The sequence below is a fragment of the Caballeronia zhejiangensis genome, assembly GCF_000698575.1.
GTDB classification, from domain to species: Bacteria; Pseudomonadota; Gammaproteobacteria; order Burkholderiales; family Burkholderiaceae; genus Caballeronia; species Caballeronia zhejiangensis.
Map to the genome: position 1 here is coordinate 400709 of NZ_JFHD01000001.1, position 56328 is coordinate 457036.

The window sequence follows — 56328 nt, forward strand, 5'->3', positions numbered from 1 at the left end:
CTCCAGGATCTCGAGGCCAACCGGCCGATGGAAATCGATCCGCTCCTTACCGTCGTCCAGGAAATGGGGCGTCTCGTCGGGCAGGCGACACCGACGATCGATACGGTGCTCGCGCTCATCAAGCTGCGAGGACAGATGGCGGAGCCTTCGCTTCAATCGGCGGGACAATCGACCCCCGTGGCCGAGAAGTCTTCGCGGACGGGCTTGGCAGCAGTAGCCAGCGCGTAATTGCAGCGTAGCGACACGTCGGGCAGGCGTGCCCGACGTTTCAAGGCGCGAGTGCGTTCGAGAATCGCGGGTCGCCGAGATACGCGACATTGAAGCGAAACCACGGCGAAACGATGTTCGCGTGCGCGGAAAAAATCGTCCCCGGCGCGAGGATCACGTGCTTGCCGAGCATCTCCTTCGCGAACGCTATCGAATCGTCGTGCCCGGGCAAACGCGCCCATAGATAAAGACTCTGATCGCTGACCTTGAAGATGGTCGCGCCAAGACGCGTCAACGCTTCGACGCCCGTCGCCGTCGCGCGTTTGAGGCGGTCCTGCAAGCGGTTCGTGTGACGCAGAAAGTGTCCGTCGCCGACGATCGCATCGAGCGTGCGCTCGCAGTATTCGCTGCTGCTTACGTGCGTGAGCATCTTCACGTCGGCGAGATCGCTGGCGAGATCGGCATCGCAGGCGAGAAAGCCCACGCGCAGCGCCGCCGACACCGACTTCGAAAAGCTGCCGATATAAATCGTGCGCCGCAATTGATCCAGCGCGCTGATGCGCGTCGCCGAGCGCGGCTTGAGATCGGCGAGGGCGTCGTTCTCGACGACGATCAGATCGTGCGCTTCCGCCAGTTGCAGAACGCGGTGCGCCTTCGCCGCGCTGATGTCCGTCGCGGTCGGATTATGTCCGACCGATTGCGTGAAGAAGAGCCGCGGCCGATGCGTTTTCAGCCGCTCCTCCAGCGCCGCGATATCCGGCCCGTCGACCGCGCGCGGCACGCCGACGATATTCGCGCCCGACAGCTTCAGCTTGCCGAACAGCGCGTAATAGCCGGGATCGTCGACGAGCACGGTGTCGCCCGGGCGCACGAAGTAACGCACGACCATGTCCATCGCCTGATTCGCGCCGTGCGTGAGGACGATCTGTTGCGGCGCGGCTTCGATCTCATAGCCGGCGAGCTTTTGCTGCAGATGCTGACGCAAGGGCAGATAGCCGAAGCGGCTGCCGTAACGAAACAGCGACGCGACACCGGTTCGCACCACGCGCTGGTGGAAGTGATCGAGCCGCGTCTCTTCGAGCCATGCGACGGGCGGAAATCCCTCACCGAGATTGAGAAAGTCCGGCTTGCTCTGCAACTGTTCGCGCATGAGCCAGACCGAATCCATCGCGCGATCGAGCGTCGGCGCATCTTCGTCATGCTGCTGCGGCTTCGCCACGCTCGCGACGTAAAAGCCCGCGCCGCGTCGCGGCTCGATGAGACCGTTCGCCGTCAGCATGTCGAACGCGCTGATGACGGTGTTTTTTGCGCAGCCGTTCGCCTCAGCGTATTCCCTGATCGACGGGAGTTTGTCGCCCGCGCGCAGCACACCTTCGGTGATCTGTCTGGCGAGATTGTCCGCGAGTGTCGCAGACAGGCTCGGCTTCTCATGCCGCATCGTATCGACCTGTTCTGAAAATGATCCTGCTGTCATGGGTACAGCAAGGTCACTGTTTGTCGGAATTGTACCTTTGAAATGGGTACAGTCAGCCTATTATTCGCTCACCCGGTGCGTTGCTGCAAGCATCGAAAGCGAACACTCACGACACACATCCAGACAGAAGAGGAAGACACATGATCGATTCGAAGTTGCCGAACTTCCGCGCGATGTCGCCCGCGCAACGCCTCTCGCACATCGCGCAGGCAGCGGACCTCGACGACGCCGAGCACGCGCTCCTCGCGAAACCCGGCGCGCTGCCGCTCGAAACCGCGAACGGCATGATCGAAAACGTCGTCGGCACGTTCGAATTGCCGATGGCGGTGGCGGGCTACTTCCAGATCAACGGCCGCGACGTGCTGGTGCCGATGGCGGTCGAAGAGCCGTCGATCGTCGCCGCGGCGTCGTTCATGGCGAAGCTCTCGCGCGAGGCGGGCGGCTTTCGCACCTCCAGCACCGGGCCGTTGATGCGCGCACAAGTGCAGATCGTCGGCGTGTCGGACCCGTATGGCGCGCGGCTTGCGATTCTCAAGCATCGCGACGAGCTGATCGAAATGGCGAACGCGCGCGACAAGGTGCTGATCGGTCTCGGCGGCGGCTGCCGCGACATCGAAGTGCACGTGTTTCCGGACACGCCGCGCGGCGCGATGATCGTCGCGCATCTGATCGTCGACGTGCGCGACGCAATGGGCGCGAACACCGTCAACACGATGGCCGAAACCGTCGCGGGCCGCATGGAGGAAATCACGGGCGGCAAGGTGCGTCTGCGCATCCTGTCGAATCTCGCGGATCTGCGCCTCGCGCGCGCGCAGGTTCGCTACAGTGCGGCCACGCTGCAAACGAAGGAATACGCGGGCGAGGACGTGATCGCCGGCGTCGTCGATGCGTATCTGTTCGCGGCGATCGATCCGTACCGCGCCGCCACGCACAACAAGGGCATCATGAACGGGATCGATCCGGTGATCGTCGCGACGGGCAACGACTGGCGCGCGGTCGAGGCGGGCGCGCACGCGTACGCGAGCCGCGGCGGGCGCTATACGTCGCTGACGACGTGGGAAGTGGCGAACGACGGCGACCTCGTCGGCACGATCGAAATGCCGATGCCCGTCGGACTCGTCGGCGGCGCGACGAAGACGCATCCGCTCGCGCGTCTCGCGTTGAAGATCATGAACGTGGGCTCGGCGCAGGAACTCGGCGAGATCGCGGTCGCGGTCGGTCTCGCGCAGAACATGGGCGCGTTGCGTGCGCTCTCGACGGAGGGCATCCAGCGCGGCCACATGGCGCTGCACGCGCGCAACATCGCGCTGGCAGCGGGCGCGAGTGGCACGGATATCGACTGGGTCGTGAAGAAGATGGTCGCCGCGCGCAACGTGAGCGTCGATTACGGCATGAGTCTTCTGCAAGGGCCGCGCGATGAATGAGCTGCCAAAGCGCGTACGCATCGTCGAAGTCGGTCCGCGCGATGGCTTGCAGAACGAACCGTCGCACGTATCGGCCGATGTGAAGGCCGAACTCATCGAGCGCCTGATCGATGCGGGCGTGCGCTATGTCGAAGCGGCCTCGTTCGTATCGCCGAAATGGGTGCCGCAAATGGCCGATGGCGCGCACGTGCTCGAACGCGTGCGCGACAAGGCGCGCGCCACGCACACGACGCTCGCCGCGCTCGTGCCGAACATGAAGGGCCTCGACGCCGCGCTCGCATCGCATGTCGATGAAATCGCGGTCTTCGCGGCGGCATCCGAATCGTTCTCGCAGAAGAACATCAACTGTTCGATCGACGAAAGCATCGCGCGCTTCGAACCGGTGATCGCGGCGGCGCGCGAGGCGAACGTACGCATTCGCGGCTATGTATCCTGCGTGCTCGGATGCCCGTTCGAAGGCGAGATTGCGCCGCAAGCCGTCGCGCGCGTCGCAAGGAAGCTCTTCGACATGGGCTGCTACGAGATCAGTCTCGGCGATACCATCGGCGCGGGCACGCCGCGAAAAACCCAGGCGATGCTCGACGCGTGCATCGAACACATTCCCGTCGATGCGCTCGCCGGTCACTTCCACGATACGTGGGGCATGGCCGCCGCGAACGTGCACGCGGCGCTGCAACGCGGCGTCGCGGTGTTCGATGGCTCGGTATCGGGCATCGGCGGATGTCCGTATTCGCCGGGCGCGACGGGCAACGCCGCAACGGAGGACATCGTCTATTTGTGCGAGGGCATGGGCATCGAGACGGGCGTCGATCTGAACGGACTTGTGCAAGCGGGCGCATTCATTTCGACGGCATTGAAGCGCGAAACGTCATCGCGCGTGGCGCGCGCACTCGAGGCCAAGCGTCAGCGACAAGAAGAGCAGTGCATCTGATCACTCCATTCAAGGAGGAGACATGGAACAGCAACTCGCCGCGCACGAGCGCGGCCGGGCGCTCTCGCAAAGCGCCGAAACGACGGAGTATCAGCTCGTCGAAATATGGGGCGATACCGTCGATACGCGGCATCTCGCGTGGTCGGTCGTGCTCGGCATCGCGATCAGCTACGGCGCGTTCGCCATCGCGAATCGCGTGCTCGCCGCTTATGTGCCCGATGCCGCGATGGCCCGCGCTTACGCGATGCTCGTCGGCCTCGCCGGATGCCTGATCGCGGGCGTGGTCTGCGCGAAGCTCTTCAAGCCGAAGCGCGAAGTGGTCGAGGAAGCGCACGGCGCGGCGGGCCGCGAGGAAGTGCTGAAGCAGCTCGCGAACGAAGCGGGCGGACTCGGGCGCGTCGCGGACCTGCCGCCTTCGGTCGTCGCGGAAATGAAGGAGCTCGGTTTGTACGAGCTTTTCGCCGAATATGAACAACGCGATGAACAACGCGATGAACAACGCGATGAACAACGCGAAGGAGCGCGCTGATGGAACCGTTCGTCACTCAACTGCTCGTCGCGCTCGGCATGGGACTCATCGGCGCGATCGTGTTCTCCGGCATCGGCCTCATTTCGGGCACCGATGAAACCACGACGCTCGCGCCGCTCACCTTGCTCGTCGTGCTGCTCGGCGTGCCGCCCGTCGGCGTGTTTTCGTTCTTCATGGCGGGCGCGGTTTCGAAGCACATGACGCACGCGATTCCGACCGCCTTGCTCGGCATTCCCGGCGACACGCTCGCCACGCCCCTGCTGCAGCAAGCGACGATGCTGCGCAACCTCGGCGTGCCGCATATCGCCCTGCGCAAGATGATCTCGGGCGCGATCGTCGCGGCGTTCGTCGCCGTGCCGCTCGCGGTGCTGTTCGCCGTGCTGCTCGCGCCGTTCGGGCCGGTCATCACGAAGGCCGCGCCGTGGGTGTTTCTCGCGGCATCGGTCGCCATTGCGTTCTTTTCGTCGGGACGATGGGCCTCGGTGTTTCTGCTCGTGCCGTTCGTGCTGGTGATCGTCGGTCTTCAGGCGCTCACGGGCAAATACGGCGTGAAGCTCTCGGTGAGCTACTTCCTCGGCATCGCGATCGGGCCGCTCATCGCCGATCTGTTCTCGATACTCTCGCCCGCCGATCGCGCCCGCATGCGCCGCGAACGCGTCCGCACGTTCTCGCTCGCGCCCGACGTGAAGGGCTGGAGCGGCTACTTCCCCAATCCGATGAAAGTGCTGGACGGCCAGCAACGCGGCTGGGTCACGGCCACCGCGGCGATATCGAGCGCGACATTCGTGTTCAGCCCGGTCGCGATGACGGTCGTGCTCGGCGAACTCGTCGGCTCGCGTGTGAAGCATGCGTATCATCGCCTGACGACGGTGATCTCCGCGCGCAACGGCGTGACCGAAGCGACTTACATCGCCGAAGCGCTGATTCCGCTGATCGCGTTCGGTCTGCCGCTGAGTCCTGTCGCGGCGGGACCGGCCGCGCCGCTATTCAACGCGCCGCCGCGCTTTTTCGTCGATACGGCGACGGGCCACATCAACAATCTGCATACGTTGATGACGACGTGGCAGTTCCTCGGCTTCGGCTTGCTCGCGGTCGTGCTCGCGGCGCTCGTCGCGTATCCGCTGTCGATGAACTACGCGCATCGCGCGGCGTCGTTCGTCGCGAGGAAGCTGAGTCACGAGGCGATCATCGCGACGTTCGTCGGTCTGATCGTCGTAATCAGCGTGTGGGAAGGGCAACTGCTCGGTCTGCTCGTGATTCTGAGCGTGGGCTTGCTCGGCGGATTGCTGTCGCGCAACTTCGGCTTCAATACCGGCGTGCAGTTCATGGGCTATTACACGGCGGTGTTGAGCGTGCCGGCTTTGACGAAGGCCTTTGGCGCGTGACGCGGTGCGCGCTGCGTTTCGTTATCCGACCGGCGGCAACCGGTCGGACGCCGCCGATCGAGGGCGCAAAGGCGACCGCTCACTGCCGGCGCGGATGTTCGAGAAAGAATCGCAGCATTTCGGCACTGGCGTCGGGGCCGGACGGATCGGTATAGCTTCCGCTTGACGAGCCACCGGACCACGCATGCGGCGCGCCGTGGATGATCCAGAGTTCTGCATCCACCCCGGCTTGCGACGTCATGTGCCGGACCGTATGTTTGCGCGCCCGGCCGTCACCGCTCGACGCGCGGGCGGGTGCCGCTTCGCTCGCAGAAAACTCGCGTACCAGTTCGTTGGCGTTCGAAGGATGCACGGTAGCATCGGCATCGCCGTGAAAGACGATCAGCGGGCATTGCGACGCCTGCGCGTGATGAATGTCCGCCCGGCCGGCTTTGCGCGCCTTGGATCGGGCCTTGCCACCGCGCATGGCCGCCAGCGCCGATGGCAAGTCGTGCGCGCATCCCACGGGCAGGCCCGAGTGAATGCCTGCTGCCGCGTAAAGGTCGGGATAGGTTTGCGCCACGATCGCCGCCATTGCGCCGCCGGCCGAAAGCCCCGCAACGAAGACGCGTTTCGGATCGACGTCGTGATCGGCCATCACCTCTCGCGTGATGCCCGCGATCAGCGACGGCTCGCCGTGGTCGCGCTGCTGGTCGCCGTGCCTGAACCAGTTCCAGCATTTCGACGTATTCGCGTTCTGCGGCTGGATTGGATAAGCGACGATAAAGCCGTGCGTTTCGGCGAGCGCGTTCATCCGCGTGCCGGATGCGAAGTCGTCGGCGTCCTGGGTGCAGCCGTGCAGCATGACGATCAGCGGTAAAGGATCGCGACGTGAATGAGCGGGAACGTAGACCTTGTAATCGCGTTGACCGGCGGCGCCGACATAACGACGCGTGCTGAAGTGCCCGCGATCCTGCACGTCCGCATCAGTCCGCGTCTTGCCGGCGTGGCGCCGGGGTTGCAAGAGATCGGCGAATCGCGCGGTCGTCGTGTCGTCCTGCGGGTTAGGGTGCGCGGTTGCCGTGTCCGTCCGTTCGCCGCGCATGGCGCGTTTGACGATTTCCGCGGCCGCGGCGGGATCGTTGCTGCGAAAGAGCGCGAATGCCTCTTTCATCGAGTCCAAAAAACCTTCGTTGAGTTTCATGTTCATTCCGTTAGCGGGAAGGCGTCAGGCGCATCAGCGGATTCGATCCGCCAATGCGGCCTTGACTGCCGGTGACGCATGGAGCGCGCCTCGAACCAGAATCGAGTCGATCGCTGCCAGCGCGAGTTCGGGGGAGACGTCCATGGCAATGCTCGCCAAACCGAGCACCTGAATCCGCAGACGCTGATTGGCCGCGCATGCCGCCTCGAGATCCTGTTTCGAAAAATGCTGAAGGCCGAGCACGAGTTCGCGGCGCGTCACGGTGTCCTTCAGAGCCGGCGCATGAATCGACAACTGATTGCGGATGGCCGTGCGGATCAGATCCGTCCGGTTCGAGTAAAAGCCTTCCTCGACGAGCAGATCGATCTGGCCCAAGTCGACCGGACCGAGATTGATGGTGATTTTTTCGGTTTCGCTGCCTCGCGAGCGATCCGGCACTTCTTTTGCCATAGTGTGAAAAACCTCCCGTTACCATCCATGTGGATGGTTATAGGAGAATTTCAAGAGAGCGTCAACGATGATTTTTGCGATTTAGCGCAGACGCGATCGCGACTCAGACGCGCACCCAGCAACCCGATTCCGGGCACACGGCGGTTCGTGAGCCGTTCAGCCAGACTTGCGCTTCCTCGAGTTGCAGCGCGTTCGAGCGGTCGCTATCGAAGACGACGTTCAGCGCGTTTCCGGTATCGGCGTCTTCGATGGGAAGTTCCCACGTCAGGAAAATCTGGGTGAAGTCGTGGTCCGGGGGGAAGTCGGCGGCGCAGAAGCGGTCGCTGTCGCGCTGAATGACGCCGTGAGGCTGGACCGTATCGAAGATCACGGCCGTTCCCCTCGTCAGCGCAATGCGTTGTCCGATAGCGGGGAAGTGCAAGTCCAGACCTTTGTCTTCGCTCAGGAAGAGATTGCAAAAAGCGGCGCCGCCATACTGCTCGCCGTCATGGTGATACCTGGCGCCACGACAGGCCATCAACGCCATGTCGCTATCGTCGAGCACCGCGGGAAGCCCCAGCGCGCCGGTCCAGTCGGACATGGCCTGCACGCAGCGTTTGTAGTCCGGCCAGCGAAATTGCGTCCGCGCGAGATGCATCGGCTCGACATCACCGGGTTCCAGCGCGAGACGCTTCGTGGTTTCTCTCTGCCAATCCGCGAGCATCGACGCGGGAGGCGCAGGCAGATCGAGCGTGCCGGATAGAACGATGTCACTGACGCGACGACTGCGGATCGCGTCGCCGCTCCAGAAGAAAGAAGTCAGCATGTCTCGCATTGGGCAGGACTTTCGGAGCTAAAAAGAAATGTTCGCGGCGCATAATACGGCCTTGTCACATCTCAGCAGCATTCGACATGATAACTTTGACCGGGGAAGACGGCCCTGACGCACTGAAGGACGACATCGAGGCTATCGGCCGCGTGAGTGCCGTGGGCTCGATGCTCAAGGCGATTTGCGAAAGAACATCGATGGGCTACGCCGCGGTCGCGCGCGTGACAGACAATACGTGGACAGCGTGCGCCGTTCACGACGACATTGGCTTCGGTCTGGAAGTCGGCGGTCAACTCGATCTGAAGACGACGCTATGCTTCGAATCGCGAGAAGCGCGCGAATCGATCGTCATCGATGACTTCGGGAACGATCCGCGTTACTGCGGTCATCACACGGCCAGAATCTATAACCTTCAAAGTTATATCTCCGTGCCGATCGTTCTATCCAACGGCCGGTACTTCGGCAATCTATGCGCGATCGATCCGCGTCCGCACTATCTGTCCGATGTCCGCACGGTCTGCATGTTCGAGGCGTACGCCAAGCTCATCGCGCTTGAGCTCGAACTGGAGGAAAACCGCTCTGCGTCGGCAACTGCGCTATCGCACGCGCGCGAGACCGCGGAATTGCGTGAGCAGTTCATCGCCGTTCTCGGACATGACCTGCGCAATCCGCTAACAGCGGTGCATTCGATTGCCGAATATCTTTCGATCAAAGGTGGAACCACCGAGATCACTCAACTCGGATTGCGATTGAAGGCGGTCGCCGGCCGAATGGCGGGTTTGATCGACGATGTAATGGACTTCGCGCGCGGACGCCTGGGCGCCGGACTGGGCGCCCACATCGCGCCGGTGCCCGATCTCGGCAAGCTTTTGCGCGATATCGTTTCCGAGGCAAAGGCGGGTCATCCCGGCTTGATGATAGAAGACAGCATCGCCATTGAAGGAACCGTCCACTGCGATTCGGTTCGTATGCAGCAGCTATTGTCCAATCTGTTAGGCAATGCAATCACGCATGGCGCGGCGGACTTGCCTATTACCGTAAATGGGAAAGTCGAGGCCGGGAAATTGATCATCGCCGTGAAGAACGGTGGCGATGTCATTGCGCCCGAGGACATCAGGAAAGTGTTCGAGCCATATTGGCGGCCCGCCGATCAACCGCGAGGCGGGGGTCTCGGTCTCGGTCTTTTCATCTGCAAGCAAATCGTGCAGGCTCACAATGGCGATCTGCAGGTATCGTCATCGCTCGCCGATGGCACATGTTTCACTGCAATCATCCCCGTTCGGCAAGTGTGACGTCGGGATCCGCTGATGCCGGCGTCGAGACGATAACCTCTCAACTGCCGTAAGGATCGAACTGGAAATACCTGGCTGCGAGTTGTTTATAGGTGCCGTCGGCGAGCATGTCGGCGATCGCCTTGTTCATCTTTTCCTTCAGTTCGATATCCGACTTGCGGATTCCAATGCCCGCGCCGTTGCTCGCATAGACATTGCCGCCGGTGAACTTGAAACCGGCGCCTTGCGGCGTTCTCAGGAATCCGTACTCGCCGACGGCTGCATCGGTGAAGCAGCTATCGAGACGGCCTGCGGCGAGATCCGCGAATACCTGATCGAAATTCGGATAAGAAACGACGCGCGCGCCGGCGGGCGCCCAATGTTCCTTCGCATAGGATTCGGGAACGGTGCCCTGCTGGACACCGATCGATCTTCCTTTCAGCGATTCCGCGGTGGGTTCGAGGTTCGTGTCTTTACGCACGATCAGTTTGTTCGGCGTCTTATATAACCTCGATGTGAAATCGATCACCTGTTTGCGTTTGTCGGTAATCGACATGGACGCGAGAATGGCATCGAATTTCTTGGCCTGAAGCGCGGGAATCATGCCATCGAAGTCGTTCTGAACCCATTCGCATTTTGCGTGCATGCGCTTGCAGATTTCGGTCCCGAGATCGATGTCGAATCCGACGAGCTTGCCGCTGGAGTCGCGCGATGAAAACGGCGGATGCGACGGATCCACGCCGTATCGAAGCGTCGACGCATCCTGAGCGCTTGCATACGATGAGGTGAAGGCGGCCGCGCAAAACAGCAGGGTCGACACGAATCGTTTCATTACAGAAGTCTCCGGCTGATGATCTTGTTGTCGATAAAGAGAAAGAAAAGCTATGCCGCGGACAGAAACCTTCGGAGTCGGCTGCTTGCGGAATTGGCGAACAGGTCCGCCGGTTTTCCTTGCTCTTCGATTCGTCCTTCATGCAGAAAAATGATCTCGCTGGAAACATTGCGGGCGAAGTTCATCTCATGCGTCACCACGATCATCGTCCGTCCTTCCGCCGCGAGTTTCTGCATGACCTTCAACACTTCGGACACGAGTTCGGGATCGAGAGCGGAAGTCGGCTCGTCGAAAAGCAGAACGTCGGGATCCATCGTCAGTGCGCGGGCGATTGCGACGCGCTGTTGCTGGCCACCCGAGAGATGCGCGGGGTAACGGCCGGCGATATCGACGCCCAAACCGACCTTGTCGAGATTGGCCCGGCCATATTCTTCGGCTTCGCGCCGACCGAGTCCGAGTACGTGAACCGGCGCATGAATCACGTTTTCGAGCACCGTCATATGCGGCCATAAGTTGAAGTGCTGAAACACCATCGCGAGCTTGGACCGTATGCGCCGCAACTGATGTTTGTCGACCGGCCTGAGCGTGCCCGTTCTGTCCTGCTTCATGCGGATTTCCGTCTGATTGACGAAGATGCGGCCCGCCGACGGATGTTCGAGCAAGTTCATGCAGCGCAAGAGCGTGCTTTTGCCCGAGCCCGACGAGCCGAGAACGCTGATGACGTCGCCGGCGCGCGCGCTGAGCGACACGCCTTTCAGCACTTCGTGCGTGCCGAAGCTTTTGTGAAGATCGGCGACCACGACTTTTTCAGGTGAACGCGACGAATCGATGCAGACATCGTTAGTCATTTTTGCGGTGTCAGGTAAGCGAGCCAACGGTTTTCCGCCTGGCGAAAGAGCCAGACCAGCGAAAAGGTGATCGCGGAATAGAGCAGAAACGCAATGCCGAATGCGGCGAACGATTGATAGGTCGCGGAATTCACGTCGCGCGCCACTTTCAGCAGATCCGGCACGGTTGCGGCGAATGCAACGGAAGTCGAATGGAAGACCAGAATGACTTCATTGCTATAACTCGGTAACGAGCGCCGCAGCGCGGAGGGGAGAATGACGTGCAGATAAAGCTGCAACGTCGACATTCCCGCAGCCACGCCGGCTTCGATCTCGCCCGCAGGCGTGGCCTTGATCGCGCCGGCGAAAATCTCGGTCGTGTAGGCGCATGTATTCAATGCGAAAACGAGTAGCGAACAATGCATTCCGTCCCGAAAGAACGCGTTCGTGAGCTCGTGATTTCGAATCACGTCGAGGCTGAACACGCCCGTATAGCAAAGCAGTAACTGAACGAATAGCGGTGTGCCGCGAAACAGATAGGTGTAAAGCCAGACCGCGCGCGACACGAAACGGTTCGCGGAACTGCGCGCGATGGCCATCGGCACCGCCAGTGCGGATCCGAGCACGACGGAGAACAGCAGCAGCCAGATCGTGACGATCAATCCGGTGAACTGATAGCCGTCGGTATAAAGATAGTGCCGCCAGTATTCGCGGAAGATGTCGATCATACGTTCACCTTGCGCACGCCGACGTCATATCGATTTTCGAGGTGACGTAATACGAGATTGGATGCTGTCGTGATCAGCAAATAAACGAATGCGGCCACGCCGATAAAAAAGAAGTAGTGCGTGGTGGTCTTGCCTGCGTCTTGCGCGGCTTTGACGACATCCGAGAGTCCGATGATGGATACGAGCGCCGTCGATTTGACGATGACTTGCCAGTTGTTTCCGAGCGCCGGCAGCGCATAGCGCATCATTTGCGGAAACAGGATATGCGCAAGGACATGACCGAACGACATGCCGAGCGAAGTGCCCGATTCGAGTTGCCCGCGCGGAATCGCCAGAAAAGCGCCACGGAGCGTCTCGGTAAAGTACGCGCCGTGGATCAGACCCAGCACGATCACACCGGCCGCGAAAGGCTTGATATCGATCTGCGTCCAATGCAAACGCTCGGTGATGCCGTTTAGCAGAATCTGGATGCTGTAGTAGAGCAGCAGCATCAGCACGAGATCCGGTGCGCCGCGCACGATCGTCGTGTAGAGACGGGCCAGTTTTGCGATCCATCGGCTGCCGAACAGCTTCGCGCAGGCGCCGAGCAAGCCGATCGCGAAGGCCAGAGCCAGCGAACAGACCGCCAGTTGCACGGTCTGCAGCGCGCCTTCGAGAACGAGCGCGCCATATCCGTGTAGAAGAGAACTCATGGACGATGTCCCTTGTGTGTCCGATGTGGCACATTTGAGCGCATGCCAAATTCGATGTCAATAAAGTTCCGATAAGTGGAACTACTTAGAACCGTAAAACGGCATTTTTCAGATGCGTGAGTTTAGAATCTTGTTGCGCAGCCGGAACCTCGCGCGTCATCGTAGAAAGGAGACGAAAGGTGCTACTCAAGCGGACGCCGTTACTCGCAGCGACCATCGGTACGCAGCGCGATCTCGTAAGCCTGACGTTCGGGCCGCCGGACGCGGACATGAAGGTTTATCTGCAGGCATCGCTTCATGCCGACGAAACGCCCGCGATGCTCACGGCGCACGTCCTGCGCGACGAACTCCAGGCGCTCGAAGCCGCGGGCAAGCTCGACGCGACCGTCACGCTCGTCCCGATAGCGAATCCGATCGGCCTGAGTCAGCATGTCTTCGGCCAGTTCTTCGGCTGCTTCGAGCTGAATAGCGCCGCGAACTTCAATCGCGGCGTCGCGCGCCCCTCGGACATCTGCGCGCATCTGGAAGGCCGTCTCGGCAGCGACGAAGACGCGAACAGGCGCGCGATAAAGAACGCAATGCGCGCATCGCTCGATGCTTGCGCGCCGACGACGGAATTCGACGCGCTGCGTTCGACCCTGCTGAAGCTGTCTTGCGATGCCGACATCGTTCTCGACATTCATTGCTCGCTGGAAGCGGTCGTCCACGTCTATGCCGACACCGCCGCGTGGCCGCGCGTCGAACCGCTCGCGCGCCATCTGCAATCGCGGGCGCAGATGCTGTTCGACGGCGCGGATCTCGGGCTTTTCATCGACTGGACGCGCCTGGCGTGGGCCGACGTCGAAGCGCGCTTCGGCGACCGGTATCCGGTTGGCGAGGGCGCTGTCGCCGCCATCGTCGAGTGCGCCGGCGAGCGCGACGTCACGTATGAATCGGCGCGGCGTCATGCGCGAGCGATCGTTGCCTATCTCGTCGATCGGGGCGCTATCCGCGATACGCCGTCGCCATGCCCCGCCTTGATTCATCCGGCGACGCGACAAGCGGCGAGCGAGCATTTCTACGCCGCGACCAGCGGCATCGTGGTGTACGCGGCGAACATCGGCGACGTGGTGGAGGTCGGGGAGGCGATCTGCGACATCGTCGACCCGATCACCGGCGCAACGACGACGCTCAGAAGCCGCACGAAAGGCGTGTTCTACATGCGCCGCGCGATCCGCTTCGTCACCGCCGGCGCGGAGATCGGTCGCGTGACGGGCGGTTGATCAGGAGCGCTTGCGGCGCGTCGCCTTGCTATCGGTATCGGCATTGTCTTCGGCGGTCGTTCCGCCGTCGATCACGCCGAGAATCTTTGTGATTCGCAGCGCCGCTGCCTGCAAGGTCGGCACCAGCAAGGTAATGTCTTCCAGCGACTTGCGCGCTTTGGGCGCCGAGATGCTCAAGCACGCGATCAGGCGGCCGTGCGGCCCCGAGATCGGCACGGCGGCGCCGACCACGCCGATCGCGAACTCGGAATCGTTGGTCGCATAGCCATTCTTTCGCGCGAGGTCGATTTCGAGCCTGAGCCGTTCCGGATCGACGATGGTGTAGGGCGTGATCGGTTCCCACGGTCCGCTCAGCAGATAAGCGTCGAGCTGCTTCTTCTCCATGTTCGCTAGAAACACGCGCCCGCTGGACGTGCAGTGCACGGGCGCGCGATGCCCTTTCTGAAAATTGAGCGTCAACGGCGAATTGCCGATCGCGCTGTCGATATACACGACCTCGGAGCCGCGCATGACGCCGAGGCTCACCGTTTCATCCGTGCGTCGCGACAGTTCCATCAGCAGCGCGTGGATCGGCCCATGCGAGGTGGACGCCGCGAGGATGTTCGTCGCGAGTTCCAGCAGGCGCGGGCCGACCTGATACCGGCCGCGTTCCATGCCGTGTTCGAGAAAGCCGAACTCTTCGAGATTGCTGACGAGGCGATGCGCAGTGGTCTTCGGAATGCCGAGCGCGGTGATGATGTCGGCGGTCGTCACGCGACCGGTTTGCGCAGCCATTTCGATGATGTGAAACGCGCGCTCGGTGGGAGAGACCTCCGGCTCGGACGTCTCGACGATGGCTTGTTCTTCCTTGCGCATGTGTGCTGGGTTTTCTGGTTTTATGGGCCTGTGCCGCGCATCCTTCGCGGATCAGGCGAAAAGCGGTTCCCTAGGATACTCGATTCGAATTGCGGGCCCGGAGGGTGACAGGAAGGTTCGCGATGGTGGGAGACGTGCGGCCAGTTTAGCATCTCCGTCTAACGATTCCATAAATAGGAACTCGGTAGTTCCACTTATTGGAATGTATTTGACATCGCTTCTCGGCGATCGTCTAATGCCTCGACGGATTCGTGCCGTGCCGTGTATGCCCTCGCAAAGAAAACCTGAAATGAGACATCGCTCATGATCCCGACTGCAAAGCTCGCCGCTGTCCGCGAGCAGTTCCCCGTCACCACAAGGCAGCTTTATCTCGACTCCGCCCACCAGACGCCGCTTGCGCTAAGCGTGCGCGAAGCACTCGAAGCCTTCTTGTCGGAAGGCTTCGAGATGGCCGGTCCGAAGCCGGTCTGGTTGCGACGTGTCGAGGAAACACGCGAGAGCGTCGCGACGTTCTTCAACGCGGCGCCGACCGAAATCGCATTCACCAAGAACACGTCGGAAGGACTCAATATCGCGGCGAACGCGGTCCCGCTCCGGGCCGGCGACAACGTCGTGCTGATAGAAGGCGATCATCCCAACAACGCCTATGCGTGGTTGAACCTCAAGCGCAATGGCATCGAAGTGCGGTTCGCGCCGTTGCCGGACGACGAGATTGCCACCGCCAAGACGTTCGAGCCGTATATCGATGCGCGTACGAAAGTCGTTTCGCTTTCGCATGTGACGTTCCATGCGGGCCAGGTCCATGACCTGATGAGCATCGGACGGCTGTGCAAGGCGCGCGGCATTTACCTGATCGTCGATGCGATGCAGTCCGTCGGCGTCATTCCGCTCGACGTCAAGGCGCTGAACATTTCGGTGCTGGCAGCCGGCACGCACAAGGGCTTGCTCGTGCCGCAAGGACTCGGCGTGCTTTATATCGCCGACGGTCTCGACGAATTGCAGCCGGCTTACCTTGCGATGTCCAGCATGGCGAATCCGCCAGCCGACTATGTCGCCCGTCCCGACGACATGGCTTTACGCAAGGACGCGCGGCGCTTCGAATTCGGCAACGTCAATCTCCCGGACCTGCACGCACTTCACGCGGCGATCGGCCTCATTCAGAGCGTAGGCGTCGCGGCGATCCAGAAGCATGTGCTGGCGCTCGGCGATCTGCTGCTCGAACGCCTCGATGCGCTGGGTGTGAGCGTCGTCGGTCCGCGAGCGCGTGGCAAGCGCAATCACATATACGTGCTGAAACTGCCGGTCGACAAGTGGACCGACTACTTCGCTCGAAACAACGTGCGCGTCTCGCCGGAGCGTGGCGGCATCCGCGTGTCGCTCGCGATGTTCAACACCGTAGGCGACATCGAACGGCTGATAGAAATGCTTCGAATCGGCCTTACGACAGGCACGCTGGCCGCGACGGAGCAGATCGACTGAAACGACGCGAGCCCATCGCCCCACGCCTCACGCCGCGACCTCGCCGCGCGCGCAATATTCCGCGAGCGCCTTTCTGTCGATTTTGCCGTTCACCGTCAGCGGGAACGCATCGATGATGACGATCCGTTGCGGCATCGCATAGACCGGCAGACGCTGCCGGCACGCCCGCAAAACATGCGTGGTCTCGACTTCCGGATTCGTCACGAACGCGACGAGGCCGGTTGCTCGTCCGACTTCGTCGAGCGGCCACGGGACAACCGCGCACGACGCGGCGTGGCTGGCCGCTTGCACGACATGTTCGACTTCTTCCAGCTCGAGCCGGTGGCCGCGGATTTTCACCTGTGTATCGAGACGGCCCTGAAACACGATCCCGTATGGCGTCGTTTCGCGCGCGGCGTCGGAGGATCGATACCAGCGATGCGCGGTCTTGCCCGGATAGTTCATCGCGATGAACCGGCTATTGCCGGGTTCGTCGGACGACAGATAGCCTTCGGCAAGCTGCGGTCCCGCGATCAACAATTCGCCCGTCTGGCCCGGGGCGACCGGTTCGAGCTCGGCATCCACGATCATGAGTTCCACGCCGGGCAGGCCCTGGCCCAACGGTATGACCGTGTGCTGCGGATCGTCCAGGAATTCGGGCGTGACTTCGAAGCACGTACAGGCGACGGTCGCTTCCGTGGGCCCGTACATGTGCAGCAGCCGGCTGTTCGGCGCGGCGCGCATCCACGCCTGCGCGAGCGAGCGAGGCAACGGCTCGCCGCCGAACATCGACACGCGAATGCTCGGAAATGCGCCCGCCGGCAGCTTGCGCATTTGCTGCATGATGCCGGCGACCGATGGCACGCTGCACCAATGCGTGATCCGGTGCGTCTGGACGAAGCTCGCGTTACCGACGGGATCGACGTTTTCGGGCACATATAGGCAGCCGCCGTTCGCCCAGCAGACGAACATGTCATGCACGGACGGATCGAAGCTCAGCTCGCATAGCTGCATGTAACGCGCATCGCGCACCTTGTCGACCAGTTGCAACTGGCCGTTCACGTACGCATCGGCGTTCGCATGCGTGATCGGCACGCCCTTCGGCGATCCCGTCGAACCGGACGTGAAAAGTATGTAGGCGATGTCGTGCGCGGCGCCTCGTCTCTGCATGAGCGAGAAAGCAGGGGATGGAAGTTGCGATTCTTCCGCGTCTGCGTCGAGCAGGACAATCTGCGGAGGTTCGTCGAGCAGGGACAGCACTTCATCGAGCGACTCGGCGCAACGCCGATCGACGAGCATCAACGGCGCGCCGGATTGCCGGATGATCGCCGCGATCCGCGCTGCCGGCATCTTCGGGTTGAGTGGCACATAGGCCATGCCGGCATCGAGAATGCCCAGGATGCCGACATACGCGCCGACGCTGCGATATGCAAACAGCAGGCATCGGCTCGTGCAAGCGCTTCCTGCGAACGCCGCCAGTCCCGCCGACAAGCGACGGACCCGGGTTTCAATCTCGCGGTAGCTGTAAAGACGCTCATCGACCCATAACGCAGGGCTGTCCGGCTGGTTCGCAGCAGAATCGAAGAAGTGAGAATGCAGCATCCGACGGTCCCCCTGGCACACGAGTGTTGATGTTTTTTTCGAGTCCGCGACTGCTCGATCCGGTCGATGCGATCGATCGCAATTCGACGGATTCAGATTTCGCACACTCCTCGGTTCAGCCTTCGCTTATTCGCCACTGCCGCGAAGTGAGTGCATTGTTATCTTTCTGTAAGGTTGCGTATGTGCGCCGTCGAACCCATTTTTGTCTGAAGTAACGAATGAAAAGCCTGCGCGGCCGGCGTCACTCCTGCTCGCGAATTTCGGCGGGGCCTTTGCCGGTCCAGCGCTTCAGCGCCCGGCGGAAATTGGCGGTGTCGGTGAAGCCGACCAGCATGGCGACATCGTCCGTGCTCAGTTTCGTCGTCTTCAGATACTCGGTCGCGAGCGAGCACCGCACATCGTCGACGATGGCGACGAACGACGTGCCTTCCGACTCGAGCCGTCGACGCAGCGTGCGGCTCGTCATCTTCAACGCGCTAGCGACGGTCTCCATGCCGGGAAACTCGCCCGGCTTGCGCATGAGAACCTGATAGACCTCGCCGGAAACACCGGTCGATGTCTTCGCCTGTCCGATGAGCCTGTCGCACGTCTCCTGCAGAAGCGCGGCGGAGTGCCTGTCCGCGAGATGAGGCTTGAGTTCGAGTATCGCGCCGTCGTAGATGAGCTGACATTCGTCGGCGTCGAACTCGCATGGGCAGCCGAGATACTCCGGATAGATGGAGGCGTGCGGCGGCGCGGGATACGAGAAGCGCGCGAGCATCGGCGGACAGCTTCTGCCCGCGACATCCTGCAAGTGCGTCACATGCTGCGTGTACTGCTGTTCGAGCAGGAACTGCTGCACGTCATGCGGGAGGGGCGACGTGAACGCGTCGGGAAACGTCCATACCGACGTGTCCGGATGTTCGTGCCATTCGATGGTGATGGTCGGCGTCGCGAGCCGATGGTATTTGACGCCGAGCCTAAAGTAATCGCGCAGCGACAGGCACGACATCAGCGCGTAGCCGTACATGCCATACGCGGCCAGATGCAGCCGCGCGCCCGTCTTGAACGGCGTTCGCGGATCGGCGGAAAGCGCGACGGCGTTGCTGCATACAGCGGCGTACTGCCGGACGGACGTCATCACCGAGGCATCGTAGATCTCCTCGGGCGCAACGCCGCTTCCTTTCAGGCTGTCCGCCGGCGCAATGCCTTGCTCAGCGAGCACGTCCACCAGCGCGGCGATCTTGTAGGGCGCATAGATGCGCTCGTTCAACAGTGGCAGTCTCGACGACACAGCGCCTCCTCGTGTGTCCTGCGGGGACACCACCTTGTCCGAATATGACCTTTCGCAGCGCATCGTATCCCACTACTATCACCGTAACAAGACGAGTCCGCATCGCGAATGCGCGACTCGCGAATCCATCGGAGACAGCCATGCAACGCCAACTTCACGTCAGTTCGTCGCCGCCGGCTTAAGCCGGCGCACGGTCGTTTCCCGTTCCGCCCTACGTTTTCCAACGGCGTCCTCCCGCGCTTGCCTCGTTCAGGCGCGCCGGGGCATTGCCGAAGCTCGCCCATCGAGCGCGTTTTCGAAGGAGATTCAATGAGCAATCCGAGCAGCAAAGTCATCATCACCTGCGCCGTGACCGGTTCGGCGCATGTGCCGTCGATGTCGGAATATCTGCCTATCACGCCCGATGACATCAAGCATCAGGCGCTCGAAGCCGCCGAGGCCGGGGCCGCGATTCTTCATCTGCATGCGCGCAATCCGGAAGACGGCCGCCCGACGCCATCGCCCGAAATATTCCGGCGATTCGTGCCCGCGATCGCCGCGCAAACCGACGCCGTCATCAACATTTCGACGGGCGGCAGCACGCGCATGACGCTCGACGAGCGCCTCGCTTACGCACGCGTGGCGAAGCCGGAAATGTGCTCGCTGAACATGGGCTCGATGAATTTTTCGCTTCATCCCGTCGCGGCGAGGATGTCTTCGTGGCGCTTCGACTGGGAGAAGGATTATGTCGAAGGCATGGAGGACATGATCTTCCGCAACACGTTCCGCGACATCAAAAACATCCTCACCGAATTCCGCGACTATGGAACGCGCTTCGAATTCGAGTGCTATGACGTGGGGCATCTGTACAGCCTCGCGCATTTCATCGATATCGGGCTGATCAAGCCGCCATTCTTCATCCAATCCGTGTTCGGCATTCTCGGCGGAATCGGCCACGATCCCGAGAATCTTTCGATGATGCGCGCGACCGCCGACCGTCTTTTCGGACGCGAGAACTACCATCTTTCGATTCTCGGCGCCGGGCGTCATCAGATGTCACTGGTGACGATGGGCGCGATCATGGGCGGCAACGTGCGAGTCGGCCTCGAAGACAGCGTCTACCTGTCGCGAGGCGTGAAGGCGAAATCGAATGCCGAACAGGTCCGCAAGATTCGCCGCATTCTCGAAGAGTTGTCTTTCGACATCGCGACACCCGCCGATGCGCGAGCCATGCTCGGGCTCAAAGGGCGCGACAACGTTTCGCTCTGACTCGAAGAAGTCAAATCTGGAGACATCATGACTGCCGCTACTGTTGACCACAGCCTCGGAGAAACGCATTGGCTTGCGACTCGCAAGGCCATGGCAAGACTGCTTCCGCTGATGTGCGGAATCTACTTCCTGTCGTTCATCGATCGCACGAACGTGGCGCTCGCCAAGAGCGCCCTGGCTGCCGACCTCGGCATCAGCGCCGCGGCGTATGGACTCGGCGCCGGCATCTTCTTCATCGGCTATGCGCTGCTCGAAGTGCCGAGCAATCTGATCGCGCATCGCGTCGGGCCGCGCGCGTGGATCGCGCGAATCGCGGTGACGTGGGGCGCGCTTTCGACCGCGATGATGTTCGTTCAGGGCGAGTGGTCCTTCTACATATTGCGCGTGTTGCTGGGCGTCGCCGAAGCGGGATTGTTTCCCGCGCTGATGTACATGGTGACGCTCTGGTTCGCGCCCAAAGACCGCGCCGTTGCCGTCGGATGGATCTACACCGCGCCGTCGATCGCGCTCATCATCGGCAATCCGCTGGGCGCGGGTCTGATGCAGCTCGGCGGCATCGGCGGTCTTCACGGCTGGCAGTGGATGTTCCTGCTCGAAGGCTTGCCGACCATCGTGTTGGGCATCGTGCTGTTCTTCAAGCTTCCGAATCGTCCGTCCGAAGTGAAGTGGCTGTCCGCGCAGGAAGCGCAGGCGCTCGAAACGCACGCGGTCATCGACACGCACGGACACGCGGACCTCACCACGGCAGACTGGCTCGCCGCGCTCAAGCGCCCGACGACCGTGCTGATCGCGCTCATCTACTTCCTGAATCAGGTGGCGTTCGTCGGCCTGTATTTCTTCACGCCGTCGATCGTCGCGCAGATGCATGTGAGCTCGCCGATTCTCGTCGGCGTTCTGTCGAGCAGTGTCGGCATCGGCTTTCTGCTCGGCGTGCTGACCCTTCCGCGCATTCATCGCCGTGTGAGCAACGAATGCGGCTTTCTCGGCGTGCTGACCGCGGGCGTCGTCGTCAGTGCGTGTGCGTTCCTCGCCAGCCGGAATCAGGCAGTGCAGATTACGCTGCTAGGCATCACGGGCTTCTTTGCAGGCGGCATTCTGCCGTCGTACTGGGCCGTCGCGATGAAGCGGCTGCAAGGCGTGCAAGCGGCGGCCGGCCTCGCGTTCATCAACACGATCGGCTTGCTGGGCGGCTTCGTCGGACCTTATCTTTTCGGGCTCGCCGAAACGATGACCGGCAGAAGCGATGCGGGCTTCAACGTCGTCGTGGCTGCCTCGGTGCTGGGCTTGCTGCTGGTGCCGCTGCTCGCGAAATCGATTCACGCCGCGCAGCGTCCCGTCGCCGATGCTTCTCTCGCTCGCTGATGAACCGAACGAATGTCGATATCGAACATGAATACTTTTGAGCTTCTCAAACCGGTCCCGGGCTTGCGCGTACTCATCTCGGGCGCGGCTGCCGGCATCGGCGCTGCAATCGCGGACGCATTCGTGCAAGCCGACGCGCAAGTCTATATCTGCGACGTGAACCAGCAGGCGGTCGATGGCGCCAAAGCGCGCAATCCGAAGCTGCATGCCGGTGTCGCCGATGTCGGCGCGCGCGAGCAAGTCGATAGCGTCATCGACGACGCGCGCTCGCGGCTCGGCGGGCTCGACCTGCTCATCAACAATGCGGGCATCGCAGGTCCGACTGCCGGGATCGAAGCCATCGATCCGGACGATTGGGAGCGAACCATCGCGACGAATCTCAACAGCCAATACTATTTTCTGCGCCGCGCGGTGCCGCTGCTCAAGGAGACGTCGGATCGCCCCGGCATCATCGCGATGTCGTCCGTCGCTGGCCGGCTGGGTTATGCGTACCGTACGCCGTATGCATCGACGAAATGGGCGATCGTCGGTCTCGTCAAGTCGTTGGCCGTCGAACTCGGGCCGAGCAATATCCGCGTCAACGCGATCCTGCCGGGCGTCGTCGAGGGCGAGCGCATGGACAAGGTGATCGCCGCGCGCGCCGAATCGGCGGGCGTCGGCTTCGATGAAATGAAAGCGCAGTACCTGAAGAAGATTTCGCTGCGCCGCATGGTCACGGTCGACGATATCGCAGCGATGACGCTGTTCCTGGCATCGCCGGCGGCGCGCAACATCTCGGGACAAGCCATCAGCGTCGACGGCAACGTCGAATATCTCTGACCATCCGAAAAGCGCAACCGAAGCGGGCGCCGGGCACGGCGGCGCCCGCCGTCACACTCACGCGTGCGCGCGTGCCAGCCATTCATCCAGACCGATGCCGCCGCGACGCGCTTCGCCGGTCGGCACGAGCGAGTCTTCGCTGATCGTGCCGCCGAAGTACGTCGCGTCCGGATCGACGACGATCTCGCGCACATCGCCCTTCGCCTTCAGATACCGGCCGATGATCCGATTGAGCGGCGCACGCTCCGGCCCCGCGATATCGACGATGCCGAGCAGCGGCGCGCCGAGCGCGACATCCGCGACGATCGCGGCGACATCGTCCGCGGCGATCGGCTGAAACTGTCCCGGCGACAGATGCACCTTGCCGTCCTGCATGCCGGCATCGGCGATGCCGCCGAGAAACTCGTAGAACTGCGTCGCGCGAACGATCGAATACGGCACGCCCGCTTCGGCGATCAGCTTCTCCTGCGCGGCCTTCGCGCGGAAATAGCCGTTGTCCGGCATGCGGTCCGTTCCGACGACCGACAACGCCACATGATGCTGCACGCCCGCCGCGGCCTCGGCCTTGCCGAGATTCGTCGCCGATGCGCGGAAGAAGGCCATGACGTCGTCCGGCGCCCACGAAGGCGCGTTCGTCAGATCGATCACCACTTGCGCATCGCGAAGCGCTTCATGCAATCCTTCGCCCGTTACGGCATTCACACCGCTGCGCGGCGAAGCGGCGACGGCCTCGTGACCCTTCGAACGCAGGATCGCGACCGTTTTCGCGCCGATCAAACCCGAACCTCCCATGACGACGATCTTCATGATGCACCTCGTGCTTAAAGTGAAAAGACAGTGAACGTGAAGTCATTGTGTGAGAATCATGGCTTAGCGAAAAGGGACAAGAATCGTCGATCGAACTAGTCCATGAGACATGTCATGCCATCAGCCGACCATGCGTTGAAGATAGCAATCGACCGGCATGAGGCCGCGCCGATTTACCTGCAGATTTGCGAGCGCTTCAAGACGGCCATTGCGGCGGGTCATCTGAAACCCGGCGACCGCGTGCCCGCGTTGCGCGGCCTCGCGACGCAACTGAACATTGCGCGCGGCACCGTCGAAACAGCCTATACCATTCTCGTCGACGAAGGCTATCTGCAGATGCGCGGCGCCGCGGGCACGTTCGTGTCGTCGTCGCTGCCCGAAGCCGCGACGCCGTCGGGCGCGCGCAAGGACCGCGAGCGCGGGAACGCGCCGCGCACGGCACGCGCAACGCGCGCCGAACCGGCCGCCGAGATCGGCCACGATGCGAAGCCGCTGCGTCCGGGTCTGCCCGCGCTCGATGCCTTTCCGCGCAAGGTATGGAGCCGTCTCGTCGCGCATCGCGCGCGCAGCGGCGATCTCGCCACGCTTGCCTATCCCGATCCCGCCGGATATCGGCCGTTGCGCGAACGCATCGCGACATATCTCGGCCTGTCGCGCGGCGTGGCGTGCGATCCGCAGCAGGTTTTCGTGACGAACGGTTATCGCGCGACGCTCGAACTCGTGCTGCGCGGTCTCGCGAAACCGGAGGATCGCGCGTGGTTCGAAGAGCCCGGCTATCTGCTCGCGCGTAACTTTCTTCTCGATGCCGGCATGCGGCTCGTGCCCGTGCCGACGGATGACGAAGGGCTCGACGTCGATGCCGGCATCGCGCTCGCGGCCGATGCGCGTTTCGCGTTCGTCACGCCAGCGCATCAGAGTCCGCTCGGCGTCACACTGTCGCTCGCGCGGCGCATGAAGCTGCTCGACTGGGCGAGCCGCGCGCAGGGCTGGATCGTCGAGGACGATTACGACAGCGAGTTCCGCTACGCGGGCCGCCCGTTGCCGGCGCTGAAGAGCCTGGATCGCGACGATCGCGTGATCTATTGCGGCACCTTCAGCAAGGTGCTTTTTCCGGGCCTGCGGCTCTCGTATGTGGTCGCGCCCGGCCGGGCCGTGGAGCGCTTCGGCCAGGTCACGGCGAGCATGAACGCGGGCTCGCCGTATCTTTATCAGGCGGCCGTGGCGGACTTCATCGCGCAGGGGCATTTCGCACGGCATCTGAAGCGCATGCGCGCGCTGTATGCGCAACGGCGCGAGTGGCTTGCGACGGCGATACAGAAGGCGTTCGGAGATCGCGTGAGCATCGGGTTGCCGACGGGCGGCATGCATCTCGTCGCGATCTTCCGTGCGGATCGCGACGGTCCCGTCGACGATCTGGCGATGGCCGCCCGCGCGCGGGAGGCGGGTCTCGCGGTGCTCGCGCTGTCCGCGTGGTATCTCAACGGGCGAAGCAAGGAAACGTTGCGCGGGATCGTCGTCGGCTTCGCGAATGTCGCCGATGCCGGCGAAGCGGCGCGTCTCGCGCGCATGCTTCGCCGGGCGTATGACGGTTAGGGCGTGACGGTGTCGCCGTCGGATGCGAAGAGCGCGTGCCTCGCGATGTGCTCGCGCGCGAGATCGAGCGCCTGTGCGACGGCTTCGCTGCCGCGCACGAGGCCTTGGAGCGTCACGAAGCGCAGGTCCTGCAAGCCGATCGAACCGAGCGCGTAACGCAGGTACGGCGTAAGGAAGTCTCGCTGACGCGCAAGCTCACCGCCATGAAATCCGCCGGAACCGACGATCACGAACGTGGGCCGGTCGCGCATCAGACCGACCTTGCCTTCGGGCGTCGAAACGAACGTGCGGTGAATGCGCAGCACGTAGTCGATCCATAGCTTCAGCGCGGCGGGCACGGTGAAGTTGTGCATGGGCGTGTTGATGATGAGCGTGTCGGTGGTTTCGATTTCGCGGATCAATTGTTCGGAGATGTCGAACTGCGCTTCGTCCGGATGGCGCGACGTGATGGCGCGCGCGTAGTCCTGCGTGAGCGGAGGCAGCGGCGTTGCGGCGAGATCGCGTTTCACGGTATCCACGCGCGCACGCTTGCGCAACGTATCGATCATTTCGAGCGCGAGCCGGTAGCCGTGACTCGCGTCGCCGTGCGGGCTCGCGTTGATGAAGAGCACTTTCATCGCGCGCGCTCCTCGCCGGGCACAGCTAGCGTCTGCACAAAATGCATGCCCTTGGCGAGCAGGGCGTTGCGGTAATAAAAGCGCTGTGCGAGCGCCATATGCAGGCCGGTGTCGAGCACGAAGTGGGCGCAGTGTTCGTCCCGTGCGATCCCGCGGACGGTGTCCAGCAAACGGGCACCGATGCCGCTGCCTTGCAGACGCGCCGTGACGACGAGATCGTCGACATAGACGAAGCGTCCGTACAGCGTGTTCGTCTGCGTTCGATACCCGGCGAGGCCGAGAATCGCGCCTTCGTCGTCACAGGCGGCCAGCAGCCGATAGCTTTCCTCGCGTTGACGGCGCAGTTGTGCGCAAAACGTATCGGGGTCCGTAAGGTGCGGCCGGAGTTCCTTCATTACGTCGAAGGCGCGCGTCCAGTCTTCGGGGGTATCGAGGTGTCGAAAAACGATCGATGTGTCCATGCGTGTTCTCCACAATGCATGACACATACATTACCGATGCGATGGCGCAGTCTGAAGGGCCAAGAAACGCGCTTCGGGGTAGGCCATGACGGCGTGCTCGATCGCGCGGGCGATGCTGCGCCGGATCGGAAACGTTCGCCGCTCGACAAGTGCTAGAACCTGCCCGCGCGATACGGAACTGGATCGGTGAAGCACGCTTCCCCGTTCATCAGCTCGCCGACAAGCCTGCCCGTCACCGGACCGAGCGTGAGGCCGTGATGCGCGTGCCCGAACGCGAACCAGAGCCCGCGATGGCGATCCGCCGGTCCGATCACCGGCCGCATGTCCGGCGTGCAGGGCCGAAGCCCGAGCCACGGCGACTCGTCGATGCGCGCCCCGAGGCCGAACACCGGTCGCGCGATCCGCTCCGCGCGTTCGAGTTGCACGGGGCTCGGCGGCCGGTCAGGGCTCGCGAGCTCGACGCCGGTAGTCAGACGCAAGCCGCGCCGCATCGGCGCGACCACGTAGCCGTTCTGGATATCGACCACCGGCCGCGAGAGCGCGGCGCGTCCGTCGGGTGCGTAGTGCATGTGATAGCCGCGCTTGGCCATCAACGGGATGCGGTATCCGAACCGGCGCACGAGGTCGCCGGACCATACGCCGAGCGCCACCACCGCCGCCTGCGCTTCGACCGGTCCGCTCGACGTCATGACGCGCCAGCCGCTGCCCGATGGTTCGAGCGTCGCGGCGTCGCCGCTCAGAAAGCGTCCGCCCTCGCGCTCGAATAGCGCCGCATAGCCCTTCGTCAGCGCGCCCGGATCGATGACGCTGCGCGGATCGGTCCAGTGCATCGCGCCCGCGTATCCGCCATCGAGCGATGCCTCCAGCCGATGCAGCGCCTCGGCATCGAGCACCTTCAAGCCGAGCCCGTGCTCGCGCGCGATCCGTTCGGCGGCGCTTGCTTCGCGCTCGAACTGCTCGCGCGAGCGATACGCTTCGAGCCAGCCGGTGGGCCGCACGAGATCGGCGAGACCTGCCCGCGCGATCAGCGCCTCATGCTCGGCCACGCTTCGCTGAATGAGCGGCAGCATGTCGCGCGCGGCGGCGGCCAGACGCGCGGGCGCCGATTCCCACCAGAACCGCGTGAGCCACGGCGCATACGCGGGCAGCGAGCGCAGGTCGTAGCGCAGCGCGGTCGAGCGATTCATCGCGAACTTGAGCACGGTGCCCCAGTCGCGCGGAAACGCATAAGGCACGACCGACGACGCCTCGATCAGGCCCGCATTGCCGAAGCTCGTCGCCTCGCCGGGCGCGCGGCGATCGACGAGCGTCACATGCCATCCGCGCTGCCGCAGATGCAGCGCCACGCTCACTCCCACGATGCCCGCGCCGAGCACGATCACGTCCTGAGCCATTTTTTCCGATGCCTGATGAAGTGCCTATTTCGCAATGATGTCGCGTTTGAAGTACTTTTGCGACAAAGCGCTCAGTGTGCCGTCTTTCTTCAGCGAATCGAGCGCGGCGACGACCTTCGCCTTCAACGCCGCATCGTCCTTGCGCAAGCCGATGCCGGTGCCTTCGCCGAGCGTGGACGGGTCGGTGAGGGCCGCGCCCGCGAAATCGAAGTTCTTGCCCTCGGGTTTCGCGAGGAAACCGTCGATGGCGGTCTGCACTTCCTGCACCGCGCCGTCGAGCCGTCCGGCGCTCAGGTCCGCGAAGATCTGGTCCTGGCTCTGGTACGTCACGACCTGCACGCCTTCGCTCGCCCAGTGCTTGCGCACGTAATCCTCTTGCGTCGAGCCTTGCAGCACGCCCACGGACTTGCCCTTGAGGCTCGCGGGTGTCGGCTGCAGCTTCGCGTCGCGGCGCGCGACCATCTGGATCGGCATGACATAGACGGGTGGCGTGAAGTCGATCACCTGCCTGCGTTTGTCGGTGATGTTCATCGCCGAATTGATCGCGTCGAACTTGCGCGCCTGCAGCGCCGGAATCAGCCCGTCGAAGCTGTTCTCCACCCATACGCACTTCATCTTGATGCGCTGGCACACAGCGTTGCCGATGTCGATGTCGAAGCCTTCGAGCTGGCCCGCCGGCGTCTTGCTCTCGAACGGCGGATAGGAGGCCTCGACGCCGAATCGCAAGGTCTGCGACTCCGCGTGCGCCAGTCCAATTGTGAACGCGAGGCTCGCCGCGCCCGCGAAGCAGATCATCTTCCAGTTCATTGTCGTCACCAAGGTCGTTTGTGAACCCGCACCGTCTCTGTCTTGCGCCAGGCGCGCGGAGATGTCCGCGCGCCCAATCGAAATATAGACGAAAAATAAAATAAAAGTCTAGAATGGACAAAATAGTCTACGTCGAAGCAGTCACGAAGCAATCGCTCAACGGCCACGAACCGGAGGTTTTCGAATGATTTCCTTGCCCGAAGAAGCGCGCGAGGCCGCGCCCGGCGCGCAGATTCCTTTCATCGTTCACGAAGAGGAAGTGAGGCGGGCGCTGCCTTCGCTCGATATCCGCGGCGCGCTCGAAGAGATGTTCGCCGCGCTCGGTGATGGCGAAGCCGTTCAGCCGCCGCAGACGCTCACGTTGTTTCCGCGCGATGCCGGCGATTTCATCACCTATCTCGGCGTTTTGGCGAAGCACGAGGTCTTCGGCGCGAAGCTCTCGCCCTACATCGCGCAGCCTGGCGCGCCGATCGTCACCGCCTGGACCGCGCTCATGTCGATGCGCACCGGCGCGCCGCTGATGTGGTGCGATTCCGCGCTCCTCACCACCGAGCGCACGGCGGGCACGACGGCGCTCGCGGTCGACCGGCTCGCGCGCGTATCGAGCGAGCGGCTCGCGGTCATCGGATCGGGAAGCGTCGCGCTCGCGCATCTGCGGCATGTCGCGCCGTTGCGCGGATGGTCGGAGATCCGCATCCATTCCCCGCGCCTCGCAAGCGATGGCGAGCGTGCGGACGCGCTGCGGGCGCTCGATGCGCGTGTGCGCGTCGCGGCGTCGGTTGACGAGTGCGTGCGCGATGCGGATGTCGTGATGCTGTGCACATCATCGGGCACGCCGGTGCTCGCGCTCGATGCGCTCACGAAGCCTGCGCTTATTACCTCCATCAGCACGAACGTCGCGCGCGCGCACGAGATCGACGCGGCCGCGCTGAACGCGCTCGATGTCTACTGCGACTATCGGCGGACGACGCCCGCGAGCGCCGGCGAAATGGTGATCGCGCGGGAGCGTCACGGCTGGTCGCCCGATGCGATTCGCGGCGATCTTGCAGAGCTTGCGCGCGGCGCGTGTCCCGCACCTTCGCATGAGCGCGCGGTGTTTTTCCGCTCGATCGGGCTCGGCCTCGAGGACATCGCGGTCGCGCACGCGCTGTATGTTCATCTCGCGAAGCAGCGCGCGGCGGCCTAGCGGTATCATCGCCATTCGCCGTTCCGAACTCATGCCGACTTCCATGCCCCGACGCAAGACGCCGAAGCCCGATGACGCCGCTCGCGAATCGCTGCTCGCGCGCTACGCGCACATCGCGGACAGCATCACGACGCTCTTCTTCCCCTATGCGGAAGTGGTGATCCACGATCTCTCCGACCAGACCATCGCGTACCTGTCGAACAATCTGTCGAAGCGCGAGATCGGCGACGACTCGGCGCTCGAAGATGTCGAGGAGACCGCGCGCGAGCGCCTCGTCGGTCCGTACGAAAAGCTCAACTGGGACGGACGCCGCATGCGCTGCGTGAGCACGGCGCTCTTCGACGACGCGGGCAATGCCGCGGGCGTGATGTGCATCAATTTCAACATCGCGGCGTTCGACGAGATGCGCTCGACGCTCGATCTCTTTTTGCGTGGCGCGGGCGTCGTCGCGCAGCCCGTCGAGCTTTTCAAGGACGACTGGCAGGAGCGCATCAACACCTTCCTGCATGGCTGGCTGCGCGAGCGGCAGATCGCGCTCAACTCGCTCACGCGCGATCATCGGCGTGAGCTCGTCGAGGCGCTGCACGCGCAGGGCGCATTCAAAGGCAAGAGCTCGGCGAACTATGTCGCCAAGGTGCTCGGAATGGGCCGCGCGACGGTTTACAAGCATCTGCGCGAGATGAAGGACGGCGGTTGAGGCGCTCTGCTGCCGCGCACGCAGCTAACCACGCGTGTACGAAGTGCGCGTGACGGAGCTTTCGTCCGCGATGTCGCTCGAGTTCCCGAACCGATGCGCGCCGATACGCCATGCGGCGATGGTCGCTACCTCCAGAGGTAGCGGGGAAGAATGGCGACGAAGCGCGGAACGTGGATGGATTCTGTCGATGGCAGAATACTTGCTTCCCAACGCGCTCACTTTGACTCGCCCGTAGACCGTCCATGCCGAGACCGTCGTTCTCAACTCAACTCTTCACGCTCTGGCTTCTGGTCGCCGTTCTGTGCGGGCTCTTGAGCGGTGCCGTATGGCTCACGCTTTCGTCGGCACTTGGGGAACGCGTGGTCGTCGCGAAGGAGCAGGCTGCAGCGGCATGCGAGGCGGTGGCCTCGCGCTACGACATGTCCATGCAGCATCCCGACGCAACCAATGTAGATCTCATGCACGCGGTGCTCGATCTGGTTCTGATACGGACCGAGGGCATCGAAGGCGGGTTCTGGGCGAAAGAGCCGGCATCCGGCGCGCCGAACGGCTTCCTGGCCTATGCCTTTCCGACCTATGGCGGGAGCGGCATGAAACGAGACGTGCCCGAAGCGGAGACGCCGCTTATCCTGCGCACGCTTCAGCACGCAGCCAGCATCGGGCAGATGCGCGCCGATGTCGTTTCGAGCGGAACGGACGCCGTCATCGCGATCGCTTGCCCCGTGCCGCGCCACGCGGGCCTGCTGGCCTGGACGCTCACGCGCGCGCGGCCGCCGCTCGGGCCATACGGACAGCGCGCAGCGGCCATCCTCGCCGGCGTGCTCTCGGTCATCGTCGTGCTCGCCGTGTTTCTGGCGCTGACGCTCAAGCGCTGGAAGCACAACCTGACCCGGCTTGAACGCGCGCTTGCGCCAGAGGGCGAGTTCGAGCGCGGCGAACGGCTGGAACGGTTGGGCGAGCGTGATCTGGATCAGATCGTCGAAGCCCTCAACCGCTACGTCGCGCGTGCGGAGCAGCTCAAGCGGGACGCAGACGCACTGAACGCCCAGCTCGCACAGGCCGAACGGTTCAGCACGCTCGGCAAAATGGCGGCGCAAATCGCGCATGAAATTCGCAATCCGGCTGGCGCCATGCGTCTGAAGGCCGAGAACGCGCTGGCAGGCGATGCTGCGCGCCGCGAAGCAGCGTTGAGGTCGATCATCGAGCAGGTGGGCCGTATCGAGTCGCAGGTGACGAGCCTGCTCGCGCTGACGCAGCCCGTTTCGCTGCAGACGCGTGAGGTCAGCCTGCACGCATGGCTCGACGACATTATTCATACGCATGAGCCGGGCGCCGAACGCCGTGGCATCGCGCTCGGCAAAGATGTGGACGTCGAGCAAGACGCAGGCATGCCGATCTTCGATCCCGTGCAACTGGCCCGCGCGCTCGACAACCTCATCCTGAACGCGCTGAGGCACGCGCCGTCTGGCACACAGGTAATGCTCCGCGCACGCGGCGTCGAGTCGGCGAACGGGAAGCGGCTTCGGCTCACGGTCATCGATAATGGTCCCGGCGTCGGCGCGGCCGAGCGCGAACGGATCTTCGAGCCATTCGTGACGGGGCGGCCCGACGGGTCCGGCCTGGGCCTTGCCGTCGTGCGGGAGATCGCGTCGGCGCACGGCGGACGTGCTTATCTCGACGACGACTCGAACATGACGTGCTTCGTGATCGACTTGCCATGGCGACCATATTAATCACCGACGATGACGATGCCTTCCGCGAAGGACTCGTGGAAACCGTGCAAGACCTCGGCCACCGGGCGATCGAGGCGCGCTCCGGCGAAGAGGCACTGCATTGGCTGCGCGCGAACCCGGCGCCCGAGTGCATCTTTCTCGACTTCCGCTTGCCGGGCGCGGACGGTCTTGCGGTGCTCGAGTCACTGCGTGCGATCGCGAAGCTGCAAGCCGTGCCCGTCGTCATGCTGACGGCCCATGCCACGAGCGACAACACCATCGGCGCGATGCGGCTCGGCGCGTTCGAACATCTGACCAAGCCGGTCGGACGCGATGAGATCGTCGCGCTGCTGGAGCGGATACTATCGGCGCAGCGAAGCTCCCCCCTCACGCCCGCATTCAGCGACGACGTGACTTCTCGCGAGCCGCGACTGCTCGGCGTAAGCGAAGCCATGCGCGACGTGCAGAAGCGCCTGGGCCGCGCGGCGGGAACGAACTCGACCGTGCTGATCACCGGCGAGACCGGGACCGGCAAGGAAGTGGCCGCTCGCGTGCTCCATCGCGCCTCGGCGCGCGCGAACGGTCCCTTCGTCGCGGTGAACTGCGCGGCCATTCCCGAAGACCTGCTCGAAAGCGAACTCTTCGGGCACGCGCGAGGCGCGTTCACCGGCGCTCAGGGCGAGCGCAAAGGCCGGATCGAAGAGGCGCACGGCGGCACGCTGTTTCTCGACGAGATCGGCGACATGCCGCGTTCCATGCAGGCGAAACTGCTGCGCGCGCTACAGGAACGGCAAGTCACGCCGCTCGGAACGAACCGGACAATATCGGTCGATGTGCGCGTGATCGCGGCAACGCATCGCGATCTTGCCGCGATGGTCGAGGCGGGCACGTTTCGACAGGACCTGCTCTTTCGCCTCAACGTGATCCCGTTGCACATGCCCCCGCTACGGGAGCGTGTGGCCGACATCCTGCCGCTTGCCGAGCACTTTCTGGAAGCTGCATCGACCGAAGCGACGCGCAAGCATCTCTCCGCCGATGCCCAGCGCCTTCTGGCCACTTTCCTTTGGCCAGGGAACGTGCGCGAACTGGCCAACGCGATCGAGCGGGCGAGTGCGCTTGCGCCGGGGCAAGTGCTCACACGCGAAGATTTCGCGTTTCTCGTTGCGGCAAAAGACAAAACCGGCGAGGCAATTCCGCCAGCGTTGCTCGAGCTTCCGCTTACGGAAGCCGTTGCGCGGCTCGAACACGCGCTGATTACTCACGCGCTGGCTGCGTCGGGTGGCAATCGCGCGGAGGCGGCAAGGAGGCTCGGCATCAGCCGTCAGTCGCTCTATACGCGGATGACGAGTCTCGGAATGTCCGACGCGTTGTCGTAGGGAAACGAGTGTCAACGAATCGGACAGGCGATGTCCGTTTCGTTGACACATCGACGATCTTCGTTCGCGCAAGACGTCGAAGTCTTCAGCATTCTTCGAATGGCATAGCACTTGCAGAACACTCCGCGCCACGCGAAAGGAGTGAAACATGCAATCGACCCAGCCAGCCAATCGGCGAATCGCCGTTCGCCTGCTCGGCGCGACGAGCCTTGCCGCCGCCCTCGCGATGAGCGCGAGTTGCGCAGCGCAAACGAGCGCTGTGACGGCGCCGCCGCCCCCGCCGCCGGTCTCCGCAGACGCGCCGCCGCCTCGGCCTCCGGGCCTGGCCCCGAGACCGATCTCCAACGCGGCCTCGATGTCCACGACGCAAGCGACCGTAGCGCGCTTTCTGACGAATCCCGATGGCGATGTCGACGGCTTTCTCGCCAGCGACGGGACGCTCGTACGGTTCCCGCCGCACATGAGCGCGCAACTGACTTCGACGGTTCGCCAAGGCGACAGCGTGCAGTTGAGCGGCTGGCACGATGAAGGCGGCAACTTCATCGCGCAACGCATCGCCGACACGCGAAGTGGACAGCAACTGATCGATCAGCCGCCGATGCCCGGCGCGCTACCACTTCCGCGGGAACTGCGCGGCGCCGGTCTCTCGCGCCTCAGTGCGCAGGGGCAGGTGGCGCACGTGACGACCGCGCCGCGTGGCGAGCCCGACGGCGTGATTCTCTCCGATGGCACGGTCATCAAACTCACGCCTCCGGTCGCACAGCAGTTTGGAAGCCTGGTTCGAACGGGAGCCACGGTTTCGGCGCGCGGCTATGGCACGCGCAATCAATACGGCACGGCGCTTCAGGCGACGTCATTCGGTTCGCCTGGCAATCTCACGCAGATTTACGACCGTCCGCCGACAGCGCCCTGATCGGCGCAAGCCTGACCTACCCACTCACGCTCATTCAGGAGTAGCAACATGCATTGGATCGATCCCGCCAGCCTTCCCGAGACCCGCGGAAAGGTGACACGTTTTCTGCTCAATTCACACGGAGAAATCGACGGCCTCGTGCTCGGCTCGCGTCAGGTTCATTTTCCACCGCATCTATCGAAGGAACTCGCGCGGCATGTCGCGCCGGGCGATCAGATCCGCGTGCGCGGGATAAAGCCGCGAGACGCGGACATCATCGCCGCTGTCTCGCTGACATCGAAAAGCGGTGTGCTCATTCGCGACGAAGGTCCGCACGCTAACGCCGAAACGCATCAGAGACCGCATGTCGAGCGCAAGGCGATGGAAGCGTCGGGCGAGGTCCGGCTGTCGCTCTTCGGACCGAAAGGCGAATTGCGCGGCGCCTTGCTCGACGATGGCACCTCGTTGCGCATGCCACCGCACGCCGCGGCCGAATTGGCCGATTACCTGAGTCCGGGCGCGCATGTCCACGCCTGGGGGCACGGCGTCAGGAACAGGCATGGTCGGACGATCGAGGTCGATGAAATCGCCCAACTCGTCGACGCGCCCGAAAACGGTTGAGTGCGATCCCAAAGTCTCAAAGCGAAGCCCGCGCTCGGAACCGACCAAGGCCCAACCAAACGGACGTCATTGGTGAACCATGAATCCCTCATACGCGTTAGAAGGGCTGAACTTCTTCATGGCGGACGTGCAGGCGGGCATCGGGCCGTTTCTCGGCGTTTTCCTGCAGGCGCACGGCTGGCATGCGGATGCGATCGGAACCGTGATGACGTTGGGCGGCATCGCCGGCATGCTGGCCGCGTCCCCGGCTGGCGCATTGGTCGATGCGACGCATCACAAGCGCGGCGTCATCGTCATCGCAGGCGTGATGACGACGCTTGCATCGCTCGTGCTAAGGGTATCGCACAGCTACTGGATGGTCGCTGCATCGCAGATATTCACCGCGGTCACGGGCGCTGCGCTCGGTCCCGCCGTCGCCGGCGTCACGCTGGGAATCGTGCGCGAGAAAGGATTCGACAGGCAGTTCGGCCGCAATCAGGTGGCCAATCACGCGGGAAACGTCGTAGGCGCCGCGCTGTCCGGCTGGCTCGGATGGCGCTATGGGTTCGGCGCGGTGTTCGTGCTCGCGGGCGTGTTCGGCGCGATGACGGTGATTTCGACGCTGCTCATCCGGCGCGATGCGATCGATCACGACAGCGCACGCGGCTTGAGCAGTTCGTCGCCGACCGGGCATGAACAGGCGAGCGGATTTCGCGTGCTGCTGACGTGCCGGCCCATCTTGCTCCTCGCCGCCTCGCTGGCGATGTTCCATCTCGGCAACGCGGCGATGCTGCCGCTTTACGGGCTCGCGGTCGTGGCGGCGCATCAGGGCGATCCGAGTGCGTTCACTGCGCAGACCATCGTGATTGCGCAACTCGTGATGGTCGTCGCGGCGATCTTCGCGAACCGCCTCATCCAGCGAATCGGCTACTGGGGTGTGATCCTGATCACGTTTCTCGCGCTGCCGGCGCGCGGACTCGTGGCGGGAATGTTTATCGCGGCATGGGGCGTGTGGCCCGTGCAGGCGCTCGACGGAATCGGCGCGGGTCTGCAAAGCGTCGCGGTCCCCGCGTTGGTCGTGCGCTTGCTGCGGGGAACCGGACGAGTGAACGTGGGGCAGGGCGTCGTGATGACCGTGCAGGGCATGGGCGCTGCGCTTAGCCCGGCACTGGGCGGCGTGCTCGCGCAGCATTTCGGTTATGCAACGGCGTTCTTTGTGCTGGGAGGCGTATCGACAGGCTCGCTCGCACTCTGGCTCATCTTCGGCGCTTCGCTCAAAAAGGCGTGCGGGATTCACCGCGACGTCGCGCAAGATTCCTCTCTGGCGACATGAATCCGCTTTTCCTTTGCCGGGCCTTGCGCTCGCTGCAGACTGCGCGTTGACAAATCCGATCGATCAACCAGGCGCGGCTTGAAGATGCCGACCGTCGAGCCACGCGCGCCATCCGCCGAACGCCGATATGTCTTCGGCGGATTGCACCGCGTACGGCTCGCAGATGAAACCGGCCGTCCACGAACCGTCCGACAGCTCGACCTTGCCCAGCCCGAGCGGATAAGGAATCGTCGCGAGGAACGATCCGAATTCCGCGCTCGGCATCTCCCAGACCTCCACGGCGATGCCGACGCCATCGTCCGCGACGCGCCACATGCCTGGCCTGCGCGTGCCGTCGGCCGATGCGGGCAACGCGCATAGCCGATAGCAAGGCGCGGTGCGCGTCGCCCGCACGAGACGCGCGCCCCGCGCGACGAGATCGCGATTGAGCGGCAAGCCCTGCATGTGCGCGCCGCATACCGCGACCGTCATGCGATCGTTGGCCGCCGCGCCGTGCGGACTCGCATCGACTTCGCCTCCCCCGACGCAGCGCATGCCGCTTCTGCGCTGAAGCAGATCGGCGACGCCGAGCAGATATTGATCCGTGAACGCGCGGCCGAAGACGGTCACGCCCCACGGCAATCCGTTCTCCATGAAGCCGGCGGGCGCGGCCACCGCCGCATAGTCCAGCAGGTTCATGAAGTTCGTGTAGTAGCCGAGCAGCGAATTCGGGCCGATGGGATCGCGCTCCAGTTCAGCGAGCGTCACCGGTCGCGGATACGTCGGCGTGAGCACGAAGTCGAGCGTATCGAGCGATGCATCGCATAGCGTCTTCAGATCCTGAAGCCGATACTGCGCGCGAAACAGCTCGACAGCAGTCGCGCCCGGCGCTTTCGCCAGGACATCGCGAATGACGGGCAGCACGGCATCCGGCTGCGTCGTCATCAACTCGCCCGTCACGCTATAGCGCTCGCCAACCCACGGTCCCTGATACAGCAATTGCGCCGCCTCGACGAACGGCTGAAAGTCGATCTCGACCGCTTCGCCGCCCGCCGCTTCGAGTAGCGCACGCGTTTGCGCGAACAATGCGGGGCTTTCGCTGCAGCCCGCGAACTCCAGTTGCGCGGGCACGCCGAAACGGAACGCGTGCGGCGTGCCGAACGCACGCGCCGCGTTCCATTGCGGATTGCGTCGGCTGTATGCGTCGCGCGGATCGTGCCGCGCGGTCAGCGCGAGCAGTTCGCTGGCTTCGGCGGCGGTTGCCGTGAAGAACGTCACGCAGTCGAGCGTACGGCATGCCGGCACGACGCCCGCGGTCGAGAGCAATCCTTTCGTCGGTTTGAGGCCGACGAGATTGTTCAGCGCGGCAGGCACGCGTCCCGATCCGGCCGTGTCGGTGCCGAGCGCGAAGCTCGCGACGCCGAGCGCGACCGCAAGCGACGACCCCGCGCTCGATCCGCCCGACGGATACCCGGGATGCACGCTGTTGCGGCACTTGCCATACGGCGAGCGCGTGCCGTTGAGACCGGTCGCGAACTGGTCGAGATTGGTCTTGCCGAGCGGAATCGCGCCGAGCGCGATCAACTGGCCGACGAGCGTCGCGGATTCATCGGGCGTGTACGCGAACGCGGGACAGCCCGCCGTCGTTTCGATGCCCGCGAGGTCGATGTTGTCCTTGATCGCGAACGGAATGCCGTAGAGCGGCAAACTGTCCGGATCGTGGCCTTCGAGCCGATCGACGAAAGGCGCGATCTCTTCTTCCGTCAGCAGATGGATGAAGAGATTGAACTCGGGATTGAGCGCGGCGGCTTTGTCGCGCAACCGGGCGATGAGCTTGCGCGGCGTGAGCGAGCCTTCGCGATATTCGCGGCGCAGCGTGGAGAGACGCAGATCGAATGTCGACATGGTTTTCCGTTGGATAGATTCAGTGACGTTCGATGACCGCGATGCGCTGTCCCGCGCGCAGCGGAGAACCCGGCGCGACATGGATCGCGGCGACGGTGCCCGCGCACGGCGCGCAGACGGCAATCTCCATCTTCATCGACTCGATGACGAGCAGCACGTCGCCCGCCGCGACTTCATCGCCAGGGGCCGCTTTCACTTGCCACAGGCTGCCCGCGATCTCGCTGTCGATGGCGAGTTCGCCAGCCTTGAGCGGTGCGAGTTCGGTGTCATCGACGAGTGGCGCATCCTGCGCGTCTTCCGATGCGCCCGCTTCGCGCCAGCGCTCGCGTTCGGCCTGAAACGCCGCTTGCTGACGCGTGCGGAACGCATCGATGCTCGACGCTTCGTCTGCGAGAAACGCCTGATAGTCCGGCAAGGACAGCTCCGTTTCCTCGATGCGCAGCGGATAGCGCCCGAGCGGAAAATCCGCGCGAATGCGCATGAGTTCGTCGGCGGACACTTCGTAGAAGCGGATCTGATCGAAGAAGCGCAGCAGATAGTGCTGGCCGCAGAAATCCGCGGTCTGCGCGTAGCGGTTCCACATCTGCAACGTGCGTCCGACGAACTGATATCCGCCCGGACCTTCCATGCCGTACACGCACAGATACGCGCCGCCGATGCCGACCGAGTTCTCCGCCGTCCACGTTCGCGCCGGGTTGTACTTCGTCGTCACCAGACGATGACGCGGATCGAGCGGCGTCGCGACCGGCGCGCCGAGATACACGTCGCCGAGACCCATCACGAGATAGCTCGCATCGAAGACGATCTTTCTAACGGCATCGATGGAATCGAGATCGTTGATGCGCCGGATGAACTCCAGATTGCTCGGGCACCACGGCGCATCCTTGCGCACCGTCGTCATGTACTTGTCGATCGCGAGCCTGCACGCCGGATCGTCCCACGAAAGCGGCAGATGCACGATGCGCGACGGCACGCGCAGATCGCCTTGCAGCAGCACTTGCGCCCACGCTTCTTCGACGATCGCAAGCAGACGCGCGAGCGGCAAGTCGTCGGGCCGATAATGAATCTGCAGCGAGCGGATGCCCGGCGTCAGATCGACCACGCCGGGAAGCGCCTGCGATTCGAGCGACTGCATCAGCGCATGACCGCGAAAGCGCGATACGAGATCGAGTTCCGCCGGGCCGATTTCGAGCAGCAGATGCGTATCGCCGGACACGCGCGCGACGAGTCTTTCGCGGCCCGATCCGCTATCGAGCACGATGGGCGAGGTCAGCGCCGCACGTCGTTCGGTCACTTCGCCGCGTTCGATATCGAGCGATTCGATTTCACGACGCCGCCGCCGCGCGGCCCGACGCGCTTCGCCGATCTCGACGGGAAGGAAGCGCACCTTGTCGCCTGCCTTCAACTGGCCGATCTGCCACAAGTCCGCTTCGATGATCGTCACCGGACACACGAAACCGCCGAGGCTCGGGCCGTCGGGGCCGAGGATCACGGGCATGTCGCCGGTGAAGTCGATCGCGCCGACGGCATACGGATTGTCGTGAATATTCGACGGATGCAGGCCCGCCTCGCCGCCGTCCTCGCGCGCCCATTCGGGCTTCGGCCCGATCAGGCGCACGCCGGTACGGCTCGAATTGAAGTGCACTTCCCATTCGGTATCGAAGAAGCGTTCGATATACGCCGCGCTGAAATACTCGGGCGCGCCATGCGGGCCGTAGATGACGCGGATCGTGCGAACAGGTTCGAGGCGCAGCGCATCGCCGAGCGTCGCGCCTGCTTGCGCGTCGCCGAGCGGATAGACGTGCAGCACGTCGCCGGCGCGGATCGCGCGTCCGCCGTGTCCGCCGAACTGGCCGAGCGTGAACGTGCTGCGGCTGCCGAGATACGACGCGACATCGAAGCCGCCGCGCACGCACAGATAGGCACGCGCGCCCGCGCCGCGAATGGTGCCGAGCGCGAGCGTCGAGCCCGCCGCTACATGGATGCTGGTGTGCATCGGCTGCGCGATGTCGTCGAGCGTGACGGGAATGTCAGCGCCCGTGATCGCGATCACCGCATCGGTATTGAAGCGCAGCGTCGGGCCGCTCATCGTCACTTCGAGCGCGGCGGCGTCGGCGGCGTTGCCGATGAGACGATTGCCGAGGCGCATCGAGCGGTCGTCCATCGGTCCCGACGGCGGAATGCCGACCGCCCAATAGCCGAGCCGGCCCGGATAGTCCTGCACCGTCGTCTGTGTGCCGCCGCTCGCGACGTCGATCGTGCTCGCGCGATACTTCAGCGCTTCGAGGCAGCGCGTCCACGGCTCGCCCGACGCGAACGGCGCGTCGCCGATGATCTGCCGCAGATAGTCGCGATTCGTCTCCACGCCGTAAAGCCGCGTGTTCGCGAGCGCCTCGTCGAGCGCGTGGCGCGCTTGGTCGCGCGTCGGCGACCACGCGATGATTTTCGCGAGCATCGGATCGAAGTAGGGCGGCACTTCGCATCCGGCTTCGATCCACGTATCGATGCGCAGCGCGCGGCCATCGGCTACGGGGAAGGCGACATCGGTCACGAGGCCGGGGCTCGGCTTGAAGTCGCGGCCCGGATCTTCCGCGTACAGGCGCGCCTGGATCGCGTGGCCGCGCGGCTTCAGGCCCGCCATCAGCGAGGAAAGCGGCGCGAGCGTTCCAGCGGCGAGTTCGATCATCCAGCGGACGAGATCGACGCCCCAGACCTGCTCGGTGACGCCGTGCTCGACCTGCAAACGCGTGTTCACTTCGAGGAAATAGAACCGTTCCGCCGCGCTGTCGTAGACGAATTCGACCGTGCCGGCCGACCGGTAATCGACGGCCTTCGCGAGACGGATCGCGGCATCGCACAGCGCAGCCGATACGCCTTCGGGCAACGATGGCGCGGGCGTTTCTTCGAGCACTTTCTGATTGCGCCGCTGCACCGAGCAGTCGCGCACGCCCAATGCGATGGCGTCGCCTTGGCCGTCGCCGAAGACCTGCACTTCGAGATGCCGCGCCCGCTCGATGTACTTCTCGAGGAACACGCCCGCGTCGCTGAAGTTGTTCTCGCCGAGACGGCGCACGGCGTCGAAATGCGCGCCGAGTTCGCCCGCGTTCCAGCACACGCGCATGCCGATGCCGCCGCCGCCCGCCGTGCTCTTCAGCATCACCGGATAGCCGATGCGCTCTGCCGCAGCGAGCGCGGACGGCAAGTCGTCGAGGAGGCCCGTGCCTTCGAGCATCGGCACGCCTTCCTTCGCGGCGATTTCGCGGGCGGTGTGCTTGAGGCCGAACGCGCGCAATTGCGCGGGCGTCGGTCCGATGAACGCGATGCCCGCCGCTTCGCACGCTTCGCCGAACGCCGCGTTCTCCGACAAAAAGCCGTAGCCGGGATGAATCGCCTGCACGCCTTCGGCACGCGCGATGTCGAGGATCTTCGCCGTGTCGAGATAGGTCGTCGCGGCGGGACCGTCGCCGAGCGAATGCGCAATCGAGGCTTCGCTTACATGGCGGCTAGCGCGATCCGCTTCGGCATACACGGCGATGCCGGTGACATCGAGCGCGCGCAAGGTTCTGAGAATGCGGCAGGCGATCGCCCCGCGATTCGCAATCAGGATCTTCTCGAACATGGAAAGGGAAGGATCGTTCGGAGGCGGGCCGTCCCGCCGTGAGCATGGCGAGCCGCGGTCGTCCGCGGCCGCGATCGCTTCAGCGATAGCTTCGGTTCAGTTGTTCGCGCGTGGTCGTGCAGCAGCGTCCCGAGCGAACGAGCATGACGTGATAGATCCAGCTGCGAATGCGCTTCAGTTCCATATGATCAGCTCCGCGGGTGTCGGGTTATAGGCGTTGCACGGATTGTTCAGTTGCGGACAGTTGGAGATCAGCACGATGACGTCCATCTCCGCGCGCAGCTCGACATACTTGCCGGGCGCCGAGATGCCGTCTTCGAAGGTCAGGCCGCCTTCGGCCGTCACCGGCACGTTCATGAAGAAGTTGACGTTCGCGCCGATATCGCGCTTCGCGAGCCGTCCGTCGTGCGCGCATGCACGCAGGAAGTTGTCGCGGCAGCTATGCATGTAGCGCTTTTCCAGCGCATAACGCACCGTGTTGCTCTCTTGCGCACATGCGCCGCCGAGCGTGTCGTGACGGCCGCAGGTATCGGCGACGATCGTCAGCATCGGATTGCCGAGATTCGAATACAGCACCGAGCCGGACGTCAGATAGAGGCTCTGCTGCCGACGCAACGTGCGTTGCGGATCGAAGCGTTCGCGCGGATCGTGAAGGCTGTAGAAGAGCGTATCGACGGCCTGATTGCCCTCCAGATCGACGATGCGCAGCGTCTGCCCCGCTTTCACTTCATGCAGCCACGGTTCGCCCGCGGCGAGCGTTTCGCGATACACCGCGCTTTCTGGATGTTTTTCACTGACGGTAAGCGCTTGGGTCATGTTGCTCATCTCTCAGGTTCGCTCAAAGGAAAAAGCGTTCGGTGTTGATGAAGCCGCGCACGTTCTCTTCGCATGCGGTACGGCAGATTTCCGCGACTTCGGGATGCGATTCCTTCAGTTCCAGCTTGACGGGCTTCGGCGAGTATTCGGGATGCGGGTCGAGCGGATGCTGGATCGCGGTCAGCACGACGAGCGTGTTCATCGGCGCATACAGTTCGACGTAATCGCCCGCTTTCGAATTGCCGGGCACGAAGGCGAGCGCGCCATCGCTCGTCACGTCGATGCGGCTGAAGAGATTGAGCGTCATCAGCAGGTCGGAAACGTCGAGGCCCCACTTGCTCATCTCGACGAGCAGGTTGTCGGTGCCATTGCGATAGAAGCCGTTGCGCAACTCCTGATAGCGGCCCGCGCCGTATCGTTCGAACACTTCCTGCGCATTCGATACCCCGCCGATGCTGTCGTGCCAGCCGCATGTATCCGCAACGATGGCGGCCAGGACGCGCCCCATGTCGGAATAGAGGCAATGGCCCGTGGTGAGCTTCGCGGTGTGCTGGCACTTCAGCGAATCCGGCAGATTGAGCCGCTCGCTCTTTTCGGCCGCGTTGACCATCATCACGCTGACGTTCGCGCCGCCGCGAATATCGGTGATGCAGAGCGACTGTCCGCGCTTGACGATCAGCGATGCATGACCGCCACCGGGGACCGTTTCTTCGAGTAACACTGTCATGGCGTAGAGCTTCCTTTAGTCGGAGACGAGTTCGATGCTGGATGCGCCCTGCACCGCGGCCTGCGCCATATGCACCGCCGATGCCGAGGCGCGCGTGCGGTCGAGCGGAATGTCGTAGGTGATGCGCGCGCCGTACGCGCCGGGCGCTTGCGGATCGACGCGCACCTTGTCGAAGACGAGCACGCGGCTGCCGAGCGTGAAGCCTTCCTTGAGGTCGTGCGTGACCATGAAAATCGTGAGCTTCGATTCGCGCCACAACTCCGACAACAGCACATGCATGTCCTTGCGGATGCCGGGATCGAGCGCGCCGAAGGGTTCGTCGAGCAGCAGCACGCGCGGCTTCATCATCAGCGCCTGCGCGATGGCGAGCCGTTGCTGCATGCCGCCCGAAAGTTGCTGCGGATACTTGTCGAGCGCCGCGCCAAGACCCACGCGTTCGAGCATCGCGGCGGCTTCGTCGCGTGCGGCGCGTCGTTGTGCGCCGAAGAGCCGTCCCGTGAATTTCGCGCGCGGCAGTTCGAGACCGAGCATCACGTTGCGCAGCACGCTCAGATGATCGAAGACCGAGTAGCGCTGAAACACGACGCCGCGATGCGCGTCCGGTTCGGCGGGAAGCGGTTCGCCGTCGAGCAGAATCTCGCCGCGCGTCGCCCGTTCCTGTCCGAGCAGCAGGCGCAGAAACGTGGACTTGCCGCAGCCGGACGCGCCGACCATCGAACAGAATTCGCCTTCCTTCACGGTGAGATTCAGCCGTTCCAGCACGACCTGATCGCCGTAGTTTTTCCATACGTTGCGAACGACGATCATCGCGCGCCTCCGCCGTACCACGGAAAGCACCACTGCGTGAGTCGACGCAGCAGTTCGTCGGTGAGCCACGCGAGCAGCGTGATCCACGCGACGTAGGGAAGAATGAGATCCATCGACAGATAGCGCCGCACGAGAAAGATGCGATAGCCAAGCCCGTCGGTCGATGCGATCGCTTCCGCTGCAATGAGAAAGAGCCATGCGGCGCCGAGCGAAAGCCGGATCGCGACGAGCAGGCGCGGCAGAAGCTGCGGCAGCACGAGCCGCAGAACAAGCGTCCAACTGTTCGCGCCGAGCGTCTGCGCCTTGATCCACATCTCGGCCGGGATTTCGGCGGCGCGCGCGTGCAGATCGCGAATGATCATCGGCGTGATGCCGATGACGATCAGCACGACCTTCGACAGTTCGTCGAGACCGAAGACGATGAAGAGAATCGGCAGCACGGCGAGCGGCGGCACCATCGATATGACGGTGATGAACGGCGAAAGCGTCGCGCTTGCGAGCGGAAACGATCCCGTCGCGATGGCCGCAACGAGCGCGATCGCCGCGCTCGCGACGAGCCCGATGCCGAGCCTTCGCAAGCTCGACGCGGTATCGGTCCAGAGCAGATACTCGCCGGTGCGTTTGTCTTCGGTGAAGGCGGCGGACTTCATCGCATCGCTCATCTGCGTCGCGCTCGGCAACAGCTTGTCGTCGGGATTGTCGGCGAGCCGCATCGAAGAGCCGGTGAAATACACCGCGAGCAGCACGACGAACGGCAGCAGTAACAGCATCAGCGCGCCGGTCCTGCTCGGATGTCGATTGATGAGTCGCATGTTGACCGCCATGTAGTAGAACCTGAAGCGCTCAGAGCTTGCCGGCCGCCGCCATCTCGACGTAGGCCGGATCGAAGCGCAGCTTCACGTTGTTCTTGTTGCCGACGACGACGCCCTTGTCGAACGCCATGCCGACGGCATCCGCGCTCTTCGCGTCTTGCCCCAGCAGGCCGTGATCGAACGAGAACTTGGCGACGCGCGTCATGATCTTCGGCATGTCGGGGCTGGTCACGAATTCGAGCGCGGCCTTCGGCGTGTAGAAGAGGGCGGTGGTCGAGAGCTGGCCTTTGAAGTTGGCGAGATCGGTGCCGGACGCCTTGGCCATCGAAGTCAGCGCGCTCGTGGTTTCGGGGGAATCGCCGTGCATCAGCGCGACCATCTCGAACCATGCGCCGGTCAATGCCTTGCCGAGCGCCGGGTTGTCCTTCAGCGTCTTCGTATTGACGACCATCATGTCCATGATCTCGCCGGGAATCTTGCTGGAGTCGAAGACTTCGGTGACGTTCGGCTGCGCCTTCAGGTCGGCGAGCATCGGATTCCATGTGACCGTGTTATGCACGGTGGGCGTGGCGAATGCGCCGGAGATATCGGCGTCGGACGTGTTGACGACCTTGAGGTCGCGCTCGCTCATGTGCGCGCTTTCGAGTGCGCGTGCGAGCAGATAATGCGAGACCGAGAACTGGACGAGGTTGATCTGCTGGCCTTTGAGATCGGCGATCTGCTTGCCCTTGCCCTTCATGAGGACGCCGTCGTTGCCGTTCGAGTAATCGCTGACGATCAGCGCCGTCGAGTCCACGCCGCCCGAAGCCGGGATCGTGAGCGCGTCCATGTTGGTCATCGCGCAGCCGTCGAACTTGCCGGCCGTGTATTGATTGATGGACTCGACGTAGTCGTTCAGCTGGACGACATCGATATTGATGCCGTACTTCTTCGCCCACTTGGAGACGATTCCCTGCGTCTTGGCCTGGCCCCACGGCATCCAGCCCGCGTAGATAGTCCAGCAGACCTTGAAGTCGTTGCGCGGCGCGGCGGATGCGGCGCTGGACGCGAAAGCGGCGACGGAGAGTGCGGCGATGCCAAGAAAGCGAGCGAGCTTGCGCATGAGGTTGACCTCGAAGGAGACGGTTGGCGACGGCAAGGGAGCAGCGCGACTCATCGCGTTCTCTCCCGGGCTTTTATCCCGCCGTGTAACCTCGCCTGAGGTCGACAGCTCTCGGACCAGCATCCGCGTGAAGCAGACCGGAACCCTAGCCGTCCATTTCCAGATTGTTCGATGAACCGGATGATGCGCCGGCTCCTTGCCATCCCCTCTAAGCGGGAATCGTGCCAACGGTTTTTATGGCTGCTGGCGGCGTTGCGCAGGTTCGGACGGAGCGCATTGCCCATCCGCGGTGAAAGCGGCGCACGTTTGATGTATCGGCTGCACCAACATCGGGCGTCGTCCTTGGTTGCCAGCAAACGTTTCCTTGGGTAGACGCGCGAAAACATCGGCGCAACGCTTTGAGCCGATGCGTCGTTGCTTGCGATTTTCTTGGCATGAATGTGGCGCGGACAACATAGCCATTACCGGTTATTACGGAGAATCCGTCTCGTCGTACAAATAAAAACGAAGCGTTTAAAACAGACCGTCTGAAGGCAGCACCATAGCGGCCAAAGACATACGGGGAAGTCATGCAGCGTGAGAAGAACAACGCGCCTGTCAAAGGGCGGGTCATCGCAGTGTGCATCGGGGTTTCGATCGTCGCGATCAATGCGAATGCGCAGGATGCGGAAACGCAGCCGGCCGCGCACGTGAACACGGCGTCTCAGGCTCAACCGCTCATCTCGCTGCCCAGCACGCCGACGCCCGGTCCGGTCGGCAACACCGGCGAATTGCCGGCCGCCAATGGCGCGCCTCTCACGCCGCGCGGCACGGTGAATGCCGCATCGTCGCTCGACAAGAGCGCCACCCTCGCCGGCACGGCACGCTCGCGCACCGTCGATATCGAAGGCAAGCAAGCGCTCGACGATACGCTCGGCGGCGTGGTCACGACCGACACGGTGACGCTCGCGGGGCAGGACTTCTACACCTGGTTCGCGCAGGCTTGGGGCGCCATCCCGCTGTCCGAGCGCTACATCGTTTCGGTGCACGAGCGGCCGTCGCCGCGCTACGGCAGTCTCGTGTGGGTGGAGTACGGCCAGCGTCGCGTGTTCCAGGCGTTCCTGCCGATTGCGCGCTCGAACGTGAAGCCGATTGCCGAAGGCGCGGCGCAGATCGCCTTTCAGAACGTGATGCAGGCGGACCTGACCCGTCTGCTGTTCCGCGACGCCGACATGGCGATGGACGAACTATAAAAAAATCGCATCATAAGAAAATCGATGCAGTAAGGCCAAAAAATACGGGGAAACCGCAATGAAAACGAATGCGCTCTTGAAACGCGCGTTGCTCGCTTGCGCGCTTGCGATGCCGGTTATCGCCGCGCAAGCCACTTCGCTTGTGTATGAACCGGTGAATCCGAACTTCGGCGGCAATCCGCTGAACGGGACGAATCTGCTCAACGAGGCGAACGCGCAGAACAAGTACAAGGATCCGTCGACGGAGAACCTCGGTACGAGCAGCCAGTCCACGCTCGACCAGTTCAACACGCAATTGCAGCAGGCGATTCTGTCGCGCGTCGCGTCGTCGATATCGAGCTCGATCGTCGGCACGGACGGCACGCTGCATCCCGGCACGATCAACACGGGCAACTTCTCGATTGCGATCACGCAAGTTACCGGCGGCAATCTGCAAGTGACGACGACCGACAAGACCACGGGCGCCTCGACGACCTTCGTCGTCGGCAACGGACAGTAACGCGAGCGCGCATACGACATGAACAAAGAAGCTATCACGACACTGGCGACGCGCGCGGCACTGGGCGCCACGCTCCTTGCAACGATGCTGTTGACCGGCTGCGTCACGACGCCGATGCCTTCGGCGGGCAACGCGACGCTCACGCCGCCGACGCGCGTGACGCGCGACCTCACGCACCTGCCGCCGCCGAAAGGGCGCATCGTCGCGGCCGTGTACGGTTTTCGCGATCTGACGGGCCAGTACAAGCCGTCGCCGGACAGCTCGTTCTCGTCGCAGGTGACGCAGGGCGGCGCTTCGTTTCTCGTGAAGGCGATGCGCGATTCCGGCTGGTTCACGCCCGTCGAGCGCGAAAACCTTCAGGACCTCCTGACCGAACGCAAGATCATGCGCGCGCTGGAAACGCCGGACGATAAAAAGAACGCGATACCGCAGATCGGCGCGCTCGCACCGGCGAGCATCGTGCTGGAAGGCGGCATCGTCGGTTACGACACGAACATTCGCACGGGCGGCGCGGGCATCGCGTATCTGGGTATTTCGGCATCCCAACAATATCGCGTGGATCAAGTGACGGTGAACCTGCGCGCCGTGGATATCCGCAACGGCACGATACTCAACAGCGTGTCGACGACCAAGACCATCTATTCGATTCAGGTCGATACCGGCGTGTATCGCTTCATCGGCTTCAAGGATCTGTTGCAGGCCGAAGCCGGCATGACGCGCAACGAGCCGCAGCAGCTGTGCGTGAACGAAGCGATCGAATCGGCGCTCGTGCATCTGATCGTGCAAGGCGTCGCGAACCAGTCGTGGGCGCTCAGGGACACGAAGGACTGGTACGACCCGACGATGCAGCGATATCTGCAGGAAAACCAGGGCTACGCGCAGACGATGGAAGACGTGAACCCGTCGTATAGCCCGGTGAGAATCGATCCGCCGAAGACCATCGGCAGTTAATCAGTCTCAGCGAAGGAGATCAGCATGAAAGCATCGCGTGCGCCAATGCGCGCATCGAAGGTCGCTGTGTGCGCGGCGCTCGGCGCGGTCGTCTCGCTCGCGGTGTATGCGGCGGACCTGTCGTCGGTCTCGGATTTCGGTCCGCCGGAACCGGGCTTCGGCGGCGCGACGCAAGTCGCTCGCGTGTCGCAACACGGCCAGGGTAATCGTCTCGACGCGATTCAGGCCGGACATAACGGCTTGATGGCCAATCAGATCGGCATCGCGAACGCGGCGGCGACGGCGCAGGCCGGCAACGACAACTGGACCGTGCTTCAGCAAAGCGGCGCCGCCAATCTTTACGCCGGATATCAGTCGGGTCAGTACAACCGGTCGATCGCGATGCAGAACGGCAGCGGTAACGAAGCAACGGTCACGCAGGTCGGGAATTCGATGTCGTCGTCGGTGACGCAGCTTGGCAACAACAACGAGATTTCGATCTTGCAGAGCAGGAACGGTTCAGGATTATCGGTTACGCAGACGGGCGGCGCCCGGGCTGCGGTTCTGATGAAGTAGGCAGGCGAGGAGACCACGCAGTACAGGTAGGTGTGTGAGTGTGCAGGGCCGGGCGTCAGCGGGGGTTGACGTCCGTTAGGGTTACGAATCTACGTGCAAAAAACATCAAGTCAACGAGGCATAAAAATGAAAGTGAAGGCAATCATCATCGCTATGGGTCTGGCAGCATTGGCATCGACGTCGGCTTTTGCAGCGTCGGTCGGCGAAGGCGCGATCGTCGAGCAGTATGGCAACGGCAACACTGCTGGCGTGACGCAGACGGCGTCCAGCCATGACCGCGTGAAGGTCCAGCAGAACGGCGACGGTTCGAGCGCGACCGTTACTTCGAGCAACGGCGGCGCCAACGTGACCGACATCCAGCAAAACGCGGCACGCGTTTCGGGCGAATCGAAGCTGAGCGCGACGCTCACGCAGCAGCAGGCGATCGGTGAAAAGACCACCATCAAGCAAACGGGCAGCAACAGCACGGTGAACGTGACGCAGACGGCTTCGTCGTACGACAAGGACACGGTCACGCAATTCGGCAAGAACGACTCGGCGACCATCAATCGCACCGGCTCGAGCTGGAACACGGTCAACATCGATCAAGGCACCGGCAAGACGGCAGGCGTGAGCGACGGCGCAAAAGCGACGGTCACGCAGACGACCACGATCGGCAACCGCGTCGACATCCTGCAAGGCAACAAGAACGGCATCGCGACGGTGACGCAGACGAATGGCGGCTACAACTCGGCTCGCATCGATCAGATCGGCGATCATAACGACGGCAAGATCGAGCAGGTTTCGGAAATCGGCGACAACGTGTCGATCAGGCAGGCCGACTTCGCCCGCGCGCAAGTGCATTCGGAAAACGGCGGCGGCAACACGACCACCATCGACCAGAGCGGCGCAGGCGCACCGCACTATGCGCAGGTGACGCAAGGCAACGCGACCAACGAAACGACGACGATCCTGCAAACCGGCTCGGCCTACAACACGGCATACGTCGATCAGTATCGCGAAGCCAACGATCACACGTATGTCGTTCAGGCGGGCGATCGCAACACGGCGGCCGTTCATCAGACGGATGGCGGCAGCAACCTGGCAGCCGCGGTGCAGGTCGGTTCGAACAACAACATGGATCTGACGCAACAAGGCGCGTTCGAATCGACGCTGCTGGCCGGTCAGGGCGGCGGCTTCAACGAAGCGAAGGGCAAGCAGTCGGGCTCGCACGAAGACATGACGCTGACGCAAGTCGGCTACTTCAACTCCGCGGATGCTTCGCAAACCGGTGCGTATAACACGGCTTCGATCGTCCAGATCGGCAACGCCAACTACGGCTCGGTGACTCAGAGCGGTATCGGCAATGCGGCTGCGATCACGCAGGGCGGTTCGTTCAACAAGGCTGTCGTCGTTCAGAAGTAAGGAACGCGGCGCAACGAATGGCGGTATGGCGGGCGGCGAGCGGTTCGAAAGTACCGCTCGCCGCTGTTTCATTCAAGCGATGTCGCGAATTGGCCGATCGGTGCCATCGGCCGTACACGAGCCCAAAATTCTAGCCCGGCAATTCACGAGGAAGCTGACTGTATTCCGCCTGTTTCGATCTCGGCACCACTGACTTTTTGTCAAGTAATCATGTCGCTCATCCGAGGCGACAATAGATGCGTCGGCACTTGTGCGCCACGCAGGCGCTCGCCCGTTTCGCAGTCGAGACGCATCAGCGTCACAGCACAATCGCAAGGGGTCAAACGATGCTCACCTGCTTCGCAGTAAGCCATACCGATGACGACCAGCTCGTTCAATCCGCCGAGCACGAGATTCTTCAGGCGATTGCCGACGAAGCCGAAGTAAGTTTCGAGCCGGGCTTTGCGGGCAAGAGCTACCTGGACGTTCCGACCAATGCGGACGCACGCGAGGCAATGACTGCACGCCTGGAACAGAACGATATGTCCTTCAGCGTGGTTACGCGCATCGCTTATTAGGCGTGGATCACGAAGCGGGATGCGATCGCGGACATGCCGTCGACGCGCTGAACGTTCGTCTTGCGATGTGGCCCAGCACGCGCTCACGTGCGCAACGACCTCAACCCCGCACGCACTTCCCCGGCGAACAGGTCCGGCTGTTCCCACGCCGCGAAGTGTCCGCCCTTGTCGAGCCGGTTGTACCAGATGAGGTTGTGATAAGCGCGCTCCGTCCAGCTTCGCGGCGCCTGATAGTTCTCGCGCGGGAACACGCTCACGGCCGCGGGAACCGATACGTCGGCGGCCGCAAGGAAGTTGAAGTGCGATTCCCAGTAGAAGCGCGCGGACGAGACACCCGTGTTCGTCAGCCAGTAGAGCGTGATGTCGTCGAGAATATCGTCTCGCGTCATCGCCCCTGATGATTCGCCGTTGACGTCGCGCGCGAACACCGCCGAAGTCAGCGCCGCCGCAGGCTGCACGTAGCCGTCGCCATGATCGAGCAGCCATGCGGCAAGACCTGTCGGCGAATCCGCGATGCCGTAGAGCGTTTGCGGGCGCGTGCCCATTTCCAGCGCGTACGCCCGGCGTTTTCTTGCGGCGCTGGCAAGCTGCTCGTACGCGTGCTTTTCTTCATCGTTGAGGCCCGCAGGTGGCGGATCGCCTGCCTGCAGCGCTTTGGCGATATCGGCGGGAACGGAGCAGATCGGTGAGTTGCGCTTCGGGAACATGCACGCGAAGCGGACGAATCGCTTCCTTGTCGATATTCGCGGTCTTCGCGACTGAGACGATCGATGAGTTCGGTTCAGCAAACGCGAGCTTGTTCAGCGATGCCGCTGCGATACCGGCCGCCGCAACCTCGACGAAGCGGCGGCGCGACGGCGACTTGGGAAGCGTCTTGTTATATGACATGAGAACTCCTGATGAAGGCAAAGCTATTTCGGCGGCCGACTCCGTCACGCGTACTGCGCTTCGAACACGATCGTTCGGCTCGGATCGCGTTGCATACGTAATACGTCGAATCCCGCTGCTGGCGCGGCTCACTGCTGCGCGATGGACGTATTGAAGCGCGCCGACGTATCCCGTGCGTGTCGAAATCGAGGCGTTGTGTAATCGCGCGTATCCGCAGCCGCCGCCGATACGTTGCGATACAAGGTGGCGGCAGTCGTCGACTTGGTTGAGCGTGTCAGCTCTCCGGGTCGTACCCGAACTCGCGGAGTTCCTGCGCACAGCGGCAGGCTTTGGCGATGTCAGCGGCCCATTGGACGGCCGCTTCGCGCGATGGAAGTTCCAGCACACAGAAGCCGCCGTCGAACTCTTTCGTCTGCGGATACGTCCCGTTCGTGACGGTGCCGTCGGCGGCGACCATCTGCGGCGTCACGTTCCCATTGATACCGCCGCCGAACACATAGACGCCCGCTTCCTTCGCCTCTCTGATGACCGCGCGTGCCGCTTCGCCGACCGCGTCGATGTCTTCATCGGAGACGTGCATCGCCGATGCAGGGAAGGAGATTAGGTACTTCGTCATCGTTCGATCCTCCGGGTGTGAGTCGGCCTCCCGCGTCGAAAGGCCACTGGAACGGCGCGAAAAAAGAATAAAAATCGCATCGAAAGATTACTAGGCTTTCAATCGGGCCGAGCGAACGCGTCTTACCTAAGGTGCCGATAAAAACGCGCGCTGCAAGGTAAGCGGACGATCTTCGCAATGCGGCCCTCAAAAAACCGTTGCGCCCATTCTGACGAAGAACGCGACTCATGGGCGCCGTATCACGGCGCGTCCCTTCGATCGAGGCTGTATTTCTTCGGCATCCCGATCACTGCGAGCTGACCTGATAGCGCGCAGACGACGAGCGTGTTCAACACGCGCTTCCTGAAGACCCCTTACTCAATGGCCTTCCAGGAAATCCCTATCTCTTCAAAGGAGGTTGAAATGGCCGGTGATATCAACATTCGTGAACGTGTCGTGATCTTGCCCGAGACAGGCGCATTCGCCGAGGCGCGGCGTCATCCCGAATCCACATCGAGCCGCCGTGTCGTGCATGTCTACGGTTCGCGCGTGATCGTGATGGAGGAATCGGCGGAACCCGCCGCAAAGGCGCTGGCGTACGAATCGCTGCAGGCATCCGCGATGGTGGTCGACTCGCTGTCGGCGACGGAGCAGTTGGGCTACAACGCGTTCGCCTTGCGCGAATCGAGCGCGTATCGGACCGCGAAGTCATCGCGTCCGCGCGAGGGCGAGTCGTGGGATTCCAGCGAGGAAATGCAGTATTCGTGTACGCCGCCCGAAGACTCCAGGGAGCGCGCCGAAAGGGCGATGGCGCAGGCGGGCGCGCCGACGAGCCAGCGTCTGACCGGCTCGGTCGCGGTGGGAATCGTGATCGTGGAAGGACCGAACGACAATCTCAAGTTTTCGCAGGACGAGCGTACGAAGGTCGTCGCCGAAGTGCAGAACGGACTGAGCTGGCTGGCGACGCAAAACCCGGAAGGCTTGACCTTCAAGTACGACATCAAGATCGTCGCGGTGGAGGTGCAGCCCGGCGCGGACACGCTGACTTTCGATGAAAAAGAGACGCTGTGGCGCGATCCCGCGATGACGCAGCTCGGCTACGGCACGGGCATGGGCGCGGTGACGGCGTACATCGAAAAGCTGCGCACCGATCTCGGCACCGACTGGACATATTGCGGCTTCTTCACCAAGTATCCGCTCGGGCATTTTGCTTATGCGTCGATCGGCGGCCCGCGTCTCGTGATGAACTACGACAACGATGGATGGGGCCCCGACAACATCGACCGCGTATTCGCGCACGAAAGCGGGCACATTTTCGGCGCGCCGGACGAATACGCGGCGAGCGGCTGCAACTGCGGCGGATCGTGGGGCGTGTACTTCAAACCGAACGCCAACTGCGCGAATTGCGCGCCAGGGGGCGGCGTCGATTGTCTGATGAAGGGCAACACCTGGAACATGTGCGTGCACACGCCGTTCCATCTCGGCTTTCCGCTCGTTACACAGACCTACACCGGCGTATGGCGGCAGGGCAACGACGCGCACTATCTGTGGGTCAACGCATCGTGGAACAGTTTCGTCGCGAAATGGCAGCAACTCGCGGAGCAGAATCTGCGTCTCGCCGATCTCAAGATCACGCGCGAGAACGGTTCCGAGCGATTCCACGGCGTCTGGCGCGAGGGCACGGGCGGCTATTACCTTTGGGTCAACGCGAATCAGGCGGACTTCATCACCAAATGGCAGGAGCTGGGCGCCCAGGGGTTGAGGCTCGTCGATCTCGAAGTGCAGAACGTCAACGGCACGCTGCTGTATTCGGGCGTCTGGCTGCCCGGCGACGATGGCTACTATCTCTGGATCAACGCCGACTGGAACAGCTTTGTCGCGAAGTGGCAGCAGCTCGCGGATCAGAACCTTCGTCTCATCGATCTCAAGATCGTCGACGTGGGCAGCGAGCAGCGCTTCTTCGGCGTGTGGCGGCAGGGCACGGGCGGTCATTATCTCTGGGTCAATGCGGACTGGAACAACTTCGTCGCGAAGTGGCAGGAGCTCGCCCAGCAGAATCTGCGTCTCGTCGATATCGAGATCACGCAGTCCGCGCAAGGTCAGCGCTTCTCGGGCGTCTGGCTGCCCGGCGCGGATGCGTACTACCTGTGGTCCGGCGCCGACTGGCAGCACTTCGTCGCGAAATGGGAAGAGGTATCGGCGCAAGGCATGCGGCTCGTCGATCTCGACGTAGTGCCGGGCTCCGGCGCGCAGAGTCCGACGCCATCATCGGTCGCGGCTTCTTACGGCGGCATGGCGAGCGCATCGGCATCGGCGTTCGATTCTTACGAGGATGGCAAGGGCGGTCCCGGCGCAGCCACGCTGGCAGGGGAAGCGGGCTATGGAATGGGGAGCGTGAACGGCGAGGGCACGGCGGTATCGGCCCCGGATTCGGGCAGGCTCGCGGGCGTCGGCGGCGGTTCGTCGAACGGCGGCGGCCTCGCGTCGACTTCGACCGCGACCCGCACCCCTACCGCCGGCGGCGGCAACGCGTTCGGCGGCGGATACTTCGGCGGCAGTCCGCAACCCGGCGATGCGCCCGCGCCGCAACCGGAACTCACGATGGAAGCACTCGGAGGCGGATCGGTTTCCTGAGCGCGATGGGCTAGGGGTCCACGCGGCCGATGCGTCACCGCTTCGGATCGGGCGGTTGCATCGGCGGCGTGTCCCAGTCGAGCTGATCGCCACGGCGCGTCTTGACCTGGCCGAGCCGCGACATCCATGCATCGACGAAAAGCGCTTCGGTATCGTCGAGCCCGTTCGACTGCTTCACCGACGATTCCGCGTGCGTCAGCACGCTGGCGACGCCGTGCATCGACGCAATGCGTGGAACGGCCGAAGCATCCGCGGTGCTCACGTATACGCGGTTCGAGATGGATTGCGTCGGCGGGGCGGCGCGCATGACGGCATCGCGCTCGGCGGCCGATATGGATAGCTGGAGAATGACGAGGACTTCGACCATGACACGTTGCTCCCGCGCGCGATGCGCGTAGCCAAGTGTAGGGCTGGCCGCATCCGGTCGCAACGCAGCGGCATGGATACTCGCGATGCTGCCCGACGAACTTATGGGCTGTGATGGCGGATTTTGTCCGCAAAGATGACGCGTAATGCTCTTTCCTGTGCGGTTGACGGGGCATTATGATGATTGCACGTTCAATCATCGAGGCCAAAAATGACCGCCGACCAACGCCGTTCCGCTCTCGTCATCATCGACGTTCAGGAATCGTTTCGCCACATGCCCGACTGGTCCGACACGGATCTGCCGGCTTTCAAGGAAGCCGTACTGCGCCTCGACCGCGGCGCGCGCGAAGCCGGCGTTCCGGTGGTTCATATCTTCCATGTCGGCAAGGCCGGACCGTTCAAGAAGGAATCGGGCTTTGTGAAGCCGCTGGACTGGTTGCCCGCTTCGCCCGATGTCGTCTTCGAGAAACACACGCACAACGCGTTCACCGATACCGGCCTGGACCTGTGGCTGCGCCGGCGCCAGATCGATCATCTGGTGATCGCGGGCATCCGCACCGAACAGTGCTGCGAGACGACGACGCGAGTCGCCTCGGACATCGGCTATGCCGTCGACTACGTGACCGAGGCTACCCTCACGTTTCCGATGACTCACGCCATCAGCGGCCGCGTCTACTCGACGTCCGAGATCAAGGCGCATACGGAACTCGTGCTGCAGGGACGCTTCGCGCGCATCGCCACAACCGACGACGCGCTCGCTGCGTGGCGCACGGCAAAAGCCGCAT

The 56328-nt window shown here is 63.2% G+C and carries 53 protein-coding genes, 1 pseudogene and 1 riboswitch (3 of these 55 cut by a window edge); of the genes and pseudogenes, 28 read left to right on the forward strand and 26 right to left on the reverse strand.

Annotated elements, in window-relative coordinates; translation table 11 throughout:
- On the forward strand, positions 1 to 228 hold the final stretch of the coding sequence (locus BG60_RS01770; protein WP_008346498.1) for a 2-dehydropantoate 2-reductase. Its footprint begins 822 nt before the window's first position; 228 of the gene's 1050 nt are visible here — the last part of the coding sequence; its start codon lies beyond the left edge, outside the window; the stop codon is at positions 226 to 228.
- Positions 229 to 268: 40 nt separating this feature from the next.
- Here BG60_RS01770 and BG60_RS01775 read toward each other — a convergent pair whose 3' ends face one another.
- Positions 269 to 1645 carry an aminotransferase-like domain-containing protein gene (locus tag BG60_RS01775; protein WP_008346500.1) on the reverse strand — a complete coding sequence of 459 codons (1377 nt, stop codon included), beginning with the start codon at positions 1643 to 1645 and terminating at the stop codon, positions 269 to 271.
- A 176-nt stretch (positions 1646 to 1821) separates the two neighbouring features.
- Here BG60_RS01775 and BG60_RS01780 point away from each other — a divergent pair, with 176 nt between their 5' ends.
- The 4 genes from BG60_RS01780 to BG60_RS01795 are packed head-to-tail and all read left to right on the forward strand — an operon-like array spanning position 1822 to position 5950.
- On the forward strand, positions 1822 to 3105 hold the full coding sequence (locus BG60_RS01780; RefSeq protein ID WP_008346501.1) for a hydroxymethylglutaryl-CoA reductase, degradative: 1284 nt from the start codon (positions 1822 to 1824) through the stop codon (positions 3103 to 3105).
- Positions 3098 to 4036: a hydroxymethylglutaryl-CoA lyase gene (locus BG60_RS01785; protein WP_008346504.1), complete on the forward strand. Its 939-nt coding sequence runs from the start codon at positions 3098 to 3100 to the stop codon at positions 4034 to 4036. Before BG60_RS01780 ends, BG60_RS01785 begins: the two co-directional genes overlap by 8 nt.
- Positions 4037 to 4058: 22 nt before the next feature.
- Positions 4059 to 4565: an HPP family protein gene (locus BG60_RS01790; protein ID WP_008346506.1), complete on the forward strand. Its 507-nt coding sequence runs from the start codon at positions 4059 to 4061 to the stop codon at positions 4563 to 4565.
- Complete coding sequence (locus tag BG60_RS01795) at positions 4565 to 5950, forward strand: tripartite tricarboxylate transporter permease (protein WP_008346508.1); 1386 nt, start codon at positions 4565 to 4567, stop codon at positions 5948 to 5950. The genes BG60_RS01790 and BG60_RS01795 overlap by 1 nt, the downstream gene beginning before the upstream one ends.
- A gap of 79 nt (positions 5951 to 6029) precedes the next feature.
- Here the strand turns inward: BG60_RS01795 and BG60_RS01800 are convergent, their stop codons facing one another.
- From BG60_RS01800 to BG60_RS01810, 3 genes are all read right to left on the reverse strand, one after another.
- Positions 6030 to 7133, reverse strand: a complete 1104-nt coding sequence (locus BG60_RS01800; protein ID WP_008346510.1) for an extracellular catalytic domain type 1 short-chain-length polyhydroxyalkanoate depolymerase — start codon at positions 7131 to 7133, stop codon at positions 6030 to 6032.
- Positions 7134 to 7166: 33 nt separating this feature from the next.
- Positions 7167 to 7583 carry a CopG family transcriptional regulator gene (locus tag BG60_RS01805; RefSeq protein ID WP_008346513.1) on the reverse strand — a complete coding sequence of 139 codons (417 nt, stop codon included), beginning with the start codon at positions 7581 to 7583 and terminating at the stop codon, positions 7167 to 7169.
- Between the two features lie 103 nt (positions 7584 to 7686).
- Positions 7687 to 8388, reverse strand: a complete 702-nt coding sequence (locus tag BG60_RS01810; protein ID WP_008346515.1) for a hypothetical protein — start codon at positions 8386 to 8388, stop codon at positions 7687 to 7689.
- Between the two features lie 8 nt (positions 8389 to 8396).
- Here BG60_RS01810 and BG60_RS01815 point away from each other — a divergent pair, with 8 nt between their 5' ends.
- Positions 8397 to 9683 carry a GAF domain-containing sensor histidine kinase gene (locus BG60_RS01815; RefSeq protein WP_235366184.1) on the forward strand — a complete coding sequence of 429 codons (1287 nt, stop codon included), beginning with the start codon at positions 8397 to 8399 and terminating at the stop codon, positions 9681 to 9683.
- Between the two features lie 40 nt (positions 9684 to 9723).
- Here the strand turns inward: BG60_RS01815 and BG60_RS01820 are convergent, their stop codons facing one another.
- The 4 genes from BG60_RS01820 to BG60_RS01835 are packed head-to-tail and all read right to left on the reverse strand — an operon-like array spanning position 9724 to position 12741.
- Positions 9724 to 10494, reverse strand: coding sequence for an ABC transporter substrate-binding protein (locus BG60_RS01820; protein WP_008346519.1), 771 nt, complete (start codon positions 10492 to 10494; stop codon positions 9724 to 9726).
- A gap of 50 nt (positions 10495 to 10544) precedes the next feature.
- Positions 10545 to 11342 carry an ABC transporter ATP-binding protein gene (locus BG60_RS01825; RefSeq protein WP_008346522.1) on the reverse strand — a complete coding sequence of 266 codons (798 nt, stop codon included), beginning with the start codon at positions 11340 to 11342 and terminating at the stop codon, positions 10545 to 10547.
- Positions 11339 to 12049, reverse strand: coding sequence for an ABC transporter permease (locus BG60_RS01830; protein WP_008346524.1), 711 nt, complete (start codon positions 12047 to 12049; stop codon positions 11339 to 11341). Before BG60_RS01830 ends, BG60_RS01825 begins: the two co-directional genes overlap by 4 nt.
- Positions 12046 to 12741 carry an ABC transporter permease gene (locus tag BG60_RS01835; protein ID WP_008346526.1) on the reverse strand — a complete coding sequence of 232 codons (696 nt, stop codon included), beginning with the start codon at positions 12739 to 12741 and terminating at the stop codon, positions 12046 to 12048. The genes BG60_RS01830 and BG60_RS01835 overlap by 4 nt, the downstream gene beginning before the upstream one ends.
- A gap of 179 nt (positions 12742 to 12920) precedes the next feature.
- Here BG60_RS01835 and BG60_RS01840 point away from each other — a divergent pair, with 179 nt between their 5' ends.
- Positions 12921 to 14003, forward strand: a complete 1083-nt coding sequence (locus BG60_RS01840; protein WP_008346529.1) for a M14 family metallopeptidase — start codon at positions 12921 to 12923, stop codon at positions 14001 to 14003.
- On the opposite strand, the gene BG60_RS01845 is transcribed toward BG60_RS01840, so the two are convergent.
- Positions 14004 to 14858, reverse strand: a complete 855-nt coding sequence (locus tag BG60_RS01845; protein ID WP_008346531.1) for an IclR family transcriptional regulator — start codon at positions 14856 to 14858, stop codon at positions 14004 to 14006.
- Between the two features lie 303 nt (positions 14859 to 15161).
- On the opposite strand from BG60_RS01845, the gene BG60_RS01850 reads away from it, so the two are divergent.
- Positions 15162 to 16337 (forward strand): aminotransferase class V-fold PLP-dependent enzyme, encoded by a 1176-nt coding sequence (locus tag BG60_RS01850; protein ID WP_034470165.1) that lies wholly within the window; start codon positions 15162 to 15164, stop codon positions 16335 to 16337.
- Between the two features lie 27 nt (positions 16338 to 16364).
- Here the strand turns inward: BG60_RS01850 and BG60_RS01855 are convergent, their stop codons facing one another.
- On the reverse strand, positions 16365 to 17918 hold the full coding sequence (locus BG60_RS01855) for an amino acid adenylation domain-containing protein (protein WP_008346536.1): 1554 nt from the start codon (positions 17916 to 17918) through the stop codon (positions 16365 to 16367).
- Positions 17919 to 18159: 241 nt separating this feature from the next.
- Positions 18160 to 19191: an AraC family transcriptional regulator gene (locus BG60_RS01860; protein ID WP_008346537.1), complete on the reverse strand. Its 1032-nt coding sequence runs from the start codon at positions 19189 to 19191 to the stop codon at positions 18160 to 18162.
- 309 nt (positions 19192 to 19500) lie between these two features.
- Here BG60_RS01860 and kce point away from each other — a divergent pair, with 309 nt between their 5' ends.
- The 3 genes from kce to BG60_RS01875 are packed head-to-tail and all read left to right on the forward strand — an operon-like array spanning position 19501 to position 22620.
- A complete protein-coding gene (gene kce / locus BG60_RS01865) occupies positions 19501 to 20439 on the forward strand; it encodes a 3,5-dioxohexanoate:acetyl-CoA acetone transferase (RefSeq protein WP_008346539.1) in 939 nt (312 codons plus the stop codon).
- Positions 20440 to 20466: 27 nt separating this feature from the next.
- Positions 20467 to 21801, forward strand: a complete 1335-nt coding sequence (locus tag BG60_RS01870) for an MFS transporter (protein ID WP_034470168.1) — start codon at positions 20467 to 20469, stop codon at positions 21799 to 21801.
- 27 nt (positions 21802 to 21828) lie between these two features.
- Positions 21829 to 22620 (forward strand): SDR family oxidoreductase, encoded by a 792-nt coding sequence (locus tag BG60_RS01875; protein WP_008346542.1) that lies wholly within the window; start codon positions 21829 to 21831, stop codon positions 22618 to 22620.
- Between the two features lie 57 nt (positions 22621 to 22677).
- Here BG60_RS01875 and BG60_RS01880 read toward each other — a convergent pair whose 3' ends face one another.
- Positions 22678 to 23427 carry an SDR family oxidoreductase gene (locus BG60_RS01880; protein WP_008346543.1) on the reverse strand — a complete coding sequence of 250 codons (750 nt, stop codon included), beginning with the start codon at positions 23425 to 23427 and terminating at the stop codon, positions 22678 to 22680.
- 114 nt (positions 23428 to 23541) lie between these two features.
- On the opposite strand from BG60_RS01880, the gene pdxR reads away from it, so the two are divergent.
- Positions 23542 to 25020, forward strand: a complete 1479-nt coding sequence (gene pdxR, locus BG60_RS01885) for a MocR-like pyridoxine biosynthesis transcription factor PdxR (protein ID WP_008346545.1) — start codon at positions 23542 to 23544, stop codon at positions 25018 to 25020.
- Here the strand turns inward: pdxR and BG60_RS01890 are convergent.
- From BG60_RS01890 to BG60_RS01905, 4 genes are all read right to left on the reverse strand, one after another.
- A complete protein-coding gene (locus BG60_RS01890; protein WP_008346547.1) occupies positions 25017 to 25637 on the reverse strand; it encodes an FMN-dependent NADH-azoreductase in 621 nt (206 codons plus the stop codon). The genes pdxR and BG60_RS01890 overlap by 4 nt on opposite strands.
- Complete coding sequence (locus tag BG60_RS01895) at positions 25634 to 26098, reverse strand: GNAT family N-acetyltransferase (RefSeq protein WP_008346549.1); 465 nt, start codon at positions 26096 to 26098, stop codon at positions 25634 to 25636. The genes BG60_RS01890 and BG60_RS01895 overlap by 4 nt, the downstream gene beginning before the upstream one ends.
- A 152-nt stretch (positions 26099 to 26250) precedes the next feature.
- Positions 26251 to 27492 (reverse strand): NAD(P)/FAD-dependent oxidoreductase, encoded by a 1242-nt coding sequence (locus BG60_RS01900; protein ID WP_008346551.1) that lies wholly within the window; start codon positions 27490 to 27492, stop codon positions 26251 to 26253.
- A 24-nt stretch (positions 27493 to 27516) separates the two neighbouring features.
- The gene (locus BG60_RS01905; protein WP_008346553.1) at positions 27517 to 28299 is read right to left on the reverse strand and encodes an ABC transporter substrate-binding protein; all 783 of its coding nucleotides are present in this window, start codon (positions 28297 to 28299) and stop codon (positions 27517 to 27519) included.
- Between the two features lie 184 nt (positions 28300 to 28483).
- Here BG60_RS01905 and BG60_RS01910 point away from each other — a divergent pair, with 184 nt between their 5' ends.
- From BG60_RS01910 to BG60_RS01940, 7 genes are all read left to right on the forward strand, one after another.
- Positions 28484 to 29485, forward strand: a complete 1002-nt coding sequence (locus BG60_RS01910; RefSeq protein WP_008346555.1) for an ornithine cyclodeaminase family protein — start codon at positions 28484 to 28486, stop codon at positions 29483 to 29485.
- 43 nt (positions 29486 to 29528) lie between these two features.
- Positions 29529 to 30182, forward strand: coding sequence for a helix-turn-helix transcriptional regulator (locus BG60_RS01915; protein WP_033536029.1), 654 nt, complete (start codon positions 29529 to 29531; stop codon positions 30180 to 30182).
- 242 nt (positions 30183 to 30424) lie between these two features.
- On the forward strand, positions 30425 to 31915 hold the full coding sequence (locus BG60_RS01920) for a sensor histidine kinase (protein ID WP_008346558.1): 1491 nt from the start codon (positions 30425 to 30427) through the stop codon (positions 31913 to 31915).
- Positions 31900 to 33270, forward strand: a complete 1371-nt coding sequence (locus BG60_RS01925; RefSeq protein ID WP_008346559.1) for a sigma-54-dependent transcriptional regulator — start codon at positions 31900 to 31902, stop codon at positions 33268 to 33270. Before BG60_RS01920 ends, BG60_RS01925 begins: the two co-directional genes overlap by 16 nt.
- A 148-nt stretch (positions 33271 to 33418) precedes the next feature.
- Positions 33419 to 34183 carry a hypothetical protein gene (locus BG60_RS01930; RefSeq protein ID WP_008346561.1) on the forward strand — a complete coding sequence of 255 codons (765 nt, stop codon included), beginning with the start codon at positions 33419 to 33421 and terminating at the stop codon, positions 34181 to 34183.
- A 48-nt stretch (positions 34184 to 34231) separates the two neighbouring features.
- Positions 34232 to 34783 carry a hypothetical protein gene (locus tag BG60_RS01935; protein WP_008346563.1) on the forward strand — a complete coding sequence of 184 codons (552 nt, stop codon included), beginning with the start codon at positions 34232 to 34234 and terminating at the stop codon, positions 34781 to 34783.
- Positions 34784 to 34862: 79 nt separating this feature from the next.
- On the forward strand, positions 34863 to 36095 hold the full coding sequence (locus BG60_RS01940; protein ID WP_033536002.1) for an MFS transporter: 1233 nt from the start codon (positions 34863 to 34865) through the stop codon (positions 36093 to 36095).
- A gap of 63 nt (positions 36096 to 36158) precedes the next feature.
- Here the strand turns inward: BG60_RS01940 and atzF are convergent, their stop codons facing one another.
- The 7 genes from atzF to BG60_RS01975 form a co-directional block, all read right to left on the reverse strand.
- Positions 36159 to 37979, reverse strand: a complete 1821-nt coding sequence (gene atzF, locus BG60_RS01945; RefSeq protein WP_034470171.1) for an allophanate hydrolase — start codon at positions 37977 to 37979, stop codon at positions 36159 to 36161.
- A gap of 19 nt (positions 37980 to 37998) precedes the next feature.
- Entirely contained in the window at positions 37999 to 41598 is a 3600-nt protein-coding gene (gene uca / locus BG60_RS01950; protein ID WP_008346568.1) for an urea carboxylase, read from the reverse strand.
- Positions 41599 to 41772: 174 nt separating this feature from the next.
- Positions 41773 to 42414, reverse strand: a complete 642-nt coding sequence (locus BG60_RS01955; RefSeq protein WP_008346571.1) for an urea amidolyase associated protein UAAP2 — start codon at positions 42412 to 42414, stop codon at positions 41773 to 41775.
- Positions 42415 to 42436: 22 nt separating this feature from the next.
- Positions 42437 to 43141: an urea amidolyase associated protein UAAP1 gene (locus tag BG60_RS01960; protein ID WP_033536001.1), complete on the reverse strand. Its 705-nt coding sequence runs from the start codon at positions 43139 to 43141 to the stop codon at positions 42437 to 42439.
- Positions 43142 to 43156: 15 nt separating this feature from the next.
- A complete protein-coding gene (locus tag BG60_RS01965) occupies positions 43157 to 43948 on the reverse strand; it encodes an ABC transporter ATP-binding protein (protein WP_008346574.1) in 792 nt (263 codons plus the stop codon).
- On the reverse strand, positions 43945 to 44760 hold the full coding sequence (locus tag BG60_RS01970; protein ID WP_008346577.1) for an ABC transporter permease: 816 nt from the start codon (positions 44758 to 44760) through the stop codon (positions 43945 to 43947). Before BG60_RS01970 ends, BG60_RS01965 begins: the two co-directional genes overlap by 4 nt.
- A gap of 31 nt (positions 44761 to 44791) precedes the next feature.
- Entirely contained in the window at positions 44792 to 45862 is a 1071-nt protein-coding gene (locus BG60_RS01975) for a putative urea ABC transporter substrate-binding protein (RefSeq protein WP_008346580.1), read from the reverse strand.
- Positions 45863 to 45922: 60 nt separating this feature from the next.
- Positions 45923 to 46022, reverse strand: a riboswitch (guanidine-I (ykkC/yxkD leader).
- A gap of 409 nt (positions 46023 to 46431) precedes the next feature.
- Here BG60_RS01975 and BG60_RS36230 point away from each other — a divergent pair.
- The 6 genes from BG60_RS36230 to BG60_RS02005 all read left to right on the forward strand — a co-directional run bounded on the left by BG60_RS36230 (position 46432) and on the right by BG60_RS02005 (position 51060).
- Positions 46432 to 47094 (forward strand): CsgE family curli-type amyloid fiber assembly protein, encoded by a 663-nt coding sequence (locus BG60_RS36230; protein WP_008346582.1) that lies wholly within the window; start codon positions 46432 to 46434, stop codon positions 47092 to 47094.
- Between the two features lie 58 nt (positions 47095 to 47152).
- On the forward strand, positions 47153 to 47593 hold the full coding sequence (locus BG60_RS01985) for a curli assembly protein CsgF (RefSeq protein ID WP_008346584.1): 441 nt from the start codon (positions 47153 to 47155) through the stop codon (positions 47591 to 47593).
- An 18-nt stretch (positions 47594 to 47611) separates the two neighbouring features.
- Positions 47612 to 48544, forward strand: coding sequence for a CsgG/HfaB family protein (locus tag BG60_RS01990; protein ID WP_008346587.1), 933 nt, complete (start codon positions 47612 to 47614; stop codon positions 48542 to 48544).
- Positions 48545 to 48568: 24 nt separating this feature from the next.
- Positions 48569 to 49099, forward strand: a complete 531-nt coding sequence (locus BG60_RS36235) for a hypothetical protein (protein ID WP_008346589.1) — start codon at positions 48569 to 48571, stop codon at positions 49097 to 49099.
- 126 nt (positions 49100 to 49225) lie between these two features.
- Complete coding sequence (locus BG60_RS02000; RefSeq protein WP_008346592.1) at positions 49226 to 50503, forward strand: curlin associated protein; 1278 nt, start codon at positions 49226 to 49228, stop codon at positions 50501 to 50503.
- 326 nt (positions 50504 to 50829) lie between these two features.
- Positions 50830 to 51060 (forward strand): hypothetical protein, encoded by a 231-nt coding sequence (locus tag BG60_RS02005; RefSeq protein WP_144403629.1) that lies wholly within the window; start codon positions 50830 to 50832, stop codon positions 51058 to 51060.
- 83 nt (positions 51061 to 51143) lie between these two features.
- On the opposite strand, the pseudogene BG60_RS02010 reads toward BG60_RS02005, so the two are convergent.
- Positions 51144 to 51737, reverse strand: a pseudogene (locus BG60_RS02010) (epoxide hydrolase); the annotation flags it as partial.
- 485 nt (positions 51738 to 52222) lie between these two features.
- Positions 52223 to 52564, reverse strand: coding sequence for a YciI family protein (locus BG60_RS02015; protein WP_008346598.1), 342 nt, complete (start codon positions 52562 to 52564; stop codon positions 52223 to 52225).
- Positions 52565 to 52966: 402 nt separating this feature from the next.
- Here BG60_RS02015 and BG60_RS39920 point away from each other — a divergent pair, with 402 nt between their 5' ends.
- Positions 52967 to 55177, forward strand: a complete 2211-nt coding sequence (locus BG60_RS39920) for a hypothetical protein (RefSeq protein WP_051996391.1) — start codon at positions 52967 to 52969, stop codon at positions 55175 to 55177.
- A gap of 34 nt (positions 55178 to 55211) precedes the next feature.
- Here BG60_RS39920 and BG60_RS02025 read toward each other — a convergent pair whose 3' ends face one another.
- Positions 55212 to 55544: a hypothetical protein gene (locus tag BG60_RS02025; RefSeq protein ID WP_008346602.1), complete on the reverse strand. Its 333-nt coding sequence runs from the start codon at positions 55542 to 55544 to the stop codon at positions 55212 to 55214.
- A gap of 210 nt (positions 55545 to 55754) precedes the next feature.
- On the opposite strand from BG60_RS02025, the gene BG60_RS02030 reads away from it, so the two are divergent.
- Positions 55755 to 56328, forward strand: partial view of an isochorismatase family protein gene (locus BG60_RS02030; protein WP_034470174.1) — the 5' portion only. The gene runs 2 nt beyond the window's last position; only the first 574 of its 576 coding nucleotides appear in the window; its start codon is at positions 55755 to 55757; only part of the stop codon is in view: it crosses the right edge, with 1 base visible at position 56328.
- Positions 56327 to 56328: a 2-nt sliver of a GlxA family transcriptional regulator gene (locus tag BG60_RS02035; protein WP_008346605.1), read on the forward strand. 976 nt of this gene lie beyond the right edge of the window; a 2-nt sliver of its 978-nt coding sequence is all that appears in the window; the start codon is cut by the window's right edge — 2 of its three bases fall inside, at positions 56327 to 56328; its stop codon lies off the right edge, out of view. The genes BG60_RS02030 and BG60_RS02035 overlap by 4 nt, the downstream gene beginning before the upstream one ends.

What these genes read in the sequence shown, in the direction of transcription:
- BG60_RS02005 (WP_144403629.1), top strand. Translation starts at nt 50,830, where the DNA reads ATGCTCACCTGCTTCGCAGTAAGCCATACCGATGACGACCAGCTCGTT.
- pdxR (WP_008346545.1), top strand. Translation starts at nt 23,542, where the DNA reads ATGCCATCAGCCGACCATGCGTTGAAGATAGCAATCGACCGGCATGAG.
- BG60_RS01915 (WP_033536029.1), top strand. Translation starts at nt 29,529, where the DNA reads ATGCCCCGACGCAAGACGCCGAAGCCCGATGACGCCGCTCGCGAATCG.
- BG60_RS01905 (WP_008346553.1), bottom strand. Translation starts at nt 28,299, where the DNA reads ATGAACTGGAAGATGATCTGCTTCGCGGGCGCGGCGAGCCTCGCGTTC.
- BG60_RS01845 (WP_008346531.1), bottom strand. Translation starts at nt 14,858, where the DNA reads ATGCGCAAGGAAGAACAAGCCATCGTCGAGACGTCCGAGCCGGAGGTC.
- BG60_RS01785 (WP_008346504.1), top strand. Translation starts at nt 3,098, where the DNA reads ATGAATGAGCTGCCAAAGCGCGTACGCATCGTCGAAGTCGGTCCGCGC.
- BG60_RS01850 (WP_034470165.1), top strand. Translation starts at nt 15,162, where the DNA reads ATGATCCCGACTGCAAAGCTCGCCGCTGTCCGCGAGCAGTTCCCCGTC.
- BG60_RS02025 (WP_008346602.1), bottom strand. Translation starts at nt 55,544, where the DNA reads ATGGTCGAAGTCCTCGTCATTCTCCAGCTATCCATATCGGCCGCCGAG.
- atzF (WP_034470171.1), bottom strand. Translation starts at nt 37,979, where the DNA reads ATGTCGACATTCGATCTGCGTCTCTCCACGCTGCGCCGCGAATATCGC.
- kce (WP_008346539.1), top strand. Translation starts at nt 19,501, where the DNA reads ATGAGCAATCCGAGCAGCAAAGTCATCATCACCTGCGCCGTGACCGGT.
- BG60_RS01780 (WP_008346501.1), top strand. Translation starts at nt 1,822, where the DNA reads ATGATCGATTCGAAGTTGCCGAACTTCCGCGCGATGTCGCCCGCGCAA.
- BG60_RS01800 (WP_008346510.1), bottom strand. Translation starts at nt 7,133, where the DNA reads ATGAAACTCAACGAAGGTTTTTTGGACTCGATGAAAGAGGCATTCGCG.
- BG60_RS39920 (WP_051996391.1), top strand. Translation starts at nt 52,967, where the DNA reads ATGGCCGGTGATATCAACATTCGTGAACGTGTCGTGATCTTGCCCGAG.
- BG60_RS01875 (WP_008346542.1), top strand. Translation starts at nt 21,829, where the DNA reads ATGAATACTTTTGAGCTTCTCAAACCGGTCCCGGGCTTGCGCGTACTC.
- BG60_RS02015 (WP_008346598.1), bottom strand. Translation starts at nt 52,564, where the DNA reads ATGACGAAGTACCTAATCTCCTTCCCTGCATCGGCGATGCACGTCTCC.
- BG60_RS01855 (WP_008346536.1), bottom strand. Translation starts at nt 17,918, where the DNA reads ATGCTGCATTCTCACTTCTTCGATTCTGCTGCGAACCAGCCGGACAGC.
- BG60_RS01990 (WP_008346587.1), top strand. Translation starts at nt 47,612, where the DNA reads ATGAACAAAGAAGCTATCACGACACTGGCGACGCGCGCGGCACTGGGC.
- BG60_RS01965 (WP_008346574.1), bottom strand. Translation starts at nt 43,948, where the DNA reads ATGATCGTCGTTCGCAACGTATGGAAAAACTACGGCGATCAGGTCGTG.
- BG60_RS01805 (WP_008346513.1), bottom strand. Translation starts at nt 7,583, where the DNA reads ATGGCAAAAGAAGTGCCGGATCGCTCGCGAGGCAGCGAAACCGAAAAA.
- BG60_RS01930 (WP_008346561.1), top strand. Translation starts at nt 33,419, where the DNA reads ATGCAATCGACCCAGCCAGCCAATCGGCGAATCGCCGTTCGCCTGCTC.
- BG60_RS01940 (WP_033536002.1), top strand. Translation starts at nt 34,863, where the DNA reads ATGAATCCCTCATACGCGTTAGAAGGGCTGAACTTCTTCATGGCGGAC.
- BG60_RS02000 (WP_008346592.1), top strand. Translation starts at nt 49,226, where the DNA reads ATGAAAGTGAAGGCAATCATCATCGCTATGGGTCTGGCAGCATTGGCA.
- BG60_RS01790 (WP_008346506.1), top strand. Translation starts at nt 4,059, where the DNA reads ATGGAACAGCAACTCGCCGCGCACGAGCGCGGCCGGGCGCTCTCGCAA.
- BG60_RS01955 (WP_008346571.1), bottom strand. Translation starts at nt 42,414, where the DNA reads ATGACCCAAGCGCTTACCGTCAGTGAAAAACATCCAGAAAGCGCGGTG.
- BG60_RS01970 (WP_008346577.1), bottom strand. Translation starts at nt 44,760, where the DNA reads ATGCGACTCATCAATCGACATCCGAGCAGGACCGGCGCGCTGATGCTG.
- BG60_RS01795 (WP_008346508.1), top strand. Translation starts at nt 4,565, where the DNA reads ATGGAACCGTTCGTCACTCAACTGCTCGTCGCGCTCGGCATGGGACTC.
- BG60_RS01835 (WP_008346526.1), bottom strand. Translation starts at nt 12,741, where the DNA reads ATGAGTTCTCTTCTACACGGATATGGCGCGCTCGTTCTCGAAGGCGCG.
- BG60_RS01925 (WP_008346559.1), top strand. Translation starts at nt 31,900, where the DNA reads ATGGCGACCATATTAATCACCGACGATGACGATGCCTTCCGCGAAGGA.
- BG60_RS01880 (WP_008346543.1), bottom strand. Translation starts at nt 23,427, where the DNA reads ATGAAGATCGTCGTCATGGGAGGTTCGGGTTTGATCGGCGCGAAAACG.
- BG60_RS01820 (WP_008346519.1), bottom strand. Translation starts at nt 10,494, where the DNA reads ATGAAACGATTCGTGTCGACCCTGCTGTTTTGCGCGGCCGCCTTCACC.
- BG60_RS36230 (WP_008346582.1), top strand. Translation starts at nt 46,432, where the DNA reads ATGCAGCGTGAGAAGAACAACGCGCCTGTCAAAGGGCGGGTCATCGCA.
- BG60_RS01900 (WP_008346551.1), bottom strand. Translation starts at nt 27,492, where the DNA reads ATGGCTCAGGACGTGATCGTGCTCGGCGCGGGCATCGTGGGAGTGAGC.
- BG60_RS01830 (WP_008346524.1), bottom strand. Translation starts at nt 12,049, where the DNA reads ATGATCGACATCTTCCGCGAATACTGGCGGCACTATCTTTATACCGAC.
- BG60_RS01870 (WP_034470168.1), top strand. Translation starts at nt 20,467, where the DNA reads ATGACTGCCGCTACTGTTGACCACAGCCTCGGAGAAACGCATTGGCTT.
- BG60_RS36235 (WP_008346589.1), top strand. Translation starts at nt 48,569, where the DNA reads ATGAAAGCATCGCGTGCGCCAATGCGCGCATCGAAGGTCGCTGTGTGC.
- BG60_RS01895 (WP_008346549.1), bottom strand. Translation starts at nt 26,098, where the DNA reads ATGGACACATCGATCGTTTTTCGACACCTCGATACCCCCGAAGACTGG.
- BG60_RS01890 (WP_008346547.1), bottom strand. Translation starts at nt 25,637, where the DNA reads ATGAAAGTGCTCTTCATCAACGCGAGCCCGCACGGCGACGCGAGTCAC.
- BG60_RS01810 (WP_008346515.1), bottom strand. Translation starts at nt 8,388, where the DNA reads ATGCTGACTTCTTTCTTCTGGAGCGGCGACGCGATCCGCAGTCGTCGC.
- BG60_RS01775 (WP_008346500.1), bottom strand. Translation starts at nt 1,645, where the DNA reads ATGCGGCATGAGAAGCCGAGCCTGTCTGCGACACTCGCGGACAATCTC.
- BG60_RS01985 (WP_008346584.1), top strand. Translation starts at nt 47,153, where the DNA reads ATGAAAACGAATGCGCTCTTGAAACGCGCGTTGCTCGCTTGCGCGCTT.
- BG60_RS01960 (WP_033536001.1), bottom strand. Translation starts at nt 43,141, where the DNA reads ATGACAGTGTTACTCGAAGAAACGGTCCCCGGTGGCGGTCATGCATCG.
- BG60_RS01910 (WP_008346555.1), top strand. Translation starts at nt 28,484, where the DNA reads ATGATTTCCTTGCCCGAAGAAGCGCGCGAGGCCGCGCCCGGCGCGCAG.
- BG60_RS01975 (WP_008346580.1), bottom strand. Translation starts at nt 45,862, where the DNA reads ATGCGCAAGCTCGCTCGCTTTCTTGGCATCGCCGCACTCTCCGTCGCC.
- BG60_RS01920 (WP_008346558.1), top strand. Translation starts at nt 30,425, where the DNA reads ATGCCGAGACCGTCGTTCTCAACTCAACTCTTCACGCTCTGGCTTCTG.
- BG60_RS01825 (WP_008346522.1), bottom strand. Translation starts at nt 11,342, where the DNA reads ATGACTAACGATGTCTGCATCGATTCGTCGCGTTCACCTGAAAAAGTC.
- uca (WP_008346568.1), bottom strand. Translation starts at nt 41,598, where the DNA reads ATGTTCGAGAAGATCCTGATTGCGAATCGCGGGGCGATCGCCTGCCGC.
- BG60_RS01935 (WP_008346563.1), top strand. Translation starts at nt 34,232, where the DNA reads ATGCATTGGATCGATCCCGCCAGCCTTCCCGAGACCCGCGGAAAGGTG.